General features: G+C 48.0%; 56 protein-coding genes and 2 tRNA genes (2 of these 58 running past the window's edge). 40 read left to right on the top strand and 18 right to left on the bottom strand.

Annotated elements, in window-relative coordinates; translation table 11 throughout:
• Together MLAB_RS07650 and cobT are read right to left on the bottom strand one after the other, a co-directional pair.
• Window positions 1-476 carry the 5' portion of a YkgJ family cysteine cluster protein gene (locus MLAB_RS07650; RefSeq protein WP_011833813.1) on the bottom strand. Its footprint begins 43 nt before the window's first position, so only the first 476 of its 519 coding nucleotides appear in the window; its start codon is at window positions 474-476; its stop codon lies off the left edge, out of view.
• Window positions 477-1,487 (bottom strand): nicotinate mononucleotide-dependent phosphoribosyltransferase CobT, encoded by a 1,011-nt coding sequence (cobT, locus tag MLAB_RS07645; protein ID WP_011833812.1) that lies wholly within the window; start codon window positions 1,485-1,487, stop codon window positions 477-479.
• 38 nt (window positions 1,488-1,525) lie between these two features.
• Between cobT and cobS the strand changes: the two genes are divergently transcribed.
• On the top strand, window positions 1,526-2,266 hold the full coding sequence (cobS, locus tag MLAB_RS07640; protein ID WP_011833811.1) for an adenosylcobinamide-GDP ribazoletransferase: 741 nt from the start codon (window positions 1,526-1,528) through the stop codon (window positions 2,264-2,266).
• On the opposite strand, the gene MLAB_RS07635 is transcribed toward cobS, so the two are convergent.
• A complete protein-coding gene (locus MLAB_RS07635) occupies window positions 2,252-2,560 on the bottom strand; it encodes a hypothetical protein (protein ID WP_011833810.1) in 309 nt (102 codons plus the stop codon). The two genes, cobS and MLAB_RS07635, sit on opposite strands and share 15 nt — an antisense overlap.
• A gap of 163 nt (window positions 2,561-2,723) precedes the next feature.
• Between MLAB_RS07635 and tuf the strand changes: the two genes are divergently transcribed.
• The 9 genes from tuf (at window position 2,724) to MLAB_RS07590 (ending at window position 14,382) form a co-directional block, all read left to right on the top strand.
• Window positions 2,724-4,001, top strand: a complete 1,278-nt coding sequence (gene tuf / locus MLAB_RS07630; RefSeq protein ID WP_011833809.1) for a translation elongation factor EF-1 subunit alpha — start codon at window positions 2,724-2,726, stop codon at window positions 3,999-4,001.
• A 39-nt stretch (window positions 4,002-4,040) separates the two neighbouring features.
• Window positions 4,041-4,349, top strand: a complete 309-nt coding sequence (rpsJ, locus tag MLAB_RS07625) for a 30S ribosomal protein S10 (protein WP_011833808.1) — start codon at window positions 4,041-4,043, stop codon at window positions 4,347-4,349.
• Between the two features lie 267 nt (window positions 4,350-4,616).
• A complete protein-coding gene (locus MLAB_RS07620; RefSeq protein WP_011833807.1) occupies window positions 4,617-6,239 on the top strand; it encodes a flippase activity-associated protein Agl23 in 1,623 nt (540 codons plus the stop codon).
• Window positions 6,240-6,288: 49 nt separating this feature from the next.
• Window positions 6,289-11,007 carry a DUF3320 domain-containing protein gene (locus tag MLAB_RS07615; RefSeq protein ID WP_011833806.1) on the top strand — a complete coding sequence of 1,573 codons (4,719 nt, stop codon included), beginning with the start codon at window positions 6,289-6,291 and terminating at the stop codon, window positions 11,005-11,007.
• Window positions 11,008-11,077: 70 nt separating this feature from the next.
• Window positions 11,078-11,764 carry an amino acid ABC transporter permease gene (locus MLAB_RS07610; RefSeq protein ID WP_011833805.1) on the top strand — a complete coding sequence of 229 codons (687 nt, stop codon included), beginning with the start codon at window positions 11,078-11,080 and terminating at the stop codon, window positions 11,762-11,764.
• Window positions 11,761-12,504, top strand: a complete 744-nt coding sequence (locus MLAB_RS07605) for an amino acid ABC transporter ATP-binding protein (RefSeq protein WP_011833804.1) — start codon at window positions 11,761-11,763, stop codon at window positions 12,502-12,504. The genes MLAB_RS07610 and MLAB_RS07605 overlap by 4 nt, the downstream gene beginning before the upstream one ends.
• Window position 12,505: 1 nt before the next feature.
• Window positions 12,506-13,273, top strand: a complete 768-nt coding sequence (locus tag MLAB_RS07600) for an amino acid ABC transporter permease (RefSeq protein ID WP_011833803.1) — start codon at window positions 12,506-12,508, stop codon at window positions 13,271-13,273.
• A 46-nt stretch (window positions 13,274-13,319) separates the two neighbouring features.
• A complete protein-coding gene (locus MLAB_RS07595; RefSeq protein ID WP_011833802.1) occupies window positions 13,320-13,592 on the top strand; it encodes a DUF5654 family protein in 273 nt (90 codons plus the stop codon).
• 43 nt (window positions 13,593-13,635) lie between these two features.
• Entirely contained in the window at window positions 13,636-14,382 is a 747-nt protein-coding gene (locus tag MLAB_RS07590) for a nitrilase-related carbon-nitrogen hydrolase (RefSeq protein ID WP_011833801.1), read from the top strand.
• Between the two features lie 3 nt (window positions 14,383-14,385).
• On the opposite strand, the gene MLAB_RS07585 is transcribed toward MLAB_RS07590, so the two are convergent.
• Entirely contained in the window at window positions 14,386-15,540 is a 1,155-nt protein-coding gene (locus MLAB_RS07585) for a glycosyltransferase family 2 protein (protein ID WP_011833800.1), read from the bottom strand.
• A 278-nt stretch (window positions 15,541-15,818) separates the two neighbouring features.
• Between MLAB_RS07585 and MLAB_RS07580 the strand changes: the two genes are divergently transcribed.
• From MLAB_RS07580 to MLAB_RS07570, 3 genes are all read left to right on the top strand, one after another.
• Window positions 15,819-16,511, top strand: a complete 693-nt coding sequence (locus MLAB_RS07580) for a methyltransferase domain-containing protein (RefSeq protein WP_342606843.1) — start codon at window positions 15,819-15,821, stop codon at window positions 16,509-16,511.
• Window positions 16,512-16,847: 336 nt separating this feature from the next.
• Entirely contained in the window at window positions 16,848-17,660 is an 813-nt protein-coding gene (locus MLAB_RS07575; protein ID WP_048062298.1) for an SP_1767 family glycosyltransferase, read from the top strand.
• Between the two features lie 93 nt (window positions 17,661-17,753).
• Window positions 17,754-18,893: an acyltransferase gene (locus tag MLAB_RS07570; RefSeq protein ID WP_011833798.1), complete on the top strand. Its 1,140-nt coding sequence runs from the start codon at window positions 17,754-17,756 to the stop codon at window positions 18,891-18,893.
• A gap of 55 nt (window positions 18,894-18,948) precedes the next feature.
• On the opposite strand, the gene MLAB_RS07565 is transcribed toward MLAB_RS07570, so the two are convergent.
• The 6 genes from MLAB_RS07565 to rfbF are packed head-to-tail and all read right to left on the bottom strand — an operon-like array spanning window position 18,949 to window position 24,400.
• The gene (locus tag MLAB_RS07565) at window positions 18,949-19,989 is read right to left on the bottom strand and encodes a glycosyltransferase family 2 protein (RefSeq protein ID WP_011833797.1); all 1,041 of its coding nucleotides are present in this window, start codon (window positions 19,987-19,989) and stop codon (window positions 18,949-18,951) included.
• Between the two features lie 4 nt (window positions 19,990-19,993).
• Entirely contained in the window at window positions 19,994-21,118 is a 1,125-nt protein-coding gene (locus MLAB_RS07560) for a glycosyltransferase family 2 protein (RefSeq protein ID WP_048062102.1), read from the bottom strand.
• Window positions 21,111-21,959 carry an NAD-dependent epimerase/dehydratase family protein gene (locus MLAB_RS07555; RefSeq protein ID WP_011833795.1) on the bottom strand — a complete coding sequence of 283 codons (849 nt, stop codon included), beginning with the start codon at window positions 21,957-21,959 and terminating at the stop codon, window positions 21,111-21,113. Before MLAB_RS07555 ends, MLAB_RS07560 begins: the two co-directional genes overlap by 8 nt.
• Window positions 21,956-22,537, bottom strand: a complete 582-nt coding sequence (rfbC, locus tag MLAB_RS07550; RefSeq protein ID WP_011833794.1) for a dTDP-4-dehydrorhamnose 3,5-epimerase — start codon at window positions 22,535-22,537, stop codon at window positions 21,956-21,958. The genes MLAB_RS07555 and rfbC overlap by 4 nt, the downstream gene beginning before the upstream one ends.
• Before the next feature lies 1 nt (window position 22,538).
• Window positions 22,539-23,624, bottom strand: coding sequence for a CDP-glucose 4,6-dehydratase (rfbG, locus tag MLAB_RS07545; RefSeq protein ID WP_011833793.1), 1,086 nt, complete (start codon window positions 23,622-23,624; stop codon window positions 22,539-22,541).
• Window positions 23,621-24,400, bottom strand: coding sequence for a glucose-1-phosphate cytidylyltransferase (gene rfbF / locus MLAB_RS07540; RefSeq protein ID WP_011833792.1), 780 nt, complete (start codon window positions 24,398-24,400; stop codon window positions 23,621-23,623). The genes rfbG and rfbF overlap by 4 nt, the downstream gene beginning before the upstream one ends.
• 207 nt (window positions 24,401-24,607) lie before the next feature.
• Here rfbF and MLAB_RS07535 point away from each other — a divergent pair, with 207 nt between their 5' ends.
• The 4 genes from MLAB_RS07535 to MLAB_RS07520 are packed head-to-tail and all read left to right on the top strand — an operon-like array spanning window position 24,608 to window position 28,686.
• Window positions 24,608-26,053 (top strand): flippase, encoded by a 1,446-nt coding sequence (locus MLAB_RS07535; protein WP_187146113.1) that lies wholly within the window; start codon window positions 24,608-24,610, stop codon window positions 26,051-26,053.
• A 43-nt stretch (window positions 26,054-26,096) separates the two neighbouring features.
• Window positions 26,097-26,867: a metal-dependent hydrolase gene (locus tag MLAB_RS07530; RefSeq protein ID WP_011833790.1), complete on the top strand. Its 771-nt coding sequence runs from the start codon at window positions 26,097-26,099 to the stop codon at window positions 26,865-26,867.
• Window positions 26,868-26,899: 32 nt separating this feature from the next.
• Entirely contained in the window at window positions 26,900-28,099 is a 1,200-nt protein-coding gene (gene thrC, locus MLAB_RS07525; RefSeq protein WP_011833789.1) for a threonine synthase, read from the top strand.
• Window positions 28,100-28,107: 8 nt separating this feature from the next.
• Window positions 28,108-28,686 carry a DUF5803 family protein gene (locus tag MLAB_RS07520; RefSeq protein ID WP_011833788.1) on the top strand — a complete coding sequence of 193 codons (579 nt, stop codon included), beginning with the start codon at window positions 28,108-28,110 and terminating at the stop codon, window positions 28,684-28,686.
• 137 nt (window positions 28,687-28,823) lie between these two features.
• Here MLAB_RS07520 and MLAB_RS07515 read toward each other — a convergent pair whose 3' ends face one another.
• The 5 genes from MLAB_RS07515 to MLAB_RS07495 all read right to left on the bottom strand — a co-directional run bounded on the left by MLAB_RS07515 (window position 28,824) and on the right by MLAB_RS07495 (window position 32,677).
• Window positions 28,824-29,714 carry a thiamine pyrophosphate-dependent enzyme gene (locus MLAB_RS07515; RefSeq protein WP_011833787.1) on the bottom strand — a complete coding sequence of 297 codons (891 nt, stop codon included), beginning with the start codon at window positions 29,712-29,714 and terminating at the stop codon, window positions 28,824-28,826.
• Between the two features lies 1 nt (window position 29,715).
• Window positions 29,716-30,873 carry a transketolase C-terminal domain-containing protein gene (locus MLAB_RS07510; RefSeq protein WP_011833786.1) on the bottom strand — a complete coding sequence of 386 codons (1,158 nt, stop codon included), beginning with the start codon at window positions 30,871-30,873 and terminating at the stop codon, window positions 29,716-29,718.
• Window positions 30,874-31,140 (bottom strand): 4Fe-4S binding protein, encoded by a 267-nt coding sequence (locus MLAB_RS07505; protein ID WP_011833785.1) that lies wholly within the window; start codon window positions 31,138-31,140, stop codon window positions 30,874-30,876.
• Window positions 31,140-31,688 (bottom strand): pyruvate ferredoxin oxidoreductase subunit gamma, encoded by a 549-nt coding sequence (locus MLAB_RS07500; RefSeq protein WP_011833784.1) that lies wholly within the window; start codon window positions 31,686-31,688, stop codon window positions 31,140-31,142. The genes MLAB_RS07505 and MLAB_RS07500 overlap by 1 nt, the downstream gene beginning before the upstream one ends.
• 104 nt (window positions 31,689-31,792) lie before the next feature.
• The gene (locus MLAB_RS07495; RefSeq protein WP_011833783.1) at window positions 31,793-32,677 is read right to left on the bottom strand and encodes a methanogenesis marker 12 protein; all 885 of its coding nucleotides are present in this window, start codon (window positions 32,675-32,677) and stop codon (window positions 31,793-31,795) included.
• Between the two features lie 64 nt (window positions 32,678-32,741).
• Here MLAB_RS07495 and MLAB_RS07490 point away from each other — a divergent pair, with 64 nt between their 5' ends.
• Together MLAB_RS07490 and MLAB_RS07485 are read left to right on the top strand one after the other, a co-directional pair.
• Window positions 32,742-33,497 (top strand): DnaJ C-terminal domain-containing protein, encoded by a 756-nt coding sequence (locus MLAB_RS07490; protein ID WP_048062101.1) that lies wholly within the window; start codon window positions 32,742-32,744, stop codon window positions 33,495-33,497.
• A gap of 3 nt (window positions 33,498-33,500) precedes the next feature.
• Window positions 33,501-34,220, top strand: coding sequence for a hypothetical protein (locus tag MLAB_RS07485; RefSeq protein ID WP_011833781.1), 720 nt, complete (start codon window positions 33,501-33,503; stop codon window positions 34,218-34,220).
• A 4-nt stretch (window positions 34,221-34,224) separates the two neighbouring features.
• Here the strand turns inward: MLAB_RS07485 and MLAB_RS07480 are convergent, their stop codons facing one another.
• The gene (locus MLAB_RS07480) at window positions 34,225-35,451 is read right to left on the bottom strand and encodes an adenosylhomocysteinase (protein WP_011833780.1); all 1,227 of its coding nucleotides are present in this window, start codon (window positions 35,449-35,451) and stop codon (window positions 34,225-34,227) included.
• 96 nt (window positions 35,452-35,547) lie between these two features.
• On the opposite strand from MLAB_RS07480, the gene MLAB_RS07475 reads away from it, so the two are divergent.
• From MLAB_RS07475 to leuS, 7 genes are all read left to right on the top strand, one after another.
• Complete coding sequence (locus tag MLAB_RS07475; protein ID WP_048062100.1) at window positions 35,548-36,396, top strand: patatin-like phospholipase family protein; 849 nt, start codon at window positions 35,548-35,550, stop codon at window positions 36,394-36,396.
• A gap of 11 nt (window positions 36,397-36,407) precedes the next feature.
• Window positions 36,408-37,256: a patatin-like phospholipase family protein gene (locus MLAB_RS07470; RefSeq protein ID WP_011833778.1), complete on the top strand. Its 849-nt coding sequence runs from the start codon at window positions 36,408-36,410 to the stop codon at window positions 37,254-37,256.
• Between the two features lie 53 nt (window positions 37,257-37,309).
• Entirely contained in the window at window positions 37,310-38,116 is an 807-nt protein-coding gene (hisF, locus tag MLAB_RS07465; protein WP_011833777.1) for an imidazole glycerol phosphate synthase subunit HisF, read from the top strand.
• Window positions 38,116-38,691 carry a class I SAM-dependent methyltransferase gene (locus MLAB_RS07460; RefSeq protein WP_011833776.1) on the top strand — a complete coding sequence of 192 codons (576 nt, stop codon included), beginning with the start codon at window positions 38,116-38,118 and terminating at the stop codon, window positions 38,689-38,691. Before hisF ends, MLAB_RS07460 begins: the two co-directional genes overlap by 1 nt.
• Window positions 38,692-38,693: 2 nt before the next feature.
• Window positions 38,694-39,065 carry a phosphoribosyl-AMP cyclohydrolase gene (gene hisI / locus MLAB_RS07455; RefSeq protein ID WP_011833775.1) on the top strand — a complete coding sequence of 124 codons (372 nt, stop codon included), beginning with the start codon at window positions 38,694-38,696 and terminating at the stop codon, window positions 39,063-39,065.
• Between the two features lie 73 nt (window positions 39,066-39,138).
• On the top strand, window positions 39,139-41,154 hold the full coding sequence (locus MLAB_RS07450) for a PINc/VapC family ATPase (protein WP_011833774.1): 2,016 nt from the start codon (window positions 39,139-39,141) through the stop codon (window positions 41,152-41,154).
• 20 nt (window positions 41,155-41,174) lie between these two features.
• Window positions 41,175-43,973, top strand: a complete 2,799-nt coding sequence (gene leuS / locus MLAB_RS07445; RefSeq protein ID WP_011833773.1) for a leucine--tRNA ligase — start codon at window positions 41,175-41,177, stop codon at window positions 43,971-43,973.
• Between the two features lie 72 nt (window positions 43,974-44,045).
• On the opposite strand, the gene MLAB_RS07440 is transcribed toward leuS, so the two are convergent.
• The gene (locus MLAB_RS07440) at window positions 44,046-44,390 is read right to left on the bottom strand and encodes a DUF5611 family protein (protein WP_048062099.1); all 345 of its coding nucleotides are present in this window, start codon (window positions 44,388-44,390) and stop codon (window positions 44,046-44,048) included.
• A gap of 135 nt (window positions 44,391-44,525) precedes the next feature.
• On the opposite strand from MLAB_RS07440, the gene MLAB_RS07435 reads away from it, so the two are divergent.
• From MLAB_RS07435 to MLAB_RS07425, 3 genes are all read left to right on the top strand, one after another.
• Window positions 44,526-45,314 (top strand): proteasome assembly chaperone family protein, encoded by a 789-nt coding sequence (locus MLAB_RS07435; protein WP_052288995.1) that lies wholly within the window; start codon window positions 44,526-44,528, stop codon window positions 45,312-45,314.
• Window positions 45,315-45,429: 115 nt separating this feature from the next.
• Window positions 45,430-45,504: transfer RNA gene (locus tag MLAB_RS07430), tRNA-Arg, on the top strand.
• A 221-nt stretch (window positions 45,505-45,725) separates the two neighbouring features.
• Window positions 45,726-46,568 (top strand): hypothetical protein, encoded by an 843-nt coding sequence (locus tag MLAB_RS07425; RefSeq protein ID WP_011833770.1) that lies wholly within the window; start codon window positions 45,726-45,728, stop codon window positions 46,566-46,568.
• Here the strand turns inward: MLAB_RS07425 and MLAB_RS07420 are convergent.
• The gene (locus tag MLAB_RS07420; protein ID WP_011833769.1) at window positions 46,555-47,667 is read right to left on the bottom strand and encodes an OBG GTPase family GTP-binding protein; all 1,113 of its coding nucleotides are present in this window, start codon (window positions 47,665-47,667) and stop codon (window positions 46,555-46,557) included. The two genes, MLAB_RS07425 and MLAB_RS07420, sit on opposite strands and share 14 nt — an antisense overlap.
• A gap of 134 nt (window positions 47,668-47,801) precedes the next feature.
• On the opposite strand from MLAB_RS07420, the gene MLAB_RS07415 reads away from it, so the two are divergent.
• From MLAB_RS07415 to cbiQ, 11 genes are all read left to right on the top strand, one after another.
• Window positions 47,802-47,874: transfer RNA gene (locus tag MLAB_RS07415), tRNA-Glu, on the top strand.
• Between the two features lie 274 nt (window positions 47,875-48,148).
• Window positions 48,149-49,675, top strand: a complete 1,527-nt coding sequence (locus tag MLAB_RS07410; protein WP_011833768.1) for an anthranilate synthase component I family protein — start codon at window positions 48,149-48,151, stop codon at window positions 49,673-49,675.
• Window positions 49,672-50,250 carry an anthranilate synthase component II gene (locus MLAB_RS07405; RefSeq protein ID WP_011833767.1) on the top strand — a complete coding sequence of 193 codons (579 nt, stop codon included), beginning with the start codon at window positions 49,672-49,674 and terminating at the stop codon, window positions 50,248-50,250. The genes MLAB_RS07410 and MLAB_RS07405 overlap by 4 nt, the downstream gene beginning before the upstream one ends.
• Window positions 50,247-51,269 carry an anthranilate phosphoribosyltransferase gene (trpD, locus tag MLAB_RS07400; RefSeq protein WP_011833766.1) on the top strand — a complete coding sequence of 341 codons (1,023 nt, stop codon included), beginning with the start codon at window positions 50,247-50,249 and terminating at the stop codon, window positions 51,267-51,269. Before MLAB_RS07405 ends, trpD begins: the two co-directional genes overlap by 4 nt.
• Complete coding sequence (locus tag MLAB_RS07395) at window positions 51,259-52,026, top strand: indole-3-glycerol phosphate synthase TrpC (protein WP_011833765.1); 768 nt, start codon at window positions 51,259-51,261, stop codon at window positions 52,024-52,026. The genes trpD and MLAB_RS07395 overlap by 11 nt, the downstream gene beginning before the upstream one ends.
• Entirely contained in the window at window positions 52,017-52,595 is a 579-nt protein-coding gene (locus MLAB_RS07390; RefSeq protein ID WP_011833764.1) for a phosphoribosylanthranilate isomerase, read from the top strand. The genes MLAB_RS07395 and MLAB_RS07390 overlap by 10 nt, the downstream gene beginning before the upstream one ends.
• A complete protein-coding gene (gene trpB / locus MLAB_RS07385; protein ID WP_011833763.1) occupies window positions 52,592-53,770 on the top strand; it encodes a tryptophan synthase subunit beta in 1,179 nt (392 codons plus the stop codon). The genes MLAB_RS07390 and trpB overlap by 4 nt, the downstream gene beginning before the upstream one ends.
• Complete coding sequence (trpA, locus tag MLAB_RS07380; protein ID WP_011833762.1) at window positions 53,770-54,594, top strand: tryptophan synthase subunit alpha; 825 nt, start codon at window positions 53,770-53,772, stop codon at window positions 54,592-54,594. Before trpB ends, trpA begins: the two co-directional genes overlap by 1 nt.
• 71 nt (window positions 54,595-54,665) lie before the next feature.
• Entirely contained in the window at window positions 54,666-55,814 is a 1,149-nt protein-coding gene (locus MLAB_RS07375) for a geranylgeranyl reductase family protein (protein ID WP_011833761.1), read from the top strand.
• A gap of 121 nt (window positions 55,815-55,935) precedes the next feature.
• Window positions 55,936-56,868: an ATP-binding cassette domain-containing protein gene (locus MLAB_RS07370; RefSeq protein ID WP_011833760.1), complete on the top strand. Its 933-nt coding sequence runs from the start codon at window positions 55,936-55,938 to the stop codon at window positions 56,866-56,868.
• Window positions 56,865-57,431: the 5' portion of a cobalt ECF transporter T component CbiQ gene (cbiQ, locus tag MLAB_RS07365; RefSeq protein ID WP_011833759.1), read on the top strand. It continues 279 nt past the right edge of the window; 567 of the gene's 846 nt are visible here — the first part of the coding sequence; its start codon is at window positions 56,865-56,867; its stop codon lies beyond the right edge, outside the window. The genes MLAB_RS07370 and cbiQ overlap by 4 nt, the downstream gene beginning before the upstream one ends.

The following is a 57,431-nucleotide window of genomic DNA, read 5'->3' as shown; positions in this document are numbered from 1 at the left end:
GACCCCATAACCATACTATGCTTTTGGTACTGCTCTTTTGTTAAAAGAAATTCCTTATCCTCCGCCTCGCGGCGGGCAAGGAGATCCCGTGCGATCAATTCCGCGTCCGGCGTTGGCTCGCCTGATTTACATCCCGAGCATTCAAAAACGAGTAGCCGGTCCCCGTCAAGCATGAAAGGATAGGTCCGGCAGATATGCGGTCGGTGTTCATAGACGGTGCACCGGTTGTTTTTCAGAAACATACAGTTTCCATCCTCTCCCCGCCGTAAAACGCGGCCGAAGGTGAAGGTCGCTCCCTGATCATTGATCCATTCCGGATACGGCTCGGCGATCTGATCCAGGGTAAGGTTTGTCGCTTCACAGAGCAGATCGATTTCATCGGGCGAGACCATGACCTCGTTATCATTTCCGCTGCAGCATTCTCCGCAGCATCTGCAGGCGAATTCCGCGTTGAGGATCTGTATTTCCAGTTCCATCTATGCGTATCTGATGACCTGTTCGCGGATCGTGTTCCTGATAACCTCGGGAGGGAAGCCGAGAATGCTTGCAAGAAACATCGCTCCTCCGGCGCCCGACCCCTCTTTGATCTCGCCTTCTGCGTATCGGGCAAGGCCGTCATGGCCGATCGATCCGAATTCCGGATCCACATAATAGGCATCTGCTCCGACTGCGGCGGCCGTTTCCTTGAACGAGGCCGTCTTGTCATCGTAGACATATACTGTCGTTACAATATCAGGAACTGTGTTTCCAAGTGCCCGAATCACTGCAGCGGCTGCAAGCATCTGCGTGCCTCCAGCAAGGAACAGTTTCCCCCGATATCCTTCGGCGATTCCTGCGGCGACCGGGATCATGGGGTCCCCGACCATCGAAACGATCTCGAGCGGATCGGTCACGCCAGCTTTCTGTACTTTTTTCACTGCTTCGGCTGCGATTTTCTCTTTGATACAGACCGGGTTATCCACGAGGCAGCTGCTGACCTTTGCCTGGTAGCCAAGAGCGCGAAGAACACAGAGTGCGGTCGTCGTCCCGCCCGGAAGACACTCACCGAGAACAAGGAGGTCGTGGGTCTGGGAGAGATACTCCCCGAGCCATCTGCCTTTTTCAAAAAGTTCCTTCGCATTGGGAACGGCCCTTCCTTCCCGAGGGTCGCCTCCGGCTTTTTCACCGAACTGTATATGGGGGACAGTGACCTCATGATCCAGACCAGCCGCGATCATGAGAGGTTTCATGCCGATAAGATCCATCATCGCGAGAGTCAGGACCGCCGGCGTCGGGCAGCCGGTCGGCGTGTTTGGTGTCATGTCAACGGAGGTTATCTCGCCGTTTATAATAAGTTCGGCGTCTAACGGGGGGACCATCAGACTTTTTGCCGGGCTTTCCCCAGCTCCGGATACTCCCTCTATTGTGGAGACGAGGGAGTTTGACAGAATCAGGGCGAACATCGGAGACTCTGCAGAGAAATCCGCTCTCGTTGAAACAAATGACATGATATTATATCATTTAGGACTGACAAGATATAATATAAATGCAGTCACTTCGCGCACTCTTACAGTTCACCACGATCCTCCCTCTGGGGAAACCGGCGGATTATGAATGTTTTGCGAAGCGAAGCTGGCTCTATCCGATAGCAGGATACGTCACCGGCGGTATCGCGGCACTTCCCGGGCTGATCGCCTGGTATCTCGGATTTGAAAACTCTTCGATAATCGCCGCCCTCACCCTTGCCTTGGCGGTCTTCATTTCCGGCGGCAACCACTTCGACGGACTTCTCGACTTCGGCGACGGACTCATGGCGCATGGAAGCAGGGAAAAACGGATACGTGCCATGACCGACCGAACGACAGGTGCCGGGGCACTCGCTCTTGGAATCATGGTTGTTCTGATTTCCTACGCCGCTCTCTCATCCATGACCGTCCTGCAAATCGCTTTCGCCGTGTTCATAGCAGAAATTTTTGGGAAACTGAGTATGGCTTTCTCATCAGCGCTTGGAAAACCATTTCACGACGGGATTCAGAAATATATCTACGATCGTTCAAAAAAGCGGTTCTGCCTCTATGCCGTACTCTTAACTCTCCCGCTCTTCCTTTTGCCTGGAAAAATGTATGTCGGGGCAGGACTCGCTGCGGCTCTTGTCACATTCCTGTGCCTCCATTTCCTCGCGCGAAAACTCTTCGGCGGAACGAACGGGGATGTGACCGGTGCGGGCAACGAAATCACCCGGATGGCCGTTCTTCTGGTCGTAGCGGTAATACTAACGTCTGCGTGAGAGCGGCTGGTATCCGGACCCTGCGTCATCCGAACACTCGATATCGGTGGCATTCTTGTCTTCGATCACGGTGTTGAAAAGGGTCATTCCTTCCATTAACTGTTCATCGAGGGATAATCCTCCCTTTGACCCGCGCATTGCCTGGGCGTATGGATTCGGGGTAACTCTCCGGTTTACCCGTATTCCCGCGCAGTTCGCGCAAAAAACACAGGTACTGTGTACGGAAACTTCCTTATCCCCGCACATCACGGTCGATTTACCGCTCGGTTTTCTCTCAAGAGGTAATGATTTCATTACAGAGAATACGGGATTATTTTCCTATTAGTCTGTCGGTTCTGTTCGTTTGCCCGAGGAATTATTTTATATGGTTGTAAGACCTATCTGTTTACACTCGTGTTGATTTGGATCATACTCTTTTGTACATCCGATCAATGAGTCAAAGTGGAGATACATTATCATGGCAGCAGCAAAGCCCCACATGAATCTTGCCGTTATCGGTCACATTGACCACGGTAAGTCAACAACCGTTGGCCGGATTCTCTTCGAGACCGGTGTCGTACAGCAGCACATTCTTGATGGATACAAGAAAGAAGCAGAATCAAAAGGAAAAGCAACTTTCGAGTTCGCCTGGGTAATGGACTCCCTCAAGGAAGAGCGTGAACGTGGTATTACCATCGATATCGCTCACAAGAAATTCGAAACCCCGAAATACAATTTTACCGTTGTCGACTGTCCAGGTCACCGTGACTTCGTTAAGAACATGATCACCGGTGCATCCCAGGCTGATGCAGCAATCATTGTCGTATCCGGAACCGAAGGCCCGATGGAACAGACCAAGGAACACGTTTTCCTGTCCAAGACTCTTGGTATCAACCAGATCATCGTCGCCATCAACAAGATGGATGCAGTCAACTACTCCGAAGAGAAGTACAACGAAGCAAAAGACAAGATGACCAAGCTCATCATGTCCGTTGGATTCAAACCGGCCGAGACCCCCTTCATCCCAATCAGCGCATTCTGCGGTGACAACATTAAGGAAGCATCGGCAAACACCCCCTGGTACAAGGGCCCGACACTTCTTGCAGCACTTGATCTCTTCAAGATGCCCGACATGCCGACCGACAAGCCGCTCAGACTCCCGATTCAGGATGTCTACACCATCTCCGGTGTTGGAACCGTCCCAGTAGGCCGTGTTGAGACCGGTATCCTCAAGAAAGGACAGAAGATCTCCTTCATGCCGGCAAACGTTACCGGTGAAGTTAAGTCCATTGAGATGCACCACGAAGAATTCCCCGAAGCACTTCCGGGAGACAACGTTGGTTTCAACGTCCGTGGTATCGCAAAGAACGATGTTCGCCGCGGCGATGTCTGTGGTCCGATCGAGAACCCGCCGACCGTTGCAGAGGAATTCACCGCACAGGTCGTCGTTCTCCAGCACCCGTCCGTCCTTTCCGTAGGATACACCCCGGTGTTCCACTGCCACACCTCACAGACTGCATGTATGTTCACCGAACTTAACAAGAAGCTGGACCCACGCTCCGGACAGGTTAAGGAAGAGAACCCGGCATTCCTCAAGGCCGGCGATGCAGCAATCTGTACCATCACTCCGACCCGCCCGCTCGTCATTGAGACTGCAAAGGAACTCCCGCAGCTCGGCAGATTCGCTGTCCGTGATATGGGTATGACCGTTGCAGCAGGTCTTGTTCTGAGCGTTAAAGCAAAGCAGATGAGATAATCTCATCGCTCACTCGAATTTTTTGTGGTGACTTAGAAAATGCAAAAAGCCAGAATACGCCTGACAGGGACTGATTATGAGAAAGTGGAGACGGTATGTACCCGTATCCGTGAGATTGCAGAACGTACCGGTGTAAATATGGCTGGACCTATCCCCCTGCCGACCAAGAGACTTATCGTCCCAATCCGGAAGTCCCCTGATGGAGAAGGTACGGCAACGTGGGATCGCTGGCAGATGCGTGTGCACAAACGCCTCATCGACCTTGACGCCGATGAACGTGCACTCAGGCAGCTTATGCGAATCCAGGTTCCAAAAGATATCAGCATCGAGATCGTTTTAGAGAACTGAACGGGATCCCCCCGTTTTTTTCTTTGAATATATTTTTCTGTTTTTAGCATTGTATCGCGTTTGATATTTCCTATTTTACGTTGTATCAAGACGGAATCGGAATGCTTGAATCGATTATTTTGAGTAATACTTTCTATCTGGATCATGATTTACTTCTTTATGACTATGGCACACTCCTGTGATAAAATGTAAGCCAAGTTTATTAACAAATGATCGTTCGGACACAGATATTCATATCCTATCCTGACAAACATACTTTACGCATCCATGCTTCCGTTTATACAGAATATAAAAAATCGTATCCGTGTCGAGCACGTGATCTTTGCCATTCTGATTCTGGCGATCATTCTCAGATTCGCTTTTCTGGATCTCAAGCTCTTTCATCACGATGAAGCGATTCATGCCTGGTTTTCCTATCAGCTTCTGACCACCGGCAATTACCTGTATGATCCGGTATATCACGGACCCTTCCTATACTACATCACGGCATCCATGTTCGCTCTATTCGGCGACTCCGATCTAGTCGGCAGAATCCTTCCCTGTATTGCCGGCTGCGCTCTCATACCTCTCGTCTACTGGCTGTACAGACTGCGGTATCTCACCGGCAAAGTCGCCGTCATCGCGGCACTTTTCCTTGCGATCGCTCCGGAACTGGTCTACTTCTCCCGGTTTTTACGAAACGATATCTTCGTGGCCTTCTTCTCACTCCTTCTGGTCGTTGCCTTCCTTGCATGGCTGGATAAAGGCAAATGGTATTATCTGGCCCTCGCGGCCGTGGCGGCGGCTCTCGGCATGTGTTCCAAGGAAAATATGCCGCTGATCCTTGTTACCTTCGGCGTATTCTTCCTCTATCTTCTTTGGACCAGAAAGATCACTCTTCCGGAAAAATGGATCCGTGATCTCATTATCGCGGTCATTATCTTCGCTGGAATCATCTGCACGCTGTATTCCTCATTCTGGGCCCATCCCGAAATGATCCTGCAGGCAGGTCCTATGGCCATCGAACACTGGATTGCGATGCACAACGAACAGCGGATCGCCGGGCCGCCGGTGTTCTATCTCCTGATGTTCATCTTGTATGAACTGCCGATCCTTATTCTGGCAGCAGCAGGCATCGTCATTTTCCTAGTGACCGGCAAAAAACGGTCATCTGAAAAAGAAGATGAGTTGGAAAATCCGGAGGAACAAGAACAAACTGAACCAAAAAAGAAGTTCTCCTTTGCGGCCTTGTTTCGCCGGCCGGAAGCTCCCGTCTTTGTTGACAGAAAAAAGGAGTTTATCCGGTTTGCCGTTTACTGGACATTGATCGCCTGCCTTACCTATGCCTACATCGGGGAAAAAGTTCCCTGGCTTTCTCTCCATCAGCTGGTGCCGATGATCTTCGTCGCAGCGTTCGCTCTCACCTTTACCGGAAAATACTGGAAGATCCTTCTTGTTGTATGTGCCGTCCTTTTGTTTGCCACAACCTGTTATGTGGCATACACGCCGACGGATATCGCCGAGCCGATCATTCAGGTCCAGAACTCGGAGGATCTTGTTCCCCTGATGGCAGCGATCGATGCCTCTGACAGAGTTGCTCTTGCGACCGATCAGGCCTGGCCCTTTATGTGGTATTACCGCGGTGATGCCTGGGACAGATTTACCTATTATGGAGGACTGAAGGATTCGTCCACGCTTCTTTCGGGAGACTATGATATCATCATCACCCATGATGACGAGAGTTACGACTCGCTTGACGGGTACACAAAAGAAACGATCCGGCTGAACTACTGGATCGACTGTCCAGGTACCGGGGAGGATCCTGGCTGGATCGCATACTTCTTCACCCGTGCTGGTAAAATCGGCAGTTACAACTTCGATGTGTTTACCCGCACGACTCAGATCACATAACTACTAAGAGTCTGCCCGCCAATATAGGTACATCTATAGGGATGTGTACATGGAACAGGGAATCGTGGAACTGGAAGAACTACGCAGCAGATTACTGGATCTGACGGTCCGCAGCAATCTGCTGAACTATAAACCGTCTCCCGGCAGATCGATCGAGGTCATCGACGGTGATCCAGCGGATATCTATCGGCTCCTTGTTCTTGATGAGAAGGGGATGAAGTTTTATCCGTCCGGCAAAGCTTCACAAACCGAGTCTGAGGACAAACGCATCTGGAAGTATCCTACCTTCTCCAAGACCGCAAAGTATGCCGATCTTATCCTCCATACCTCCTATACCGACATCGAGCTCCGCAAAAAACTCTACAGTCTTCAGAACAAAAGCCGGACTGTTTTTGAAGAGCAGGGATATCCGGTTCTCTATCTTGCTCTCGGGTTTGTCGAATGGACCGAACGCGACTGCCCGGCAAAACCCTTCACCGCTCCGCTTCTTCTTATCCCGGTCGATCTGGAACGTCAGAAGATCAAAGAAAACTATACGCTTAGGTGGACCGGAGAAGATCCAACCCTTTCCCTGTCACTGGTTGCAAAACTTGCCGAACAGGGCGTCGTTCTTCCGGATCTTGGACATCCGGAGACGGTCGAGGAGATATCAGCTTATTTCACCACCATTCAGGAAACGGTTGCCGAAAAAGATTGGAAATTCATCCCCGGTATCTCACTTGATCTTTTTAGTTTCCGTAAATTTGTGATGTTCAAGGATCTGGATCCTGCCGGCTGGGAAGGAAGTTCCCCGCTTGAGGCAAATCCTTTGATCAAAAGGCTATTCCATCCGGAAGCCGAGGCCAATCCTGCCCCGCCCTTCCCGGAAAAAGAGGCGGATCTCCGGCTCCCAAGCGAACGCAGCTTCAGCATTCTGGATGCCGACTCCTCCCAGATCGCCGTGATCGAGGAGGCAAAGGCCGGCCGAAATCTTGTGGTCGAAGGGCCGCCGGGTACGGGCAAAAGCCAGACGATCGCAAACATGATTGCCGAGATGCTGGCTGTCGGTAAGACGGTATTGTTCGTCAGTGAAAAGATGGCTGCTCTCGAAGTCGTGAAACGCCGCTTGGACGTAGCCGGTCTTTCTCCGTATTGTCTGGAACTTCACAGTCAGAAAGCAAAGAAGACCGAGCTCATTCGCGAACTTGAGAAAAGTCTCCAGCATCCTTCACCAGAAACAGCCGGCTCAGCCTATGATCCGGGTCAGATCGATTCGCTGAAAACCGAGTTGAGCGGGTACTGTCATGAACTCAAGACACCGATCGGTGCCTGCGGATTTACACCATATGATCTGTTCGGCATCAGGGAGCAGTATCGGTATGAGTTTGAAAGCAGTCCGCACCGGAAAAATTATCGGCTCCAAAAGATTCCCATCGAGAATGCCGTTGAAATAACCCCGGATGAGTACAAGGCTGCGGTCTCTTCTTTGCAGGAGATCGCATCATACCTGCCGATTTTGCTTAAAGACGGCGAGTCTCTTTCGAATCATCCGTGGGCTATGACCAGGCCCGGTATGATCCTTCCACGCGATATGGATGATATCCGTGATCTGGTAATAACCTATCAGGAAAAAATCCAGGATCTTCAGACCGTTATGCGTGCCGTTTTCGATCTGACGGACATCCCGGTCCCCCGAAGCGAGACCGAGGTGTCCCGCCTGATCGAGACCTGCCGGTATCTGCTGAAGGGATATTCGGTGACGCTCGAAATACTGAATAATCCTTTGTGGGGAAAACAGGCTGAACTGAACCGGCTTATTGCCAATATGCAGGATCTGCATGATCATAATTCCCGGATTCAGACAAACTTTACCCCGGAGATCTATCTTCGCAATCCCGCCCGTCTCTACTCTGAGTTCCTTGCTTATTCGGAAAAAGGCGCGTTTGGCAAACTCTTTTCCGGTGGATACAAGAAACTTAAGGCCGATATCGCCAGGTATTATGTCGGTCCCGTGCCTGATGATTCCAAAATCCTTTCGGATCTGAAAGATGCACGGAACTATCTGACTGCGCGTGATGTATGGGCTCAGGATAAAGCTGCGTATCTATCTTTGTTTGCTCCAGTCTGGAAGGATGAAGAGACCGATCCTGCTTCCCTTCGCAGCTTTACCGAATGGGTTCTTGCGGTCCTGACGATGGTGCAGGAAGAGCTGATCACGCCGCACACCATCGAACTGCTCTGTTCAGGGCAGATTACCCCGCAGTCCCTCTCACCGCTGTTTGAACAGCTCGAAGATGCGGTGATTGCCCACAGCGAATCACGCGATGTTCTGTTTACCCGCCTAGGGATACAAGAATTTGAAACGGATCAGACGTTTGCTTCAATGCGCAAGCTTACCGATCTCTGGATCACGGAGATCGACCGGCTGAGTGAATGGAGTACGTTCCTTACGTATGCGGAAACCTGCGAAAAGACAACGGCGGCCCCTGTGCTGCCTCTGCTCTTTACCGACAAGATCTCAGCCGAGGCTCTCATCCCGGCATATCTTACCGGCTATGCGGATGCTCTTTTGAAAGAAGCATATCGTGTTCGTCCTCTTCTTGCGAGGTTTGCCCAGGCGCCTCATGAACTGAAGATCAAGACCTTTGCCGAGTATGACCGTGCAGCGATTTCCGCAAATGCGGCCAGAATCATTCAGAAACTGGATCAAACGATTCCTGAAATCTATGTGGGTGCCTCCCGTGATTCGGAGATGGGTGTTCTGACCGGCGAGTTCAACAGAAAACGCGGCCATATGTCGATTCGAACCCTGATGACAAAGGCTGGAGGACTTATTCAGCAGATCAAACCCTGCTTTATGATGAGCCCTCTTTCCGTTGCTCAGTATCTGGATCCCCATTCCGTTCAGTTCGACATCATTATTTTTGATGAGGCGAGTCAGGTCAGACCGGAGGATGCTTTGGGTGCTTTGATGCGCGGCCGTCAGCTTGTGGTGATGGGTGATTCCCGTCAGCTCCCGCCGACGACGTTCTTTGATCAGATCGCCGGCCCGGATGAGGATGATGAGGAGTCTGTTGCCGGGATCGGGGATATGGAAAGCCTTCTGCATGTTTGTAAGCAGTCGTACCCGACACGGAGGCTTCGCTGGCATTACCGATCAAGGCATGAATCGCTTATTGCCCTGTCGAATGAGGAGTTCTATGACGGAAGCCTGATGGTCTTCCCCTCGCCGCGGCACGAAACTCCCGATCTTGGCCTCTCCTTTGTTCACCTGCCGAATACGATATATGAACGCGGAAAATCCGGCGTGAACAAAGGTGAAGCCCAAGTGGTTGCTGAATCCGTGATCGAATATTATCTGAAGTATCCTGATAAGACGCTTGGTGTTGCCACGTTTTCCACCCGTCAGCAGGAAGCCATCCGCCATGAGGTGGATGTTCTTCTCCGAACCCACCCTGAAGTCGAGATGCTGATGCGGCCGGCAAACGGCGAACATTTCTTTGTAAAGAATCTGGAAACTGTTCAGGGCGATGAACGCGACACGATGCTTATCAGTATCGGATACGGATTCGATGAGAACCACCGGCTTTCCCGGAACTTCGGACCGTTGAATCAGGCCGGCGGCGAGCGGAGGCTTAACGTCCTTATTACCCGTGCACGGGAACGGTGCGTGGTGTTTTCCAACTTCCGCGGGGCAGATCTGCAGATCGATCCGGATTCTTCATCCGGTGTTGCCGCCCTCTCGCGTTTCCTGACCTATGCGGAAGACCGCTCTTCGATGATGAGCGGCTCCGATATCAGAGGCGTGGATGATACGGAATACTTCCCTGAATCCGTGGCAGTAATGCTTGAGGATTATGGGTATACGGTTTCCCGTAATGTCGGATGTGTCGGATTCAGGATCGATATCGCTGTTTCCGATCCGAAAGATCCAGGCGTGTATATGGCGGGGATTCTCTGCGATGGATCGAATTACTGGTCATCTGACGTAGCGCGTGATCGTGACCGTCTGCGTAGCCAGGTCCTTGAAGGACTCGGGTGGCACCTCATCCGGATATGGTCTGCCGAGTGGTTCCAGCATCCGGTTTCCTGCACGAAGATTCTTCTGGACTTCCTTGCAGACATACAAAAGCCGATCGAGCCTGCCGCGGAGATTGTCGAGGAGCCTCCAAAGATAGAGCCGACCTCGGCGTCTCCGGAACTGATCATAGAAGAAACCCCTGTGATAAAACAGCCCGCTTATGCCAAGGTAAAGGTCGAACCGTATGTTTTCTGCACCGAGTGCGATCTGAATAAGTATCACCAGTTCTCATCCGTGCCCGATTCCGTACTTACTACGGCGATGCTTCAGATCATCTCAGTCGAAGGTCCGATCTCTTTGAGCGTGCTGCATGCCCGGATAAAGGAACTTGGAAGCGTTTCGAAGATGACGCCCGCAATCAAGAAGAAGATTGCTTCACTCGCGGAGGATGAAGTGAACGCCGATCGTTTGACTGTGGATGACGAGGGATTCTACTCGGTTCCAAATAAGGAATTGGCAGCACGCGAACGTCCTGCAAAATGGTCCTGTAATGACGTGTCGCTTTTGGAGATCGGTCTTGCCGCCGAGATTATTCTCGGCAAACAGTTTTCCACGCCGAAATCGGATCTTGTCCGGCAGACAGCGCTTGTCCTTGGGTTCAAGCTCACTGCCCCGGTCAAGGAACGGATGGAAATGGGTATCGATGCTGCGATTTCTTCCGGGAGTATTGCCACCGAAGGCGACAAACTCCTTCGTAACGCTGAATAGTATTTCCACACCTTTTTTCAGATGGCAGGTCCAATAAAGTGAGCAACAGTCTTTCGGGTTTTTAGATAATATGTTTGAGTCGATTTCCGCAGTAACGAACTCCGCCGGGTATCTCCTGGGAGGTGTGGGTGTAACCCTTCTTTTAGTTGGTTTTTCCCTCTTAATCGGATTTATCTGCGGAATCATTTTGACTCTCGGCCAAGTCTATGGTCCGCGCCCGGTCCGCTGGTTCGTCGGTGTTTATGTCTGGTTCTTCCGCGGACTCCCCAATATCGTATTACTGTTTTTGTTTTACTTCGCGCTCTTCCCGTTCATGTCATGGGATATGCCGGTGTTCGGCGTTGCCGTGACCGTGCTCGGACTTAGGAGTGCAGCCTACCAGTCACAGATCTTCCGTGGAGCTATCCAGTCTTTGTCGGAAGGTCAGATGCTTGCAGCACGTTCTCTTGGAATGACAAAATGGCAGGCAATCCGCTCGATCATTCTCCCCCAGTCGCTTCGTCTTTCTCTTCCCGGCTGGTCGAATGAATACCCGGTTCTTCTCACCGACTCAGCTGTTGCCTATGTGATCGGCGTTGCCGAGCTGCTGACCAGAACGAGTCAGGTGATTTCCCGGACCGGCGAACCCATGCTCCTGTATCTCACCTGCGCTGTGATATTCATATTGTTGAATTACGGAGGTATGATGATTATCCAATATATAGAAAAGAAAGTCCGGATCCCGGGATTCGGCAATAACGAGGCTGAGTGTTTATGAGTGATGTCCCCATTCTCAAAGTCGAGAACCTCTGCAAATCGTATGGAGATCTCGAGGTTTTGAAATCCGTATCCTTCGAAGTGCGCAAAGGAGAGAAGAAGGTGTTTGTCGGTCCGTCAGGTACCGGAAAATCGACGCTTCTTCGGTGCATAAATCAGCTGACAATCCCCGACAGCGGGTTTGTCTATCTCAACGGAGAAGAGATCGTTCATTCCGGCAAGAAAATCAATGAGTATCGGCAGAAGATGGGCATGGTCTTCCAGAACTTCAACCTCTTCGATCATCTGACTGCAGTCAAAAACGTCGAGCTCGCCCTGCTGAAAGTAAAAAAGATGGATAAAAAATCTGCACATGAAAAGGCGATGCATGAACTTGAGCAGGTTGGTATGGCCGACCGTGCGGACTTTTATCCGGCGCAGTTATCGGGTGGTCAGGCCCAGCGTGTTTCTATTGCGAGGGCTCTTGCGATGGATCCCGAGGTCATGCTTTTCGATGAACCAACCTCAGCTCTCGATCCAGAACTGAAACGCGAGGTGATGGAGGTCATGCGGACCCTTGCGGCTCAGGGGATGACCTGTATCGTCGTTACGCATGAAATGAAATTCGCCACCTCATTTGCGACTGAGATTTATCTGATGGAGAAGGGAGAGATCGTTGAACACGGTCCGCCGTCAGAGATCCCGACAAGTCCGAATTTTGTGAAAACACGTGCGTTTATGGGCAGTTACGCAGACGAGTGATATGGATAATCTGACCAGTACATCTGTGCCTGCAGACGGGATAAGCGGATTTTTCCAGAACGCCATAGACTCGTTCGTTTCCCAAATACCCTTCTGGCAGGATATTCTGCTCCCAGCTCTCTGGGATGGGTTAGTGGTGACGATCCAGCTTGTGCTCATGACGGCACCACTCGGTCTCCTTCTTGGTCTTCTTGTGGCTGTATCCAGAGTTTACGGGCCCACGCCGGTCAAATGGCTTGCAAAACTGTATGTCATCTTTTTCCGTGGATGTCCGCTTCTTGTTCTGCTGTTTATTCTGTACTTTGGTCTGCCGTCGATCGGGATCGTTCTCGGATCCTATTTCTCTGCTCTTGTCGGGTTTATTTTGTGTAACTCGGCATATAACTCCGAGTATCTCCGTGGGGGACTCCAGTCGATAAAACGCGGTCAGCTGCTTGCGGCCAGATCACTTGGCATGACGAAAGCACAGGGAGTTATGTATGTGGTTGTCCCGCAGGCACTTCGCCGTGCTCTTCCGGGTGTTTCAAACGAGTTTATTTATCTGATAAAATACTCGTCGCTGGCCTATGTGGTTGCGGTAATCGAACTTACCGGTGCGGCAAAAATTATTGCAAGCAAGTACTTCATGTACTTCGAGGCATTTGCGGCAGTAGGAGTTTTCTATCTGATTCTCGTGACGATCACAACGATCGGTGTCCACTGGCTTGAGAAGAAGTATGCGATCCCCGGCGTCTCGGGCGTTGTTGGAAAAGTCACCAAAGAACACTAAATCCTTTTAGAAATCTTTTAAATATTCTGTTTTCCTATTCTCTATCATGTCATTATCTGTTGATGTTATAGACAAACTCGCTGCGCTTATCACCGCAGCGTTCGGTCTGGTTGCGGCTCTTGCATGGAACTCCGCGATTCAGGCGATATTTAAGGAGATTTTTGGAAGTCAGAGTGATATCCCTGCGATGCTTGGTTATGCCGCTTTTGTGACGATTATCGCCGTTGTCTTTACGGTGTGGATAGGATACGTCTCAGGTAAGACAAAGGAAAAAGTCGACAAAGTTAAAGGAAAGGTCTTTCAAAATAAGAAGGAGTGATTCCATCCAAATCTTTTTTTCCGGACACGCTTTAATAGTTAATATGCGAGTCTGTTGTGCCCAGCTGATTCAGGTGTGGGATGATGTTGATGCTGCTTTTGCGAAAGCAGATGTTTTTCTTAAAGAATATTCCGGGACAGCAGATATAGTGGTGTTTTCCGAGCAGTTTGCGACCGGATGGCGACCCGCCCCCGCTCCGGTCTCGGCTGAGGATGTGAAATGCCGGTGGCTTGCCCTCGCAGCGAAGCATAATGTCTGCGTTGTTGGTTCCTATCAGAAAGTGGAAGCTGGCGGGTTGCCGCAGAATACTATGCTCGTGTGCGGTCCGTCAGGCGAGGTCATTGCCGAGTATTCCAAGATGTATCTGTTTGTGCCGGGTAAGGAGGATCGGTGTTTTTCACCGGGTGCCCGGCCGGTGACGTTTGAGTATGGCGGGGTGAAGTTTGGGTGTGCGATCTGTTTTGATCTGCGGTTTCCCGAGTTATTCCGCGCGTATCTGAAGTTGGGGTGCGAGTGCGTTCTGGTTCAGGCAGCCTGGCCTGCGGCACGGGTCGCGGATTGGGAGCTTTTACTTCGGGCCCGGGCATTGGAGAACAGGGGATTTGTTTTCGGGGCTGCGTGTATGGGATATGATCCCGCGTCGGGAACGGATTACTGTGGGCGGAGCATGGTGTGTGATTATGAGGGGAGGGTTATTTGTGATGGTGGGGTGTTTGAAGGGGGATGCTCGGGCGAGGTAGATGTGGATGGGGTGCGGGAGATGAGGAGGGAGTGGGGGATGAGGGTGTAAAAATCACATATCTCCATTACAAACTGGTGTATCCGTAGCATAGAGATGCTTTGTTGTTTCAATCAGCGATAGTATTGGTTTTGCTTCGTCTGGGAAATCTGATGAGTAATCCAGATATTGTTTTGGAACAATACGTCCTGCAAAATCCTTAATACAAGTTGGAGTGTGACGCCAAAGGTACCAAAGTGGAGCTTCAGTAAGTTTGGTATTTCCATAAAATCCCCTCATTCGGATTATCTGAGGCAATATCTCATTTGCAAAGGTTCTGGATTGTTCTCTGTCATATGAACTGTTTTTTGCGATCTCATTGGACATACTGTTCAAAAAACGTGCGTAATAGTAATCATATATCCCTTCGGAAATATAGGTGTCAAGAGTAGGATATCGTAGAGAACTTGACTCTTGTTTCTGCAATATTCCGGATGGCGTTAGATTACAAATATCCCGATACCGGAATGGCAAATCTAGGTATATTGATTTGGATCGGATTATCGATAAAAATTCCAAGCTAAACTCGCCAAACCGGATGTCATTAATTTTTTCATCGGTTAGCGTTTTATACAATTTTTTATGGAAATCGCTCCTCCGTAATGCCATCTGATTACTTGAGATGTTCTTTCCGGTCTTTGCTGCATTCAGTCTGGCTACTGCATCCGTTTGCAGAAGTGAGCATTTGGTTGGATACATTGCACGTGTACGGTATTTTCCTGCAGATGGGGATTCAATGTAATAGTAATTTCCTTCAGCAACATCGCAATCTTTGTGCGTCTCTAGGTATTCAATACATTTGCATAATGTCGATGGGATGAGGAATTCTTTGTCCGTACAAAACACACTGTATTTGGTATTAACATGTTTCAAAGAATCAGCCCATTTACGATAGATATCGCCGCCATATGGTTCTATTTCGGGGGGATATGATAGATAAGTTATATTAACATCATATTTATTTTGAAGTGTATTTATGGTTTTTTTATTTTTAATATTTATTTTTTCATCTGATGAATCTGCAACGATGATTTCATTATATGGAGACTGAGATAGATACCATAAGCATCTGCTCAAATAGAAGGGTCTATTATATGTTGGTATTATAAGGGATAATTGATTTAATTGTCTATTGTTTTTGAGAGGGTATCTATGATGTGTAATACTCATCGTTTCATCTTACATTCTAATCTTATTATATATTATCAATATCGGTATGATGATTCAATGATATTGTTTTATAAATATTAGTTGCTGATGTATGATCTTGATAATAGTTTCTATTTTAATTTTCTGAAATAGTGGGTATACTCTGATAACAATAACTAATTTATCTCACCCATGATTATAGTAATAGTAATGTTTAAATTCAAAACTAAGTATTACACGCACGCATTTTATAATAATCAGAGAAATGGTTCTCTTAAAAGTGCGCAGGCTCTAATCCAATATTATTTGGGATATTTTATCCACAAAGTGTGGTTGACGTAGGGTGTGGTTTAGGAACCTGGCTATCTGTCTTCAAAAATATGTATAATTGTGATGTTCTCGGGATTGATGGATATTATGTTGATAAAAAAAGTTTATATATAAATGAAAATGAATTTATTCCATTTAATCTTGAAGATCGGATTACAATTGATGTATTTGGGATGAGAGAAAAATTTGATTTAGCTATTTCTTTGGAAGTTGCGGAACATCTAACAGAAGCACGTAGTGAGAGTTTTGTACACGATCTTACCTGTCTTTCTGATGCAATTTTATTTTCTGCAGCAATCCCATTTCAGGGTGGAGTCAATCATATTAATGAAAAGAAAATTCTATATTGGATTAATCTATTTAAGAATGAAGGATATCTTCCAGTAAGTTGCATTCGTACCTTATTTAAAAATGTTCAAACAACCAATGAACTAAATGGTATAGAACCTTGGTATGCAAACAATGCAATATTATACCTTGAACAATCAAAAATGATAGATTATAATATAAATCCTAGTGAATATGAAGATGATTATTCGCCTCTCCCATTTATGATGGAAAGTCTTTGTAGGAATCGAGTCAGAAAGGACTATATATTAGTTCCTAGAAACTCTTTAACAGATAAAATTTCAGAAATTTATTGTCGTATTAATCATAAATAAGATTAAATTTAATTGTAGATCATGATTATATTGTATAACTTCTTACATATTCTCTTCATTATCTTTAATATGTCGGTATAAATAATGAATTAAGTTAAATTGGAATCATGGGTGTTTTGTAATGAGGATGGTTAATAGTGCGGCGTCATATATAAAAATAATCAATATACAAATAATTATATGAAATATAAATAGATTGAAGTCAGATTATAAAATATGATTAATGAAGCTCCAAATTATATCCGAAAACCTTTTTTTTATTTCAGATATTTACTATATGTAGTTTTTTTGTTTATTATAGGTAAACAACTCCGTATATATCATAATATCAATATCATGACTATATCTGAAACATTAGATATATTAAAAAAAGGAAATAATACCTCCATTATACGTTTTGGTGATGGGGAGATGAATATTATTGCTAGAAATGATATTGGATTTCAAAGTGAATCTCTCTCCCTCTCGGAAAAAATGAAGGTGGTGTTGAATACAAGAGACGCAACCCTATTAATCTCTATCCCGAATATATTTGGTAGTTTAAAATCTTTTGATATTGAGGCGGAATATTATTGGATCACTCATCGTGAAGAATATTATGATTTATATAATTCATATATAGATTCAGAGTATCTGTATGGCGATGCACTTGTGTTTCGACCATATATTTGTTTTAATAAAAAGGAAAGAAAATATGTTGGAAGTTATTTTGAACAAATAAAATCTTTGTGGTATAACAAAGAAATTGTTATAATTGAGGGTAAATATACCCGTATGGGGGTTGGAAATGATTTATTCGATGGTGCAAAAATGATTGAGCGCATTATTTGTCCGTCTTCAAATGCTTACGATAAATATCAAACAATCTTAGATAATGCATTAACTATAAATAAAGAAAAATTAATTTTATTATCATTAGGGCCATGCGCAAAGGTTCTTGGTTATGATATGTGGAAATTAGGATATCACGTTTTGGATATTGGACATATTGATTCTGAATATGAATGGTACCTACATAATGTTGAGTGGAAAAAACGTATGAATAATAACAAGCACTATGCAGATATTGTCGATCTGGAGAATATTGTTGAGTGTCAGGATGTCTCCTATAATTCTCAAATTCTTATGGACATTTCAGGTGTGAACTAATAGAGTTGTACATTATGAATATATTATAGGGATATTTGAGATATAAGATTGGAAAATTATTAATGAAGATATCCTTTAATTTTGTGAATAATCATGGTTAGTGGTGGGAAGCATATTCTGGAAATCGATTTTTTACGTGGATTTGCAATATTAGCAGTTATTGCCATTCACACTACTGCTGCATTTACCGATGTCCCATATATTGACTCGCTAGTAATTACGAATATAGTAATCGATGTTTTTTCGCAGTTTGCTGTACCACTGTTTATATTTATTTCTGGTTTTGTTCTCTATTTAAAGTATAATGGTAAGTATTCATTGAAACATTTTTATAAAAATCGATTTTTACGAATAATCCCACCATATTTAATATTTACAACAATTTACTTATTTTATCTTCCTCTTGGGTATGCCCTTGTCTATGGAAATGTACCGGTTTATCCATCCATATTGGAAATAGTATCCGCTTTTCTTTTTGCAGGTGGATATTTTCATCTATGGTTCTTTTTAATAATAATTGAATTGTATTTATTCTATCCATTACTAGAGAAAATATATGCAGTATTAGCTTCTCGTGATTTTGAATGGGTATTTTTGTTGGTGGCCTTTTTTCTTCAGATAGGATGGAATATAGTTAGTTCATTTTTCACAGTATCGCTGTTTGGCAATGAGATGTATATGATGAATAAGGTGTTATTTTGTCAGATATTTTATTTCGCACTTGGAATGTCTGTGTGCAAACATTATGTTCAAATAAAATTATTTTTTATGGAAAAATGGATTACTAATCTAACAAGTCATCGGATATCATTGTATGGGTTATTATTGACTCTCATATCTCTCCTTACGGCCCTATCAAGTTATGGCTTAATATTAGGTCTAAAAAAATATGGAACTTATCTCTTAATACCTCCAAATTATTTTATTCCCTATACTATTATTCAACCTTTTGCATATGTTTTGACATTTATTGTATTATTTATTATTAGTACAGTACTTGTTCATGCAGGAACATGTAATATTCTCTCAATAATTGGAACGTATTCATTTGGGATTTACTTGATTCATCCATTAATTCAGGGTATCTTAGGTCGAACTTTCAGTGTGGTACTTAACCTGGGGGCTACGGATGTCCTTTATTATCCTTTGATGTTTAGCTTAACCCTCTTGCTTAGTGTTATTATTATACATATTTTACATAAATTTCCATGGAGTAAATATGTTATAGGGTAGATTAAATAATATTCTGTCTATCTTATGGCTACTCTTTATTAAATGGAAATATTTTCTATTTTATTTTTATTTGAAGGCATAATCTTCTTAGAAATAGGATATGTTGTGTTAGTTGTGGTGTCATACTCCCCAATTTTGCTAATGTATGTATAAGCGTAATCTTCCATTTGTCATATATTGGTAAATATAGATTCTTTGCTGCTATTTTATATATTGCTTTATATTTGATTTCGAGCTCAGTATCATTTCTTTCCTTTTTAGAGAGGTATACCTTGGTTAAAAGTATATGTTCAGAGAGAGATATCATATATTTTTTTAATGCAAGAGCATATAATTTATCATATCCCCCCTCTCTAAAAAAATCCATTTGCTCCTCAGAAAATTGCAGGCTATCTTGTTTTTTGAGAGTATATGTTGCTCTTGTTAAACTTAGTGGGTTAGATCTATAGTAATACAATTTTAATGAAGTAACTGCCACTCTCTTCGCAAGGTAAAATAGTTTATATGATGTACCTTCGTCTTCATGAATTTTCCCAATTGGGTATTTGACATTCATAAATAACTCTTTCCGATAAAGCTTGGTCCACGAAGCAGTTGATGAATCAGCCAAATCATTATATAAATTGGCACACATATCAACATTTGAGTAGATATGTATCTCTAGAGCATCATTAAATATAGAAGTACACGATTCACAGATACTATATGTTGCATTTTCCGATATCTCCAAGAAATTGCATTGCACTATGTCCGCATCATATTTTTGGCTAAGCCCATAAAGCGTCTCTACAAAATTTTGAGAGATGAAGTCATCAGAATCGACAAAACACAAATACGTTCCCGATGCCATGCTAACACCTATATTTCGGGCCGCAGATAGGCCTTGTGGCTCAGTATGGAGTACCTGTAAACGGGAATCTACCTGAAGATATGAATCACAAATTACTACCGAATTATCTATTGAGGTAGAAGCAACTAGAATAATTTCCAGATTTCTATATGTCTGTTTCAAGATGGAGTCAATACATGTTTTCAAATAGGGTTCAACATTGTAAACCGGAACAATTACACTGATTAATGGAACTTCACTGTTCATTCAATCAAACCCACTGAAATGTTTCAATTATTTGACAGATTAATTTAACTTCGGGATTATTTTCATCAATTGGGAAATATTTTTTTGGATTTAGTCTCTGGATAAATACTTTTTGGAAAAATAATTTCAATGAATCTGGACATATTTGGTAGATTATTCTCAATGGTTTACGAATTGGATTTGGACGGGTGAGTCTTATATTTAGCCAATGCTGAAGTAATGGTTCAAGATTATGTTCAATGTCACAAAGATCGTCTGGAAATTCTTGAAAGAGAGATTCTCTGATTCCATTCTTAAAATCTGTCCATTTGGAATCAAATTCAGAATTTGGATATGCCCAAATGACTTGATAACGAAATGAGGAAGATTCCTGATTTTTTTGAGAAAAAGAGTTTGTCTGATTGAAAGTTAATTGATCCCGATAAGTAATTGCTAAATCTAATATATTATAAATTTTTCCGAAAATCACATCCAACAAATCAAGATAAACCTCCCCAAATCGCAAATCATCTTGATTATTACAAATCATATTCAAATAAATCTCTTTATGTTTTTTAGATCGATGAATGGATAATAAGGTGAAGCCAGATGATGAAATAAACTGTTGCAATCGTTTCCATCCATCCTTATCCACTATGGTGCCAGCAAACGAAGTTAAGGTATAAGACCGCTTCTGTCTGAATTCAAGATGATAACGACCTCCCCCTGCCACCGTGTAATCCAAATGAGATTCGAGGTAGTGTATACATTTACAAAGGGTAGTTACAATTTGGAACTCCTTATCTGTACAAATTTGTGAATATTCCGTCTCCACATGCTGCACCGCATCTCCCCATTTTCTATAAATATCCCCTCCATACTTCTCAGTCTCCGGTTCATACGCCAGATACCTCACATTAGCCCCGAACATCTCCCGCACTTTCGCCACAGTCTCCCGGTTCACCACCTTTTTTTCCTCAGGTGAAGAATCGGCGACAATGATTTCCCCAAAGGGGAAGTGAGCATGATACCAAAGACATCGCGAAAGATAATAATTGCGATTATATGTCGGGATCACCAGTGTTAGCTTCTTCAGCAGACTCAGATCCTTGTCCGCATAACATTCATCCACAAAATCAGGCTCACGCATCACCGATCACCTCACGGAGCTGGGTATTATCCCCCCAAAATGCCATCCCTTCATACGCAGGATAGCCATACACCCCAGTCTTCAGCCGGATCGATGAGCCGCTTGCAGCAACCCGTTCCTCGACCAGACGCCGCACGGAAATCATCGCGCCCGAGCAGCAGTTCACGACTCCGCTCTCTTTAGACAAAGCGATCCTGCAGATATACTCAGCCACTTTTTCCACAGGAAGATAATCTCTCAGCTGCTCCCCGCCTGACATCGGAAAATCCGGATCTCCGCGTGCGATCGCCGCATCCAGTTGCGGAAGAAGCGATTTTGGGCTCTGTCCCTCCCCATACAGGAAAAACAGTCTGATCCAGTTCCAGGAAATGCCTGACTCTGCCCCCAGAAATGCAAGATATCTGCGAAGTGTGTCCTTGGCGGCTGCGTATATGGTATTTGGGTTCGTTGGATGATCTTCAGAAATACAGCCGTTCACGACACCATACTCATAACAGGTTCCAATAGCTGCGATCTTTGTCATATTTGATGCGGCAAATGACCGCAGAAACCGCATCTCGACTGGAAGATTCTCTTCCATATGAAAGCGTTCCATATAATTTGGAAGATTTTTCCATGCAAGATGGATCAGAAGATCCGGGCGGTCGAAGAACTTGTGATAATTGATATCTTCAGCGAAATAATCACAGGGAATAAACTTGACTTTCGAAAACCACGGGAACTCTTTTGCTTTTTCAACAGATGTTCCTGTGGCAACCACATCCTCATATCCATGATCGACAAGCCATTGAACGACGTGGCGTCCAACGAATCCGGTGGAGCCGGTTACCAGGATTTTCATACCTGCTCCCCGTACATCGAAACATCAAAGCCGACAAAATTATCATTCACCAGCGGATGTTTTCCATCCTTTTCAGAAATATCCATGACCGGAAGCGGCCACTCGATCTTCAGCGCCGGATCACTGAACCGAAGTCCGGCTTCGCTTTCCGGCGAATAAAACTCCGTCACCAGATACATGATCTCAGAATCATCTTCAAGAGACTGAAAACCATGGGCAAACCCTTCCGGAACTGCAAACATCTTCATATTCTCTGCTGACAACTCCACAGAGTAGTGCTGCAGAAATGTCGGGGATCCCGCTCGGATGTCCACGACCACATCCAGAATCCTTCCCCGGATACACCGCACAAGTTTCATCTCCGCATGTGGCGGCTTCTGGAAATGCATCCCTCTGATGGAACCTTTCTTCACCGTTCTCGAAAAGTTCACGTTTTTGATGTGACGCTTCCCGAGGACTGCCGCCAGTTCCTCTTCACAGAACCAGCGGGCAAATGCGCCCCGGTGATCTATGAACGCGTTCGTTTCTACGATGTATAAGCCTTTCAGCGGTGTTTCGATGATCGTTAATTTTCCCATCTCAATACTCCAGGTGATTCATATAGGCGGTGATATCTGCCAGACTGAGTTCTCTGGCATCTGCTCCGGCATAAAAATTCTTATACCATTCGGCAGTTTTCTTCATCGTCTCATTGACGTCCCACTGCTGTTTCCAGCCAAGAACGCTCTCAGCTTTCTTTGAGGAGAGCGTCAGGAACGCAGCTTCATGCAGATGCTTCGTCTCTGTATCATATTCTGCTTTTCCTTTTCGCCATACATTATAGAAGCTGTCGATGATTTCGGCGACCGTGACTGCGGGGCTGTTCTCTTTCGGGCCAAAGTTCCAGCCGTCAGCATAAACAGCTGCATTCGTCTCCATCATCTTTGCCGCAAGAAGCATATATCCGGAGAGCGGCTCCAGCACGTGCTGCCAGGGGCGGACGGCGTTAGGACTCCTGATCTCCAGAGATTTTTCCGTGGTAACTGCACGCACGGCGTCAGGAATAATCCTGTCCTCTGCCCAGTCTCCGCCGCCGACAACATTACCTGCCCGAACCGAGGCGATCATCACTCCATGCTTTGCGACATCTGCAGGCGGGAAAAAGGAGCGGCGGTATGAAGCAACGGCGAGTTCGGCGCAGCCTTTGCTTGCGCTGTAGGGATCATGACCGCCCATCGGATCGGTCTCGACATAGCCCTCGGCTTTTCCCACGTTCTCATAGCATTTGTCGCTTGTGATCATCACTACCGAACATGGTTTACCCAGACTTCGCACCGCATCCATCAGATAGATGCTGCCCATAACGTTTGTATCGAATGTATCTACGGGGTTGGCATATGATTTTCTGACGAGCGGCTGCGCTGCCAGATGGAATATGCAGTCCGGCTGTACGCTTTGGATGTACTTCGTTAGCGTGCTTTGGTCTCTGATGTCACCCAACTGTTCCGATTTCAGGAGTTCGGAGATGTGGGCCGCAGTGTAATGGTTTGGTTCTGTGTTTGGCGGGAGAGAGAAGCCATGCACTTCTGCGCCCAGTTGTGCGAGCCAGAGACACAGCCATGAGCCTTTGAATCCAGTGTGACCTGTTACGAGGACAGTTTTCCCGTTAAATGCGTCAAAAATCATTCATCCCAGCCTTTCCAAGGTGCGTGTCCTTCGTCCCAGACTTCCTGCAGCTGCTGTTTGTCACGGAGCGTATCCATGCATTTCCAGAAGCTGTTGTGTTTGTAGGTGTATAATTCTCCGTCTTTTGCGAGCTTTTCAAGGGGAGAACGTTCAAATATCGTAGCGTCTCCCTCTTTGATGTAATCAAAGACTTCAGGTTGAAGGACAAAGAATCCTGCGTTGATCCATGCTCCATCGCCTGCCGGTTTTTCCATGAAGGATGTGATCTGCCCGTCGGGTTTGGAGACGAGAGCGCCGAATCGTCCTTCCGGCTGGACAGAGGTCATGGTGGCAAGTTTGCCGTGAGCATTATGGAACTCGACGAGTTTTTTGATATTCACATCAGAGACCCCGTCGCCATAGGTAAGCATGAATGGTTCGTTTCCGACATATTTTTTGGCGCGAAGAACACGTCCTCCTGTCATGGTATTCAAGCCTGTATCAATCAAGGTTACCCTCCAGGGTTCGCAGTGCTGTTCATGTATGGTCATCTGATTTTTTTCCAAATCGAAGGTGACATCGCTTCTATGCAGGAAGTAGTTCGCAAAAAATTCTTTGATGATATAACCTTTGTATCCAAGAAGAATGATGAAGTCAGTATATCCGTAGTGAGAGTAGATCTTCATGATGTGCCAGAGGATCGGGTGCCCGCCGATCTCGACCATGGGTTTTGGGATTATACTGGTTTCTTCGGCAAGGCGTGTGCCCATACCGCCGGCTAGGATGAGGACTTTCATTGATGAACGTGTAATTGGTTTCTTTATATTATAACAGTTGCTGGTTTATAGATACACTTATGAGCCTGCAATAATTTCAGGCATAGACTGGACAGATTCATTTTCTCTCCATAAAATACAATAGTATAGTTATTTCATCTTTATGTGCAAATATATTAGAAAATAATCACTCATTACCATATGCCCATTCCTTTTATATCCAATATCATGCGTGTTCCTGCAATACAACGTCAGAGTACTCTCTATTTATTATCGACAATAGGTATCACCCTTTTTGGATTCATATCGACCATGCTCTTCTCCCACCTTCTTGGAAAAGATCTGATGGGAGTCTACTATCTTTTCCTCGCTTATTACGGCATATTCAACATGATCGGAGATGGAGGATTTGGACAAGCAGCTCTTAAGCGAATATCTGAAGGAAAAGAGCAGAATGAATATCTCACTGCTTATGCCACGCTTCGTGCCCTTCTTATTATTGTATCCACGCTTCTTCTGTTAGTTCTCAGCCCATTTTTCGTTGATCTTCAGGGATATGACCTTATCCCATGGATCATAGCTGCTCTTGTTGCCTCATTTTTCGGACACACAATAACATATGGTGTCTACGGTCTGGGACATGTGGGAGTAAATAATGTTGCCGTCGGGATAAGTGATTTTTTCCGCATTCTTATTCAGGTCGTTGCAGTCCTTCTTGGATTTTCCATATATGGGTTATGTGGAGGATTCATCGTCTGCATCATTATTTCTGGCATTCTCTGTCTGAAATATTTCACCTTCAAACCTGCAAAATTCAGTTTTCATCATATCAGTAGTCTTGCAACTTATGGATTCTGGATTTTCCTGATTGGGACTGGATCCATCGTTTTTGCCTATGCCGATACGATTTTCATCGGTTATTTTATGACCAACGGTGATGTCGGCGTGTACCGGACTGCCTTTCAATTCACTTCAATATCCACCTTTATTTGTGCCGCTATCGCCGGGACTCTCACCCCGAAAATAAGTCACTGGAGTGCAAATAATCATATGGATAAAATTGCTCCAGTAATCACCCGTGGAATAACTTTCTCTCTACTATTGGCCATTCCTGTTGCTTTTGGTGGAATCCTTCTTTCAGAACGATTGCTATATTTCTTCTACGGGGCTGATTTCGCCGCTGGTTCTACAGTATGTTCGATTCTCTTTATTATGCAGATTATCTCAGTGTTCACACTGCTTCTCGGCGTTGCGCTTACCGCATCGGATCATGCCCGTCAGGCATTCTATGCCGCCGGAATCGCTGCTCTCCTCAACATTGCTCTGAATGTAACCCTAATTCCGATCTTTGGGATTAATGGGGCAGCCGTCTCCACTGTAATTAGTTTCTTCCTGAATGCTTTCTTACTGGCTCACTTCCTCAAACGTTACATCATCATCCGGATCGAGCTCATCCCAATAGCCCATATAATCATCGCGTCTCTCGTCATGGCTCTCTTTGTCTTCATCTACATACAATTCGTCCCTCTTGACAACATCATCGTCACCCTTGTTCCGGTCTTCATCGGTGCCTTCATCTACGTCCTTCTTCTCTTCAAACTAGATCGCGGCATCCGTGATGAAATTGCCGGCATGGTTACAACTTTCGGCCTCCCCTGGCCAAAATGGCTGTAACCTCTCGTATTATCTCTCTATAAGATAAATAATTCACCAATAAATGAAAGGTATAACCCATATCATTCTCACCATGGCAACAATGCTTGTTGTTCTTGCCCCCCTAACTCCATCTCTCTTCACCTTGGAATCCATCCCAGCAGTGCTGATTCTCATATTAGGCGCTTTCTTTGGTTCTCTCGCCCCGGATATCGATAAAGGAAAGGAAGCCGCAATATATCATTCTGAGATTCCAGGTGCCCGCGGCAGAAAATTCCATCTCACGCCGGTTTTTGGCTATGCCCTCTATTATACCTGCTACAAACCGCTTCAATTTCTTTTCCGGATAATTCTCGGTAAAAAAATATATGCTATTAATGGACATCGTGAACTCCCTCACTCACCGATTGGTATTTTATTAATCTCAATTCTCGTTACAGTTTACCTTTGGCTCATATGCTTAGCACTTTCATTTGTTCCATATCTCTCTCCTTTATACAACAACTCCCTCATATTTGTGTTCGGCTCGGGTTTTCTTCTGGGTTGTTTCCTGCATTTACTTGAAGATACCTGCGATAATTCCGGGATCCATTATTTCTATCCCTTCTGTTTTAGTCGCCTGCGTGGAAAAGTCAAGGGAGACGGTACCGATCCGCGTCCAAAAATATTTGCCGTTGTCCTGCTAATAGCCGCTTTCATTCTTGGGGTTCTGTTCATATCTGGATTAATACCCGCAATATGGTCTTATCCGACAACGCTCATGGTTCCAATTGTTCTATGGGTCATCTTCCTGAAAGCATCAGGTGTACCGGCAAGAAAAGAGGTTCGGGAATAAGCTTCTAATCCTGAAGAGTCAAATACATAACCATGTATAAACTCGTCTGTGTACACTGCGGCGCTGAGTATCCGCCTGACGCCATTGTGTATAATTGTGAGAAATGCGGCCACCTGCTTGCAGTTAAGTATGATCTGAGCAAGATCACGATTACTCACGAAGAAATATTACAGCGTCCTATCTCCCTCTGGCGCTACAAAGAGTTCCTTCCAGTCCAGATTGAGCCGGTCACCCTTCAGGAAGGAGGTACGCCTTTGTATCACCTGAAAAGACTTGGGGAAGAGCTGGGTCTGACCAATCTGTATGCAAAGCACGAGGGTATGAACCCGTCAGGATCATTCAAAGACCGCGGTATGACCCTTGGTGTTTCTATGGCAAAACAGCTCGGCAAAAATATCGTTGCCTGCGCGTCCACTGGAAATACCTCGGCATCGATGGCGGTTTATGCAGCAAAAGCAAATATGCCGGCAGTTGTTTTACTGCCCGCCGGCCATGTTGCTCTTGGCAAAGTTGCCCAGGCACTTATGCATGGAGCAAAGGTCATTTCGATTCGGGGTAACTTTGACCGCGCCCTTGAGATGGTGCATGAACTCTGTATTTCCCATGGAATTTATCTCTTAAACTCCATCAACCCATATCGTCTTGAAGGACAGAAAACGATTGGGTTCGAAGTAGTCGATCAGCTTGGCTGCGTTCCGGACAGAATTGTTCTGCCGGTAGGAAATGCCGGAAACATATCTGCCGTCTACAAAGGATTATGCGAGTGGAAAGAGATCGGATACATTGACCGCCTTCCAAAAATGACAGCAATTCAGGCCGAGGGCGCGGCTCCAGTCGTAGCCGCAATCAAAGGTCAGCTTCCGGAAGTTGTTGTTGAGCAGAACCCTGAAACGGTTGCCTCCGCAATTCGTATCGGAGCTCCGGTGAATGCAGAAAAAGCTCTGCGTGCAATTCGCGAGACCGGCGGAACTGCAGAGTCAGTGACCGATGCCGAGATTCTTGCTATGCAGCGCGATCTCGCCAGATACGAAGGTATCGGTGTTGAACCTGCATCTGCAGCCTCAGTTGCAGGTATCCGCAAGATGGCGGAGATGGGACTTCTCGACAAGGATGAAAAGATCGTATGTGTCGTGACCGGCCACCTGCTGAAAGACCCTGAAACTGTAATTAAACAATGCGCCCCGCCAATCGAGATCGACCCAACCATCGAAGCACTGCTTGCTGTATTGTAAGCATCCTTGTGGTCCTGCTTGCTTTGTTTGCAGTCCCTGCGGCTGCAAACTCTGCAGTGTATTTTGTATCGGATGACGGGACCGTTCTGACGGCGAATGCTACTCTGATTAATCAGAGTACATTTCTCCTGGTGAAACCCGGTTTCTTAGGTGAGGAGGTTGCCCTTTCGGTCGACAATCTGACGATCCAAAACGAGAGCGGCGTTGTCGAGTATACCCAAAATGGAAAAACCGTTTCGTTTCCTGCGGGGAATTACACGCTGAACTACTCTGCGAAAATCGAGAACGGATTGGTTTATCTGAAATATCCCGAGCCGTACAATGTCTCGGTTTATCTCCCTGAACGGTTTCAGACAGGGCATCTGATCTTAGGTACGGTTGGGACCGGGGGTGTTGTATCTTCTTCGGACAATTCATCCTATGGTTCGATGGTCACCTTTGAGAATACAACGACTGCCTCGTTCACGTTTTACGATGACGTGCGTGAACCGCTTCTCTACATTTTCTTAGGGATCTGGGGCGTTGTGTTTATTATAGCGGGCATAAGGTATCTCAGACTGAAACGAAAACCGATGAAGGATTTCTAAACGGCGATATTTCTCCGATATCATTTTTTTATTTTTGCTTTTTTTCTTGTCCTGATTTGATTTGGGTGTTGATCAGTACAAGTGGTTCGCCTATGTAAAGTTAAAAAAAAGAATTGAATGAGTTTTGGATACTGATTCTATTCAATATCGATGCCGTACTTCTTGGCATTTTTGTCGGCAATTGCCTGGATCTTTGCGATCTCGGCATCATTCCTTAGCGGTTTGAAGAGGTGACGGAAGCGTTTCTGTGCTTTGAGGTAATCATCGACCGGAACTCTTTTCACTTTTTTCACGGTTGTAAGTTCGCCGTCAATGATTTCGTAATTGACCCAGAGGCCGCATTCGACTGCCATTCTGCCGATTTCCATTGTCTTGGCACCGTCGAATCCCCATCCGGTACAGCAGGGTGTGTGTACCTGGATATAGCAGGGACCTTTGATGTTTCGTGCTTTTTCGACTTTTTTCATCAGATCTGCAGGGTAGGCCATGGAAGCGGTGGCAACGTAAGGCGAACCGTGAGCGACAAGGATCTGCGGGTAATCTTTCTTTGGAAGGTTGTTTCCGGTTGAGCAGACGCCTGCGGGAGATGTTGTTGTATCTGCGTCGTAGGGTGTTGCCCCGGACCGCTGGATTCCCGTGTTCATGTATGCTTCATTGTCATAGCAGATGTATGTGAAGTCATGTCCGCGTTCAAAAGCGCCGGAGATACAGAGCGTTCCGATATCAACCGTGGCACCATCCCCGCCGAAGACGAGGATCTTTTCCGTGTCAAGACGTCCCTGCTTTTTGAGGGATGCTTCGATACCCGATGCGACTGCCGATGCGTTTTCGAACAGCGAGTGAATCCAGGGAGTTTTCCATGCGGTTTCCGGATACGGTGTTGAGAAAACCTCCAGGCATCCGGTTGAGTTGACTACGATCGTGTTTTCGCCGTAGCCTTTCAGGATCATACGGACTGCAGATGATGCTCCGCAGCCTCCGCAGGCTCTGTGCCCGCATTCAAAGTTTTCAATAGATCTGTCTACCATTTCAGAGCACCTCCTCGCGTAATCCATAGAACATATCGCCCTCGCCTTTTTCTGCGAGTTCGACGATCTTTTTGATGTCTCTCTTTCGTACGTCGCGGCCGCCGAGACCAAGGATATAATCGTAGATCGGTATGTTCGATCCGTAGCAGGCTTCCTTGATTTCGATTGCGACTGCCCCTTTTGCACCCAGACTGACGTTTTTATCGAGAACTGCGATGGTGTTGACATGGGCGAGAGCCTTTGCAACATCGGTTGACGGGAACGGACGGAAGCAGCGGAGATTCAAGAGTCCGACTTTCTTTCCTTCTGCACGCATCTCATCGATCGCGTCTTTGACGGTACCGCAGATGGAACCCATTGCAACTATTGCGGTTTCGGCATCTTCAAGTTTGTAACCGACGACTAGCTCCGAGTAGTCGCGGCCGAAAACTTCGCCGAACTCTTTTCCGTATTTTTTAATGGCTTCGGCCGCACGTTTGACCGCCTGATCATGTTCGTATCTGAACTCCAGATAGTATTCCGGTGTTGCATACATACCAAAGGAGATCGGATCCTTTGCATCCAGTTTCTGATAGGGGTTGAACGGTCCGAGGAATGAGTCAACGAGTTCCTGCGAGGGGAGGTCGATCGGCTCATATACATGGGACAGAATAAATCCGTCGAAACAAACGAAAGCCGGGAGCAGAATGTTGTGGTCTTCGCAGACTTTGTATGCGAGGATGTGCATGTCGATTGCCTCCTGGTTGTCTTCTGCATAGAGCTGGATCCATCCGGAGTCTCTCATCATGATTGAATCCTGCTGGTCGTTCCAGATCGAGAGCGGTGCGGAAATCGCGCGGTTTGCGATACCCATAACGATCGGCAGTCTCATTCCTGCTGCGTTGAACACGACCTCTCCCATCAGTGCGAGACCCTGGGATGTCGTTGCCGAATAGACTCTGCTTCCGGCTGCCGAGGCACCGATGCATGCCGAGAGAGCGGAAAACTCAGACTCCACACAGATGTATTCTGCGTCAAGTCTTCCATCAGCCACGATCGACGCCAGTCCTTCGACGATGTGGGTCTGCGGGGTGATCGGATATGCGGAGATAACCTGTGGTCTGCAGAGACGTACGGTTTCTGCGATCGCGATCGAACCCTCCATAATTTCCATCGTCATTTATTTTTCCTCCTTAACCATGTGGATAGCCTTAGCTTTGTCAGGACATTCCTCGGCGCACATGCCGCATCCTTTACAGAAGTCAAGATCGATAGAATAGGTTTTGTCAGGATTCTGATTGATACAACCTTCTGGACAGATCAGCTGACATGTTCCACATTTTGTACATTTTTCCGTGTCCATTACTGGGTAGAATACTCTCCATGAACCGGTTTTGTTGTTTCTGCTGTTGCCCGGGCGTGCCGTGCATCCAATTCCAAGAGCCATTATACGCGTCCCTCCTTTACCATCGCATATGCACGTTTTGCTGCGGCGATATTGCTGTCTGCAAGTTTCGCGTCGAATCGCTCTTTGATTGCTCCTTCAAGAGCTTCGAGGGTGATCTCGCCGCTTGCGGCAGCAAATGCTCCCATCAGGGTAGTATTGGTGATGGGAAGTCCTATTTCTTCAAGGGCAACCTTTGTTGCATCAATGGTGATCAGTTTTACTCCTTTTGGAAGATCGTATCCTGCCCCATCTTTTTCTGTGTTGATAATGGCAATTCCGCCTTCCGACATGCCTGCAAATACATTCACATCGCGGATCAGCGTGCTGTCCTGAACGATGATGTAGTCCGGTTCATAAATCTGACTTCTGAGGCGGATTTTTTCATCGCTGAACCGCACAAATGCCTGCACGGGGGCTCCGCGGCGTTCAACGCCAAATGCCGGGAATGCCTGTGAATAGACGCCTGCGGTGAATGCTGCCGTCGCTATTAATTCTGCAGCCGTCACCGAGCCCTGTCCACCTCTTCCGTGGATGCGTAGTTCTCTCATAACACTTATATTTATCACGATTAATCAATATGAATTTACTGTTTGCAAATTTCCTGAAAAAAGACCGCACAATGTAAAAAAAGGTGCAGCGTGGGGGTGAATTATTATTTGGGGGTCTGTATCACTGAAATTCCAAGAATCTGTTTTGCCCCGTTAAAGATATCCCGTGCCATAAGCGCAAGTCCTTCGGATGCTGCCCATTCGTTGTACACGATGACTGGTTTTTGCAGCAATGCGGATATTTCTTCGGCCAATTCCGGTGCGAGACTGCCTGCCAAGGCAATTGGAGCCTCGCGTGAAAGAAGAAGAAGCGAGGCGCATTCCATCGCGGCCCACATGGCGATCGCCGGCTTTTGATATTTTTCCTCGAGATGATATGAGACGCCCGCCGTCGTAAACGCTTCATTTGCGGTACACTCTCCCTCATCGATTTTTCTGATTGCATCAACATCGAGTGCTCCGTGCTGGGTTCCCGGTGCGAAGACGCATGCGTCGAATGCCCCGACAATTTTTCCGTTCGCAACGAGAAGAGACACGGTGTTGGAACTGATATCCGACACGATAAACGTGTCGTGAAGCGTCTGTTTTGCAAGGTAGGCTATCCCGAGTTTTTCCGGACTTGTCTGATGGGAATACACTTTGAATCTGGGGTCGGTATCGGATCCGCGGTGAATGCCCGGAATGACCATTGCGGGAATTCCCGATTCTTTTATGACATCGAAAACCCGCGTCCCTCCGCCTATATGTTCTCCGGCACCGTCACGCGTGATGACTCCCCGGTTTTTCAGCTGAGCAATAGGTGTTATTTTGGAAAAATTATCTCCCATTGAATAGCATACAGCGAATCCTTCTATCTCGTTGACAGGGCAGATCTTTTCCAGAGCCGAAAGTTCAAAACTTTTAGCCGCCTCCCGGGATATTTTCAGATGTTTTCCGGTTTCTGTTGCGAACCGAAGAGACGTTGTCCCGTGGTCGACTCCGATATACATACAGGAATGTATTGCTCGAATATGAGATAAGTTCTATCCTTTATAACACCAATAGATGAGTAGAATGGGCGATTCCCACTATGATACGCTCGGCGTAGCAGAAAATGCAACGCCGGAAATGATAAAAAAAGCCTATGTTGCTCTCGTAAAAGAGTTCCATCCAGATCACGCGGGTGAAAGCGAGGATAAACAGCAGGAGTACAACGAGCGCCTGCTCGAAATAATGGCCGCATATGAGGTTCTCGGCAATCCGGAAACCAAGGCCGCCTACGACGCCGAACGTGCCGATGTTCCCATTTTCTCCACTCAGCCCCGTGGCAAAAAAATGTCGGGAATGCCGACAAAAAGCGGCGATATCGAAACGGATTATCCGATATCCATGACGATCGCCGCATATGGAAAAGGCAAGATCCCGATGAAGGTCGCGGGTGAAAAGGTCGTCATCAAAGTCTATCCCGGGGTCAGACGATACAGAATTGCTAACAAAGGGGTGCCTGTCGAAGGAAAACCCCGGGGGGATCTGTATGTGAATCTCAAAGTTATTCCTGAAGATAACTGGGAGATCGATGATGCAACAAACGATCTGATCTGCCGTCTGCAGATCCCTCCGAAAATCGCAGAACAGGGCGGCGTGATCCCTCTTACCCTGCTGTTTAATAAAACCATTAAGATCACTGTTCCTGCGGGTGTAAAAACCGGAGACCGTTTTGCACCGCCGGAAGGAAAAGGACTTGGCGTTTTGTCTCCGAAGAAGAAAGGCAATATCATCATCGAGGTTGAAGTTGCAAAGAAAAAAGGTCTCTTTGGCCTTTTTGGATGAATCATGACCGAAAAAAACGGAAACCTTACTGCGGCCGATTTTCATCACGAACTGTACCGCAGATTTGATGCGGCAACGGAGCGCGGCTCCTCGCATATCGAAGTTACGGCTGGAGAACTGCACAAAACACTCAAAGCATCCAACAGGCTTTCGATGTGCAGCAACGCGCTCTACGATATGCAGAACATTGGCGACGTTATCCTCTCCGTCCCGTCCGGCGGCGTTGGTTCATCTCTCCTGATCAGGTACTCTCTTCCAAGGGAAAAAGGGCTTAATCTGGAACTCAGCATCTATGAACGCTCTGCCGTTCTCTCGGGGTACGAGATGCGCATGAAACGGTTTATTGAAATCGCGGCGGTCCATCCGGTATTTCGTGATCTCGATCCCATCTCCCGCCAGAAAAAATCAGAGACCGCCACCAGAAAACTCTGCGATATCACGATGAGTATCGCTGAACTCATCTGTAAACAACAGAAAATCCGTGCCGACAACACAAAGTTCGGAACTCTTTGCGGGGTGATCGGCAGGACTGGTCTTTTGAGTGATGATGCATTATATGCGCTGGATTTTGTCAGGATCGTCGGAAATACCAATGCAAGAAAAATTCCCGACACCTATCTGCTGACAACGAATGTCTTTTCGTATGCATCGTATGCGTTCCTGATTTTTGCTGAAGAGGTCATAGAGAAGCGGCTGGTCTGGAAAAAAGAAAAAGCTGAATAAAATATTATGTGCCGTGGTTCCACGAGCACATATACTCTTTTTGACCGCAGGAGAGCTCATCGATCGTTGCGCCTACAGCCGCCAGTTTTAGCCGGGCAATATATTCATCAATCTCTGAAGGGATGTCGTGAACGCCCGCTGACAAATTTTTGCCGTTCTTTGCCATGTATTCGACGCCAAGCGCCTGGACTGCAAAACTCAGGTCCATGACTTCGATCGGGTGTCCCATTCCTTTCGGCGTCGCGAGATTGACCAGTCTTCCTTCTGCTAGGAGGTGGATCTTTTTGTCTCCAATGAGGTAGGTGTCGATTCCGTCGCGGTGTTCAACCGACGATGCATGAGTTTCGAGCCAGGGAATGGAGATCTCATTGTTGAAATGGCCGGCATTTGCGAGGATCGCTCCGGATTTTAACAGAGGGAAGTGATGGTCAGTAATGATATCGCAGTTTCCGGTCGTCGTGATGAAGAGATCGCCGACTTTTGCCGCGTCATTCATACTCATCACGTCAAAACCGTCGAAGTGTGCCTGAAGGGCCCGGCGAGGATCGACTTCCGTGACGATGACCCGTGCTCCAAGAGCGCGTGCTTTGGTGGCGACGCCTCTCCCGCAGTATCCGTATCCGGCAACAACAACGTGTTTTCCGGCAATCAGGACGTTTGTCGTCAGCATGATCGAGGCGAGAGCACTTTCGCCGGTTCCGTGAACATTGTCGAAGTAATGCTTCATCGGTGTGTCGTTCACCGATAAAACCGGAAACTCGAGTTTTCCTTCAGCCTGCATTGCCTTCAGCCGGTGGATACCCGTTGTTGTTTCTTCGCATGCCCCGATGATCTGCGGGAGCGCGTCTCTTCTGTCAAGATGAACTCTGTTGATCAGATCCATACCGTCATCGATGGTCAGGGTTGGTTTTGCATCCAGCACTTTATCGATCGCCGCATAATACTCCTCGGTATTGCAGCCTCTCTTCGCATAACAGGCGATGCCGCCTGCTGAAAGAGCCTCAGCCACGTCATCCTGTGTGGAAAGCGGATTGCAGCCGGTAATATACACCTCGGCCCCGCCTGCCTGAAGCGTTCTGACAAGACATGCCGTCTTTGCCTCAACATGCAGAGCCATTCCTATCCTTTGACCTTTGAGAGGTTTCTCCTCTTCAAAGCGTTTTTTGATCGCCGATAAGACCGGCATATACTGGGAAGCCCACTGTATTTTCAGTTCGCCCGAGCTTGTCATGCCTTATCTGTTGGTCTGCATGACTATTATTCATTGCCTGCGGCTCTGATTTCTGCGGAAAATATACAATTCATCAGAGAGCAAACTACTAACCACATGTATTCTGCTGGTTTGATCTTCGAAGGGGGCGGGATGCGCGGCGCCTATACGGCCGGGGTCATCGATGCGCTGATCGATAATAAACTGGAATTCAGCTCATGCTATGGTGTTTCATCCGGTGCCTGTCATTGTGCGAGCTATCTCTCCAAACAGCACGGGAGAGCCTACCGGACCATGACCGACTATATCGACGATAAACGATACTTCAGTTACTGGAATCTGCTTACCAAAGGAGATCTTATCGGTCCGGAAATGCTCTATCATACGATTCCTGAAGAGCTTGACCCGTTCGATTACGATGAATACAACAGATATCCGGGAAAATTTTTCAGCGTGGTGACAAACTGCGAAACGGGAGAGGCAGAGTATCTCCAGGTAAAGATCATGCAGGAGGATGTGGAGATGATTCATGCATCCAGCTCCCTCCCGATCCTTGCGAAAAAAGTCAAAGTCGGCGAGAACTATTACTTCGACGGTGGGATATCCGATTCAATTCCCATCGAACGCTCCATTGCCGACGGCAATACGAAAAACGTTCTCGTTCTGACACAGGCTGCAGGTTATCAAAAAAAGCCGGATAAAACCGTGCCTGTTTTGAGAATTGCCTACGCCAAGTATCCGAAGATGGTCGATATGGTTGCGACCCGCCATATCCGGTATAATGAAGCATTGAAAGTTGTAGACAGGGAAGAAAAAGCCGGCAGAGCATTTATTATTCGTCCACAAAAGCCGGTCGAGGTCTCCAGAATGGACTTCAACATGAAGAGAATCGCTCCATTCTATGAAGAAGGGTATCAGGAGACAGTGGACGTAATTGATGATCTGATCGCATTTCTGGAGAAGTGAGGCTTCATCCAATGTATTCTGCAGGCTTGATTTTCGAAGGGGGCGGAATGCGCGGCGCCTATACGACAGGGGTTATCGATGCATTTCTGGATAATGATCTGGAGTTTTCCCGTTGTTACGGCGTCTCGGTTGGGGCCTGCAATGCCGCATCGTTCCTCGCAAAACAGCGCAGAAGGGCATATCGGGTAACGACCGATTATATTGGAGATAAACGGTACTGTAGTCTTCGAAATCTTTTGACGACAGGAAATCTCTTCGGTCCGGAAATGCTCTATCATACCATTCCGGAAAAGCTTGATCCGTATGATTATGATACGTTTTCCAGATATGCTGGAATACTGTCTGTTGTCGTTACCAACTGTGAAACAGGCGAAGCTGAATATTTTCATCTGAAAAATATGCGTGAAGAGGTGAATGTTCTTCAGGCATCGAGTTCTCTCCCTCTCCTTGCAAAACCAGTTTTGATCAACGGAGCAGAATATCTTGACGGCGGGGTTGCTGATTCGATTCCTTTGCAGCGTTCTATCGATGACGGAAACGTCAAAAATGTTATTGTCTTAACACAGGACATCACCTATCGAAAAAAGCCGATGAAGATCGTTCCCCTTTTGAAAATCTTCTATAGAAAATATCCGCATCTTGTCGATCAGCTTGCGACGCGTCACCTCCGATATAATCAGACGCTGGATCTTCTGGCACAAGAGGAATCTGCCTGCCGGGCTTTTGTCCTCCGGCCCCAAAAACCGGTGAACATCGGCAGAGTCGAGACGAACAAAACAAAGCTCGCTGCTCTTTATGATGACGGATATCGGGATACAATTGCCAGAATGGATGATCTGAAAGCGTTTCTGGAAAAGTAATCCATTCTCCTTTTTCAAACAGGCTTTTCTCCAAAAAACACCAATCATATCCTATGGGACTTACCCGGCGAATCATTCCCTGTCTTGATCTGAAAGCAGGAAGGGTAGTAAAGGGCGTAAATTTTGAAGGGCTTCGCGATGCAGGTGATCCTGTCGAGCTCGCCTCACGATATAATGAACAGGGTGCCGATGAGGTCGTATTTCTGGATATTGCGGCCTCGAAGGACAATCGCGATACGATGATCGACGTGATCGGCCGGGCTGCCGATGAGCTGTTTCTTCCGTTGACGGTCGGCGGCGGGATTCGTACGGTCAAAGATATTCAGGATATTCTGCGTGCCGGCGCCGATAAGGTAAGTCTGAACACGTCTGCGGTAAAAACTCCTGACGTAATCAACGAAGGATCACATCTGTTCGGGAATCAATGTATCGTTCTTGCCGAAGATGTCCGGAGAAATTATGAGATGCGGGACGGCGTGACCCCGATCCATCTCGCAGACGGGAGAGTCTGCTGGTATGAAGTGGTCATCTACGGTGGCAGCCAGCGGACCGGCATCGATGCGGTCTCCTGGGCGCAGGAAGGTGTCAAAAGAGGTGCCGGCGAGATCCTTCTCACATCGATGGAAACAGACGGCGTCAAGACCGGTTTCGATTTGGAGATCACCGCAGCCATCTCGGAAAATGTCGATGTTCCGGTGATCGCATCCGGTGGGGTCGGGACCCTTGAACATTTTTACGACGGCTTTGTGAAAGGAAAAGCTGATGCATGCCTTGCGGCAAGTGTCTTCCATTACGGAGAGATGACGATCCGATCCGTGAAGGAGTATTTGGCTTCCCGGGGCGTTTTGGTCCGGTTGTAATGGGGTGGCAGACCGATTATCAGGCACGCGGGTCTCTGTGGGCAGGGGCATCCTATCTCCTGCCCGAGATCCCGGAAAATGCTCTTATCCTTGAGACCGGATGCGGCAATGGAAAGACGCTTCGTTCACTTGGCCAAAATGCGGTCGGAATCGATATTTCATCTGCCGCCGTCCAGCTTGCCGGCTCATCGGCTCTGGTTGGAGATGTCCGTTCTCTTCCGTTCAACGATTCTGTCTTTGATATCATTTTCTGCTGGCATGTTCTCGGTCATCTTTCATTTTCGGAAAGGAAAACAGCGGCAGAGGAGATGCTCCGCGTCCTAAAACCTGAGGGTGTGTTATATTTCAAAGATTTTTCCAGAAACGATTTCCGGTATGGAAAAGGGACCGAGATCGAGCCGTCGTCATTTCTGCGGGGCGACGGGATCGTTACGCATTATTTCGAACCTGAGGAACTCATCTCTCTTTTCGGTCCTTCCGATCTCTCCACAGTCTCATGGAATCTTCGGATAAAAGGCGTGAACAACCGCCGGGAAGAGATTCTCTTATCTCATAAAAAAACCAACAGTGAATAATTATGCCTGACCTTTTCCCTTCACTCAAATACCATGACGGACTCATCCCGGTGATCGTCCAGGATGCAAAGACCCTCCAGGTCCTCATGTTTGCTTTTGCGAATGAAGAGGCCGTTTCTCTGACCCGCTCAACCGGCTATGCCCACTACTTCAGCCGTTCGAGAAACAAACTCTGGAAAAAAGGCGAGGAGTCGGGCCACCTGCAAAAGATCGTCCGTATCTGTGTCGACTGCGATGAGGATTGTCTGTTGTATCTGGTTGAACAGACCGGGTGTGCCTGCCATGAAGGATACGCCAGTTGTTTTTTTAGAACGATGGAAGGCGAGGTGATTCTTCCAAGATTGAAGGATCCGGCAGATATCTACTCAAGGTGAATCATTTACTGCACCTTTTGGAACACTATACTAATATCCTATTGAAACCCCATAAATATTGGTTGAATATTTTATGATACTCGTACCTGATACCAGCGTCGTCATTGACGGCCGCGTTACCGCCCTGATCGAGAAAGGGGAATACCGTGACGCAACGATAATAATACCTGAAGCAGTCTTTGCCGAACTCGAGGCACAGGCGAATCAGGGCAGAGAGATAGGATTCTCCGGTCTTGCCGAGCTGCAGAAACTTTGTGTTCTAGCCAAACAGGGCAGGATCACTCTCCAATATGTCGGTGAAAGACCGAGACTGGAACAGGTCAAATTAGCTGGCGGCGGCGAGATCGATTCCATGATCCGGGCAGTCGCTATCGAACACGGCGCTACGTTCCTTACGAGTGACTATGTTCAGGCTGAGGTTGCAAGAGCGAAAGGACTCGAGGTCATCTATCTGAAGTCCGAAACAACGGACAACTTTGCTCCCCTTCAGATCGATGAGTTCTTTGACGAAAACACCTTTGCCGTGTACTTAAAAGAGCGTGTGGCTCCCTGCGCCCGCAAAGGTACGATCAAAGAATCCCGGCTTGTCCAGATCAGAGAGGCTCCGGCCACTGAATACGAGCTCCGTGCCATTGCTCAGGAATGCCTTGAGCGTGCCAAACGTCACCCTGACGGGTTTGTCGAGGTCGAGATGCCGGGGGTCACCGTATCCCAGATCGGCTCAATGCGGATCACAACGACCCGTCCGCCGTTTTCCGATGGAATCGAAGTAACGGTGGTCCGCCCTACACGCGAGGTCTCCTTTGAGTCCTATAATTATGCGGCGGCACTCAAGGACCGTCTTAAGGAAGGAGCAGGCGGTATGCTCATCGTTGGAACTCCTGGCTCCGGGAAATCCACGCTTGAACAGAACATCGCGATTTATCTCGGCAGTCAGAACTTCATCGTCAAGACGATCGAGTCTCCCCGCGATCTGATGGTCCCGGACAGTATTACGCAGTACACATCCCTTGACGGCAGTATCGCCGCCACCGGTGAAGTGCTGACTCTGCTTCGTCCGGATTATGTTATTTTTGACGAGATGCGCAGAAGCGAAGAACTTTCGGTCTTTGCCGATCTTCGTCTGTCCGGCATCAAAGTCATCGGCGGTCTGCACGCGAAATCGGCACTGGATGCAATGATCCGCCTTGCAAGCCTCGTCGATCTGAATCTGATCCCGCAGATCGTTGCTACGATGGTGTTTGTGAAGACAGGGGACATCTCTGAAATCTACAATGTCTCGACCGGATTCGGTGTCCCCAAAGCTCTTGAACAGATCGGCGACCCCCAGATCCGTCCGATCGTCAGGCTTACCAATATCATCACGCAGGAAACTGCCGCCGAAGCCTTCAGATATGAAGGAGAGGTCATGGTTACGCCAGCTGCGGGGCTCTCCAAAGTCAGTCCGGTTGTCATTCCAAAAGCCGCTCCCGCACCGACCCTGGCTCCTGTTGCCGAATCAAAAGCACCAGCCCCGGTTTCGACTGTTCCTGAGCAGTCCTCCCAAGAGGAGCGCTCGGCGCCGCCGGTTCACAGCATGCCGACCTTTGAGGTCACCGATGACAATCCGGCATGGGTCGTTTTGGAAAAGGAGATCCAGAATGAGATCCGCCGGTTTACCGAAGGCGATATCGTTGTCCGCATGATCACCGATACGAAAGCTGCTGTTTATATCGAAGATGCTGACGTTCCTGCGGCTATCGGCAAAGCCGGCAAAAACATCGCTGCCGTAGTCAGCAAAGTTGGTGTCGGGATCGATGTCCGTCCGCTAAGCGATCTACCGGGACGGGAGGTCCTCTTCAATGACGTCCCGGCGCCCGTCAGCGGGTCTGCCGGATTTAAGATCAAGAGCGAGAAGAAACAGTTATCCATCATCTGTCCGGATTATGCAGGTAAAATCGTAGACCTTTTCTCAGGAAAGGAGTACCTGTTTACTGCAACTGTTGATGATTACGGTGAAATTCATCTCGCACGAAACTCAAGTATCGCTATGGAAATGATACGGCGCTACGGTGCCGATGAGGAACTGAAGATCCGTCCCGTCGATTAACACAATAGGTGAAAACAACAATGGCAAATACCCTGGCAATGACCGAAATTGAACCGGAGATCCGCAACGAGTGGATACCGGCATTCGAATCAAATCCTGATGAAACGAAAGACAAGCTGTACGTAAACGTGGCATTCCCCTATCCGAGCGGCGCAATGCATGTGGGTCACGGGAGGACCTACATCATCCCCGACGTGGTTGCCCGCTTCTGGAGAATGCAGGGAAAACAGGTGCTTTTCCCGATGGCGTTCCATGTTACCGGGGCTCCGGTTCTCGGCATCGCAAAACGCATCGCGAATAAAGATCAAAAAACGCTCAAGCTCTACGGCGAACTCTACCGGGTCCCAAAGGAAACTCTTGCGAACTTCACCGACCCGATCACGATCGTGAATTACTTCGCTGATGAATATGAACGGGTGATGAAACAGCTCGGCCTTTCCATCGACTGGAGACGCCGGTTCACGACCATCATCCCCCAATACAGCAAATTCATCGAATGGCAGTACACGCATATCTACGGGCAGGGAAAAGTGCAGAAGGGAGAGTATCCGGTCAGATACTGTCCTGCATGTGATCAGCCTGTCGGTGATCATGATCTTCTTGAGGGCGAATCCGCTGAGATCATGCACTTTGTGTTTGTGATGTATCAGTTCGGCGAGTTCCAGATCCCGTGCGCCACCCTTCGTCCGGAGACCATCTTCGGCGTAACAAATCTCTGGGCAAATCCGGAAACCACGTATGTAAAAGCTGAAGTCGACGGTCAGAAATGGATCATCAGCACGGAAGCAGCGGAAAAACTCCGGATGCAGAAACACATCGTTGTAGAACTCTCGACGCTTCAGGGAACCGAACTCATCGACAAGACCGCAAAGAATCCCTATACCGGTGCCGATGTTCCGATCCTTCCCGCTTCCTTCGTAGACCCGGACATGGGATCCGGTCTTGTAATGAGCGTTCCGGCCCACGCGCCGTTCGATTATATCGCTCTTCGTGATCTTCAGGAAAAAGGAAAGTATACGGATATCAAAGCGATCCCTCTGGTCACCGTTCCAAACTTTGGAACGGTCCCGGCACAGGACATCGTCGAAAAGAACAAGATCCCCAACCAGGATGATCCGCGGATGGACGATCTCACGCAGGAGCTTTACACCGCCGAGTTCTCGAAAGGAAAACTCAACGATAACTGCGGTATCCATGCAGGAAAATCCGTTCGTCAGGCGCGTGAAGATGTGACCCGCGAGTTTACTGAAGAGCGCGGTTCGATCATTTTCCATGAGATGAGTCAGAAACGCGTGATCTGCCGCTGCGGCGGGCGCGTGTATGTCAAGATCCTGGACGATCAGTGGTTCCTGAACTACGGCGATCAGGCCTGGAAAGCTCAGGTCCACGAACAGCTGCCGAAGGTTGAACTTGTTCCGGCCGAAGTTCGCGCCGAGTTCGAGCGGACGATCGACTGGCTCAAAGAGTGGCCGTGTTCCCGCCGTGTCGGTCTCGGGACGCATGTTCCGTGGGATCCGAAGTGGCTGTTTGAACCCCTCTCGGACTCGACCGTCTATATGGCGTATTACACCATCGCCCATAAGATTTCCAGTATTCCGGCTGAAAAACTCATACCAGCGGTCTTTGACTATATCTTCCTTGGAATCGGTGACCCGGCAAACATGCCGGTCGACGAGGCCACCTTACATGAACTCCGTTCTGAGTTCCTGTACTGGTATCCGTATGATTACCGTTTCAGCGCCAAGGATCTGATCTCCAATCACCTGACCTTCCAGCTCTTCCACCACAAAGCGATCTTCCCGGACAACCTCCAGCCAAAAGGCATGGTCGTCTTCGGGATGGGATTACTGAACGGAATGAAGATGTCTTCTTCGAAAGGAAATGTTTTCCTCTTAGAAGATGCGGCAAACGAGTTCGGTGCAGATACCGTTCGTATGTTCCTTGTCGGTTCAGCCGAACCCTGGCAGGATTTCGACTGGAGAAACGAGCTCGTTCTCTCCGTCAAGAAACAGATCGAGCGGATGTGGCAGATCATTCTGGATTCCTCGGACGCGTCCGGGACCACTCCCATCGATGCATGGCTCGTATCCCGCATGCAGCAGCGGATCGCCGCTACGACGAAGTGTCTGTGTGCTTTCCAGACCAGACAGGCCCTGCAGGAAGCATACAATGGTGTTGTCTCGGACCTTGCGTGGTACCGCAGACGGCTTCCCGAAGGCTCGTCTGGCGGCGCTGTCCAGAAAGAGATAATGTCCGAGTGGATCCGTCTGATGGCCCCGGTCATCCCGTACACCGCCGAAAAACTCTGGAAGGAAACCGGTCACGAGGGGCTTGTCTCATTCGCAGCATGGCCTGTGGCTGATGAATCTAAGATCAACAAATCGGTCGAGATCTCCGAGTCTCTTATTCAGAGAACTCTTGAAGATATCCAGTCGATCCTGAAACTCGTTCAGATCGAGGCAGCCAAGGTCACGCTCTTCATCGCTCCGCAGTGGAAGCGTCATCTCTTCTCCATCGTTGCCGGTGCCGAGGATAAGAGAAACGTGATCAAGACGGTCATGGCTGACGAATCGCTCCGTGCAAAAGGAAAAGAGGCCACCGATGCTTCTCTCCAGACCGTTAAGCTGATCCACTCGCTTTCACCGGAACTGGTATCTGCGATCGCAGACGGCGTTGACGAGGAAGCTATCTTCCAGGCAGCATCTGCCTTCATTGAAAAGGAATGCAGACTCGTAGTCGAGATCGTCTCTGCAGAGGAAAGTACCCACCCGAAGGCAAAATCGGCGTTACCTTTCAAGCCGGCACTTGTTATCGAGTGAACCTTCACTCAAATCTTTTTTTTTGATTTTGTAAAGAGTTTGACTCGAAAAAATAGAGAAATTTTTTGTATTTTATTCTTCCTTCTCGGCTGCTTTCTTTGCCCGTTTGACCCGTTCCTTTGTGGTAAAACAGGTGACAAAATCAAGATAGGCTCTGAACTTTTTATTTGTGTCCAGAATAATTGGGTCTGCCTGTTCGTCCGGCATCGAAAGGATGGTCGCATCCGTTTCCGTATCCACCATCAAGGTCTTGTTTTTTTCTCCGGCCCATACTTCGAGGCGTGACATGCTTCCGTAGGAGATCATATAATGGCCGTCTTTTACCGTTGGTTTGACGCCGAAAATATCTGAAAACCCTGTTTTTATCCTTTCTTCGAGAGTGCTGGTGTTTCCGCGCTTTACTTCGTATTCCTGCATACCATATAGTATAGACGGCCCGTCTAAAATTAGTTGCTTTCCAGTGCAGCTTATTTGTTTGGTGCGTGAGGATGACATCGATTTCCTCTTCGACCGTATCCGAAGTATTATCCCTCTAAAATGAGACTAAAGAGTATGGAAAAAAGTTCAGAAGGCAGTGACAACGGCACACATTGTTTGATCAATGCCTTTCACGCAGGTGACGACCCTCTGGTTCGTGTCTCGGCAGAGATACCCTCCTCGAAAGAAACAATCCTCATTGCAGGTTTCCCGGGTTCCGGCCTTGTTGGAAGCATTGCAGTTCAATATCTGGTAGAGGCATTATCCTTCACCCATATCGGAAATATTGCGAGCCCGCTTCTTCCTGCGGTCTCTCTCGCGACCGCCGGGCTTGCCCAGGCCCCTCTTCGTCTTTATGAGAAAGGGCGGCTGCTCGTTGTTCTCTCTGACGTCCCTGTCTCTGATGAAGGCTCGTGTACGATTCCCTCCAGAATCCTCGAATGGCTATGTGCCAGAACTGTAGTTACGGAGATCATTTTGATCGGCGGTGTGGTTACCGGCGGGGATGGAGAACGCGTCTTCGGCGTTGCAACAACCAACGAAGGCATTGAAAAAATCAAATCCTCCTGTCAGATCCTCCCTGCTCTCAATATCACCGGAATTACCGGCGGATTTCTGACGGAAGCCTGTCTGAGGAATATTCCTGCCACCGGTTTTCTTGTTGAAACAAACTTTGATGTCGATCCGCGGGCTTCTGCAGCCGGTCTTTCCGTAATCAGTTCTATCTACGGCCTCGCGCTTGATACCGAGCCGCTCATTGCCCAGGCCGATTCCATTGAACCCATGCTCCAGAAACTTGCCGAGGACGTGAAAAAGAGCGATGTCCCTCCTACTGCGTTTGATGAAGACATAATGTACGGGTAATTCATTTCCCGTTTCATTTATCTCTGTGTTGATTGAAAAAGATGTGATTTTCCTTCGTTGGTTTAGGAAGGGTTTATCTTTGTGAAAAACGAATAGGTTAAGGCGTTACCAGCGTGGGCTTGTGGCTTAGCCAGGATATAGCGTCGGGCTTCTAACCCGAATGTCGGGGGTTCGAATCCCTCCAGGCCCGTATAACGTTTTTTTTGGATTTTTGACCAACATCTTTATATGATTATAAATCTATTTATTTTTGTAAGACAGTTTACGGAGGTGAACTGCCAAAAAACGTGAAAAAGCTGCAAGGGTTGGATTCAACTTCAGGAATGAAGTGAAAAGATCGATGTTTGAATAATTCTCTTTTGTAATCTTGGTAATCCTTTATCACGTTAATTCGCATACATTATTGTATCCATGTCTTCAGAGGATACGTTCCCGGACCGCTTTTTATCGATCAACGCTTTACTTGATACCGCAGAGGGGTATCTTCATGAGGGAAATACGGATGCTGCGCTCGCTTCGCTTGAAACGGCCGTGTCTCTTCTTTGTGACGTTGGGTCGGACACTTTGTCTGAAATCCCTCAAGCCGATATTGATGTTCTGGACGGCCGTCTTGCCGTGGTCCTGCGGCGGGTTGCGGAGAGTGCCGGTTTTCTGCCGGAAAACTTCGAACCGATCCTCGCAATTACGGGCGTTCCCGTCTCTCTTGGCGAGGAGTTTTCTGAAAAATCCGCTTCTTCTCTCTCGGCAGAGGAGATCGTTGAGATCCTGCAGACAATCTACACTGCGCCTGATGAGATCTCCAAGGATACGGAAAATGATATTTCTCTCCTGAAGGCCCTGACAGATGTTCTTGTTGGGCAGAAAACAGTCTCTGAAGTTATATTTTCAGAAGACGGAGCGTATGATATGTTTGCTTCTGCTGCGGCGCCCTATCTCATCACCGGCGCTGCATATCTCTACGGGGATGAGGGGCAGTCGGAGGAAAAAATTCCGGAAATGCTGGATGGTCCAATCAAACGCCTTTTCAGACTGCTGTTCTCTCTTTTGACCTCTGCCTTCATGTCGGCTCTTCTCCTTCTTCTCGTCAAAAGGATTCTTGCTGCACGAAAGATGAGGCCGGGAATCGTTGATAATGCAGCTTTTGCAGCTTCGCTTGTCTCTCTCACGGCTGCTAACCTCCCGCTGCTCCTTGAAGGCATAAGGGCCGCTGTTCATGAACTGCAGGGTCTGCGTGAGCTGATTACAGCTTCGTAACGACCGTTACGATATCATTATCCTCAACCACATGTTTCAGACCTACTTTGGCTGCGTCATGTTTGACTGAGGTTCCCCAGATTTTTGCGTAACGGAACTGATCGACGAAATCCCGGTGGAGCCGGTGGCAGATATCCTCGATCGTGCTGCCTTTGCGCATGATCATCGGCTCTTCCATGTCCGCCTCTTCGCCGTATGGCTTCATGTAGATTCTGACGAACCCGAGGTGCTCGTAGATCGCATCCTGAAGTTCTTCAATATGATAGCCTTTGTGAGCTGAGATCATGATGGGGTCGACGCCGTATTTCTCGCGCATATGTTCCTCGACCTCTTTGCGCTGGGCATCGCTGATAAGATCGACTTTGTTGATGGCAATGAATGCAGGGATGTAAATCCTGTTTCCCTGCATCGCATCCACCAGATCATCCTGCGTCACGTTGCTTCCGCGGATCAGAACATCGGCGTTCATGATTTTATTTTCACCAAGAATGGCGCGGACCTCTTCAAGTCCAAGTTTTACGGCCCCGACTCTGTTCAGCCTGATACCTCCTCCACCGGTTCTTTTGATGGTGATATCCGGTTTAGGTTTGTTGATCCGAATGCCGGAGTCGTAAAGTTCGCGCATCAGCACGTCCACATGCACGGCATTGAATACATCTCCAAGGATTACGATAAGGTCGGCGGTTCGAACGACCGCAATAACTTCCTTTCCTCTGCCTTTGCCCATTGCAGCGCCGGCGATCAGTCCGGGAATATCGAGGATCTGGATCTTTGCGCCTTTGTACTCCATCAGGCCCGGAACGACGGTAAGAGTGGTGAACGCATATGAGCCGGTTTCACTCTGCGCGCCGGTAAGTTTGTTCAAAAGCGTGGACTTACCAACAGACGGGAATCCGACAAGAACGATTGTCCCGTCTCCGGATTTCTTTACCGAAAATCCCTCTCCCCCGCCTACGGACTTGATTGCCCGCATGACCATGTCGTCTTTTATTTTTGCGAGTTTCGCTTTCAGACGCCCGATGTGCTGCGAGGTAGCTTTGTTGTATTTGGTATTTTTTATCTCGTCCTCAATTGCACGAATATCTTCTTCGAGTCCCATAGTGTCTATATTTATTGGTAGTGGGATATGATGAAGATATGCAGACGTATAATCCCCTTCTTCCCTTATCAGTTCTATCCAACTTCGTCACCTATAAATATTCCTGCTGTCAATCTTATTACGCACTTTTGTCTGCTGATATAGTGTAGTGGCCAATCATGCCGGCCTCTCACGCCGGCGACTGGGGTTCGAATCCCCATATCAGCACTGTTTATCAATACTTGAATCTCTTTTACTTCTTCCTTTCATTTATCAAAGTTGAATTTTTCGCGCTTCACCATTATCAGAATGCCTGTTCATTGGGCGCGCTCATCTCTTTTTCCCGAGCCTTTGGACGATAATTATGCGTAGATCTTTATTTAGTTCCACGGCGGGCTCGCATTGAATTATTTGTACAGTAATGTATATATATGTACAACAGACAACAATTGTTGTGAATTATGCAAACAATCAATACGAATCGGATGGTGATGCCGGTGGAATGGAAACTGGTATAATCGGGGACTCTGGTCAAAATGCGGTATTTCCCACAAAAGAGGAATTACCGGCGCTCAAAAAGACCTTAACGGCCAATACGCTGATCCCCGTTTATACGACTTTTACCGACTCGGGAATCTCGCCTGCATCTGCCTATGAGGCACTCAGAGGAGAATACGGTTTTCTCCTCGAATCGATAGAAGGAAATGAACATAATGCACGATACTCGGTCCTTGGGACCGGCCTTCTGATGCATCTAACTGCAGATCCGGGAATCAGCATTTCCGGAAAATACATTCCCGCGAAGGGAATCGAAGGCCGGGATGTGTCTGCGGACTCGCTCAATGAACTATTACGCTGTATCGAGTATCAAAGTCCTGATATTCCCGGATACGCCGGAGGTCTTGCCGGATACTTCTCGTATGATCTGGCCCTTCAAACCCTAAGCGTCCCCGGCATCAAAGAAAAACCGCGGGATTTCCCTCTTGCCGAGTTCATGATGCCGGAAGAGTATGTTGTATTCGATCATGTGCGTGGAACGATCACCATTCTCAGATTTTTATTCGGGATGGATTCAAAAGACATCGATTCCGCATACGCCGAGGCCCTTCGTCAGATCTCCGCAGCGAAAAAGACTCTCTGCGGATTAGCATCATTTGAAGAGAAATTTCCGTGCGAAAAAATGGGTAAGGCCGAATCAACATATACATCCGGCATATCAAAAAACGGGTTCGAAGATCTCGTGAGAACCGCAAAAGAGTATATTCTCAACGGGGATATCTTCCAGGTTGTCATCTCAAAACAATGCGCTGTCCCTTATGAAAGCGATCCCTTTAGGCTATATCGGCAGATGAGGAAACTGAACCCGAGTCCCTATCTGTATTTCATGGACTTCTCCGACAAACAGGTCATCGGAGCAAGTCCCGAGATGCTGATCAAAGTGGAAGGGCGGCAGGTCACCTCGGTTCCAATCGCCGGGACCAGAAAGCGCGGGAAGGATGCAAAAGAGGATATCGAACTGGAAAGGGAACTCTTAGCTGATAAAAAAGAGTGCGCCGAGCATCTGATGCTCGTTGATCTTTCGAGAAATGATATCGGCCGCGTCTCCAAATACGGAAGCGTTCGGGTGACTGACTTCATGTCGGTTGAAAAATTCTCCCATGTTCAGCACATCGTATCGACCGTTGAGGGCATCCTTTCGGATGATCAGACCTCCTTCGATGCCTTCATGTCGTGTTTTCCTGCTGGAACCGTCTCCGGGGCACCGAAAATTCGCGCTATGCAGATCATAAATGAACTTGAACCGACATCCCGCGGCCCGTATGCCGGCGCCGTCGGCTATATCGGATTTAATGGAAATCTGGATCTTGCGATCCTTATCCGGACCGTCGTGGTAAAAGACAAAACTGCGTATTTCCAGTCCGGAGCCGGCATCGTTGCGGATTCCAATCCTGCATCTGAATTCATCGAGTCGGAAAACAAGGCCGCAAGCATGAAGGCAGCAATTGAATCGGCGGGTGAAATCGCATGAACGTTCTGGTAATCGACTGTTACGACAGTTTCACCTACAATCTCTGTCAGCAGATAGGATATCTCGGGGGAAAACCGATCGTGGTTAAAAATGACCGACCAAACGATCTCCCGGATGCGTCGGAATTTGACCGGATCGTTCTTTCTCCGGGTCCAGGAAAACCGGAGGACTCCGCCCTCTGTCTGGATATCCTGGAAACTTATTCAGAAGAGATCCCCACTCTCGGGATTTGCCTTGGGCACCAGGCGATATGCCACTTCTTTGGAGGAAAAGTCATTCGGACCGGAAAACCGGTACACGGCATGACCTCCGAGATTCTGCATGACGGGACCGGCCTCTTTGCCGGGGTCGAAAATCCATTCAAAGCGACACGGTATCACTCGCTTGCCGCTGAAGAATCGTCCCTTCCCTCCTGTCTGTCGGTTTCGGCACGAAGCAAAGAAGACGGGATGATCATGGCAGTTTCCCACAAAAAGTATCCGGTGTTCGGGCTCCAGTTCCATCCAGAAAGCCTCCTCACAGAATCGGGTGACAAAATCATGAAAAATTTCCTGAATACAGGAGTGATCCGATGATCGCAGAATGCATTAAAAAAGTAGCATCACATTCTGATCTGAGCGTTTACGAGGCAAAAGGGGCGATGCAGGATATCATGTCAGGAAACGCTACCGATGGTCAGATCGGCGCATTCCTTACAGCCCTTGTAATGAAAGGGGAGACAAGTTCCGAGATCGCCGCTTTTGCATCCGTGATGCGGGAGAACGCCGTCCAAATAACTCCGAAAAGAAACGGTATGCTTGTCGATACATGCGGCACCGGAGGCGATGGAAAAAACACCTTCAACATCAGTACGGCAGCGGCTTTTACTGCGGCCGGTGCTGGAGTGACTGTCGTCAAGCATGGAAACCGGGGAGCGACCAGCAAATGCGGATCCGCTGATGTTCTGGAAGCCCTCGGGATAAAAATCGATATTTCGCCGGAAAGGGTCTGTGAAATCATCGATGAAAACGGCATAGGGTTTATGTTTGCCCAAAGCCATCATCCTGCTATGAAGTATGCGGGCAAGGTGAGAAAGGAGATCGGTATCCGCAGCTTCTTCAATCTTATCGGTCCCCTCTCGAATCCTGCAGGAGCCGATGCACAGCTGCTTGGGGTCTATGACTCTCCCCTCACGGAAAAGATCGCCGAAGTTCTCAATATTTTGGGTACGAAAAGAGCAATGGTTGTCCATGGTGATGGATATGATGAGATAACAACGACTGGTATTACTCAGGTTTCCGAGGTGAACGACGGGCAGGTCAGGAGTTATTCCTTGGATCCGTCATCCTTCGGGTTCCAAAAAGCCGATGCCGCCTCCCTCTTCGGTGGAGATTCTCAGTACAATGCACACATAATCAGATCGGTTCTTTCGGGAGATGAAGGTCCGAGACGGGATATCGTCATCCTCAATGCCGCAGCTGCAATCTATCTTGGAGAGAGGGCAGGGAGTATCGCGGATGGGATCAAATATGCGGAAAAATCCATCGATTCGGGCCTTGCGCTCGAGAAACTGGAGAATCTGATTCTCCTTTCTGGAGGCAAAAATGATTCTTGATGACATTTGTGCCCGCTCAAGAGAAAGGGCAGCACTGCTCGACCCCTCTATAAGGAAAACCTCCGAAGAGACAACCTATGTTCCGCAAAGCCTCATCAAATCCGTGAAAAACTGCCAGGGCCGGAAAAATGCGGTTATCGCTGAGATCAAATACAAAACTCCCTCGGACAAAACCCTTGACTCGAGGAGGGATCCGGCGAACCTCTCCCGTCTGTATGAATCGGGCGGGGCATGTGCTGTTTCCGTTCTGACTGAACCTTTCTACTTCTCCGGAAGTGCGGAAAATCTCACCAAAGCAAAATCCGGGACCCGGCTTCCGATCCTTAGAAAGGATTTCATCGTCGATGAAAAACAGATCTACGAAACCTACGTCATGCAGGCCGATTCAGTGCTTCTGATAGCCGATGTTCTGCAGGACCGGCTTGAAGAGTTCATCCTTCTTTGCCAGTCTCTGCATCTCGAACCTCTGGTCGAGGTCAGGAACCGGGAAGATGCGGAAAATGCCGTAAAATCCGGGGCACTGCTGACCGGCATCAATAACCGGAATCTCCATGACATGTCGGTCGATACGAAAACAACAGAAGAACTCTCATGCCTTCTTCGGGATGCGGGTCTTACTGTGATCTCCGAGAGCGGCATCAAAACACCTGAGGATGTCCTTGGTCTGAAAAATTTATGTGACGGTTTTCTCATTGGAACCTCTCTCATGAAGTCTGCAGATCCGCAAAAAACTTTGGAGGCATTCGTATGCGTGTAAAAATCTGCGGGATCACCACGGTAAGGGATGCGTTAATCGCGGAAGAAGAGGGTGCCGACGCGATTGGAATCGTCGTCTGTTCGGATTCCAAACGTTCGGTTCCGGTCAGCCGGGCAAGAGAGATATTCGCCGCCCTTCGTCCAAACACCGAGAAGATCTGCGTTACCAATACAGACAGTCAAAGCGATCTGGAACTCATCCTCTCCCTCAAACCGACCGCCATTCAGATTCCCCAAAATCTGAAAGTCCCGGCAGGTGTTGGAACAAAAATTTACCGTGTGGCGTCGGGAGAGGCCAGCATCTCCGAGAAATGCGATGCGGTTGTAATCGATCAGAGCTGCGGCCGGGGAATCGTGTATGACCGGAGTTATGCCCAAAAAGTAGTTGAAAAGTCGGCGGTTCCCGTTATACTTGCCGGCGGCCTGACGCCCGACAACGTCGGCGATGCCATACGGGATCTTCGTCTGTATGCCGTCGACGTCTCATCCGGCGTTGAAAAATCAAAGGGAATCAAAGACAGAAAAAAGATGCGTGAATTTATAGAAATTTGCAGGAGACCAGCAGTATGAAAGAAAAAACAGGATATTATGGAGAGTTCGGCGGAAGATTCGTCCCCGAAACACTCATGGCGGCTCTCTACGAGCTGGACAGCGCGTACCACAGATTAAAAGACGACCCGGGGTTCAAGGCTGAACTCAACTCGTATCTGACGGAGTTTGCCGGACGCGAGACGCCCCTTACGTTCTGCAGGAATATGTCTGAGTACTGCGGGTGTAAGGTCTATCTCAAGCGCGAGGATCTTGTTCACGGCGGGGCGCATAAACTCAATAACACCCTTGGGCAGGCTCTTCTCGCAAAAGCAATGGGTAAAAAACGCCTGATCGCAGAGACCGGGGCCGGACAACACGGCGTTGCAACGGCAATTGCCGGAGCGGCTCTCAATCTGCCGGTCGAAGTGTTCATGGGCGAGGAAGACTGCGAGAGACAGAAACTGAACGTATTTAGAATGGAACTCATGGGGGCGAAGGTCCATCCTGTCAGTTCCGGGACGAAGACACTGAAGGATGCAACCAACGAGGCCTTGCGCGAATGGGCAAAGACCGTTGACTACACCCACTATCTGATTGGATCGGTTGTGGGTCCCCACCCCTTCCCCATGATCGTCAGGGACTTCCAGTCGGTCATCGGTGAGGAAACAAGACGTCAGTGTCTTGAGAAAGAAGGAAGACTCCCGGACACGCTTGTTGCCTGCGTCGGCGGTGGCTCGAATGCGATAGGAATGTTTTACCCGATGCTGAACGACGACGTCCGGATGGTCGGCGTGGAAGCAGGAGGGCGTGCCCTCACTCCCGGAAATAACGGTGCAACGCTGAACACCGGCAGTCCAGGGATTCTGCACGGGGCTCTTTCCTATCTTATCCAGAATGATGACGGACAGGTCGGCGTGACGCATTCCATCTCGGCTGGACTCGACTACCCCGGGGTCGGGCCTGAACACAGCATGCTGAAAGATTTGAATCGTGTCGAGTATTCCTACGTGATGGATGACGAGGTCCTTGAGGCCTTCTCCTATCTTTCACGGACGGAAGGTATCATTCCAGCTCTCGAATCGGCCCATGCGGTATCGTATGTTCTCAAAAACAGGGATTCTTTCGACCGCGATGATATCGTGGTCATATGCTTATCCGGAAGAGGGGATAAGGATGTCTCGTCGGTTTCAAAGATGTTTGGAGGTGAGGAGTAATGCCGGCAAAATCCGGAAAAGAGAGGGTTTTTGCAGCGTTTGCAAAACCCGGTTTCGTCGGATACACCGTTGCCGGCGATCCAAATATGTCTGATTCGATTGAGATCGCGAAAGCCTTGATCGACGGAGGCTGCGATGTTTTGGAATTGGGAGTTCCCTTTTCCGATCCCGTTGCCGACGGAGGTGTGATCCAGAGCGCTGATAATCGGGCGATTAATGCAGGCATTACAACCGGAGGTGTATTTGAGATCGTGAAAGCGGTTCGAAGTTACTCGGATGTTCCGATCGTATTTCTTGTCTACTGCAATATCGTGTTCCGCCGCGGTATCGACCGATTCTATGATGAAGCAAAAGAGGCTGGCGTCGACGGGATTTTGATTGTTGATATGCCGCCGGAAGAAATCGAGCCTGCCCTGAAAGCTTCAGAGCGGACCGGGCTCGCACAGATTTTCCTAGTGACGCAGACGACCTCGGACGAGCGGCTTGATATGATCGTTTCGCTCGCTTCCGGCTTCATCTATCTGGTCTCTTCCCTTGGGGTCACCGGAAAGCGTGCTGAGATTTCGGAAAATGCCTTCCCGCTTCTTGACCGTGTCAAGGCACGGACCGAGACGCCCGTCGCCGTCGGGTTTGGGATCTCAGAGCCGGCACATGCTGCTGAGATCGTCCGCCATGGTGCGGACGGGGTTATTGTCGGCAGCGCGATTGTTGGAAGGATCGAGGATCATCTCGGGGATAAAGAAGGAATGCTTGCAGAACTTAAGGCATATGTCCGGAGCATGAAGAATTCTGTTGACGATGAAGCGAAGAAACGCGGGATTTGAGATTCAGTTTACCAAAATCTCAGTTGGAACCCCCACTTATTTTTATTTTTGTATGACCAACAGAATCATACGTGTCTGATGTCATCGTCATAGGAGGGGGACCAGCCGGATCGACCGCCGCTCGAATCTGCGCCAAAGCAGGTCTTTCCACCAGGATTCTTGAAGAGCATGCCTCAATAGGGTATCCTGTCCAGTGTGCCGGTCTTCTTTCGAATAATGCCTTTGCCGAATGCGAAGTTTCGGACAGGTCCGTGTATAATACGGTCCGCGGAGCAAAAATCTGCGGCTCAGAGGGCCATTCTCTTTCTTTCGATGCAAAAACGACAAAAGCCTATGTTGTCGACAGAGGCAGACTCGATCATGAAATTGCCGTTCGTGCGGCTGAGGCCGGTGCTGAATTTTCTCTCAAGACCTGCGTGACAAAGCTCAATCCGGAGAAAAAAATTATTCATACTGCCGGCGGGGAGGAAATACCCTATACAATTTTGATCGCAGCAGATGGTCCGCGGAGTGTTGCCGCCCGGAGTCTTGGGATCCCGCCGTCATCCTATATTTATTCCGGGATCCAGGCCGAAGTTCCGTGGGATGGAGATTCATCGCTTGTCGAGCTTCATCCAAATGCCGCTCCCGATTTTTTTGCCTGGGTCATTCCCTTGTCTGAAAAAAGAGCACGGGTGGGTCTTTGCGGAATGAAAAATGTACCTGATCTTTTTGCTGAATTCCTCGCACGTTTTCCAGGGAGCGTCCTTCACTCGGTAACGGGTACGATTCCACTTGGGATCCGGCGTAAAACGTTTGGGTCGGGCTGCATGCTTGTCGGCGATGCCGCAGGTTTTCCAAAACCGACATCCGGCGGCGGAGTCTATACCGGGATCCGCTCTGCCCGGTTTGCTGCGGAGATCGCCGTTAAATCTGCGGAAACCGGAGATACGACGGATGCATTTCTTTCTGGGTATGAAGCTCTCTGGCGCGAAGATTTCGGTCGTGAACTGGATATGGGTCTAAAGGCTCTCGAGTTCCGCCGGAATCTGAAGTCGGAAGATATCGATTCGATGATCGATGCAATGAATACTCCAGAGATACTTGATCTGATCGTTCGTTACGGGGATATGGACCGGCCTTCCGATCTGCTGAAGCGGCTTATGATGAAGCCATCTTTGTATGGAACATTCGGAAAGGTCGGTGTCAAAGGAATTTTTAGATCGGTGTTCGGACAATAGATTTCTGGACTTCCTATCTGAAGTTTGCAATTTCCGGCAGGCAATTCTTGATTTTTCCCCTCTCTTCCGTACTACCAATGCTACCATCTTTATGTCCTCAAAGCATACATAAATCAGTACAATGCACCTCATTGAAACCCGGGACCTCTGTTATTCATACAGCACATCCAAAGAGCCGGTATTGAACAATATCAACTTCATTGCCGGAAGAAAACAGCGGATCGCGGTTCTCGGTCCCAATGGGGCCGGAAAAAGTACGCTTTTCCGTCATTTGAATGGAATTCTGAAGCCGAAATCAGGGTCTGTTTTGATTCGGGGCGAGCCAATCACCAAAGCAAACATCCATGAGGTGCGGAAGTTTGTCGGTCTCGTTTTTCAAAACCCGGATGATCAGGTATTTTCAACCACCGTTGAACAGGACATCGCTTTTGGTCCCTGCAATCTCGGGCTTGACGAGGAGACTATTGCACACCGCGTTGATTCCGTAGTCCACATGCTCGGTCTCGAAGATCTGCGCGACCGGGCCCCCCACCACCTGTCCGGCGGTGAAAAAAAGCGTGTGGCTATAGCAGGAGTTCTAGCCATGGAACCCCAGGTTCTAATTCTCGACGAACCTACCGCCGGTTTGGATCCTCTTGGGGTCAAAGAGCTCTTCGACTTTCTGAATGCGCTTCCGGAAACATATGGATTCACGGTTATCTACTCCACGCATCAGGTAGAACTGGTCCCGGAGATGGCTGACTACGTATATGTTATGGAGAAGGGCGAGATCACTGGATATGGGACCCCTCAGGAGATCTTCCTTCAGGATGATCTGCTTGCACGTGCCCACCTGGAACTTCCGTCCCTCCCAAGACTTATTCAGGCTCTTCAGGCTCAGGGAATCAATATTGAATCAGCCTATACATATCAGGATGCTGAAGATGCCTTCATGAAAGCATTTGGAAAGGAACCTCTCCCCAGAGAAAAAAAGGAGATTCCTGTCCATTCTGATTTGGAACATATGAGTGACCACCAGCACATCCATCCCCATCCCCATCTTCACCAAGAATGACGCTCATAGACGAACTCTTTGATATCGAACACGAGGCGTACCGGAAAAGCCCGGTTCATTCCATGGATGGAAGAGTCAAACTCATCCTTTGTCTTCTGGGATTACTGGTAACGATTGTTCTGCCTTACGTAAGAATAGGCGATCAGATCATTCCCTGGCCTCAGCTCTTTGCTCTTCTCGTGATCTATATGCTGTTTTGGTGTCTCTACCTCATGTCCGGGGCTTCAATCAGATATTATCTGGTCAGGCTTGTTCTTATCATGCCGTTTGGGTTGTTTTTCATCATTCTCCAGCCCTTCTTTGGAAACCCGTACTATGATCTCTATCATGTCCTGTTCTCTTTCCCGCTTGGGGTAACTATGTACTGGGAGTCGCTCATCTTCGGATGCTCGCTTTTTGCCAAATTCGTTATTTCCCTCTCGTTCATCATTCTTCTTTCGGCCACGACGACGATGCAGGGAATGCTTGAGGCAGCGTCCCGCCTCCATATTCCAAAACTCTTCATCACGGTCATGAGTCTTACCGTCCGCTATATCTTCGTCTTCGCATTGATTTTTCAGAAG

It is taken from the genome of Methanocorpusculum labreanum Z, from assembly GCF_000015765.1.
Lineage (GTDB): Archaea > Halobacteriota > Methanomicrobia > Methanomicrobiales > Methanocorpusculaceae > Methanocorpusculum > Methanocorpusculum labreanum.
This window is presented reverse-complemented; position numbering and strand designations above follow the sequence as displayed.

Coding starts and splice junctions, on each gene's coding strand:
- trpD (WP_011833766.1), top strand. CDS start 50,247: ATGATCGCAGAATGCATTAAAAAAGTAGCATCACATTCTGATCTGAGC.
- leuS (WP_011833773.1), top strand. CDS start 41,175: ATGGCAAATACCCTGGCAATGACCGAAATTGAACCGGAGATCCGCAAC.
- MLAB_RS07370 (WP_011833760.1), top strand. CDS start 55,936: ATGCACCTCATTGAAACCCGGGACCTCTGTTATTCATACAGCACATCC.
- MLAB_RS07570 (WP_011833798.1), top strand. CDS start 17,754: ATGGTTAGTGGTGGGAAGCATATTCTGGAAATCGATTTTTTACGTGGA.
- MLAB_RS07515 (WP_011833787.1), bottom strand. CDS start 29,714: ATGGTAGACAGATCTATTGAAAACTTTGAATGCGGGCACAGAGCCTGC.
- MLAB_RS07605 (WP_011833804.1), top strand. CDS start 11,761: ATGAGTGATGTCCCCATTCTCAAAGTCGAGAACCTCTGCAAATCGTAT.
- MLAB_RS07470 (WP_011833778.1), top strand. CDS start 36,408: ATGTATTCTGCAGGCTTGATTTTCGAAGGGGGCGGAATGCGCGGCGCC.
- tuf (WP_011833809.1), top strand. CDS start 2,724: ATGGCAGCAGCAAAGCCCCACATGAATCTTGCCGTTATCGGTCACATT.
- MLAB_RS07560 (WP_048062102.1), bottom strand. CDS start 21,118: ATGCGTGAGCCTGATTTTGTGGATGAATGTTATGCGGACAAGGATCTG.
- MLAB_RS07475 (WP_048062100.1), top strand. CDS start 35,548: ATGTATTCTGCTGGTTTGATCTTCGAAGGGGGCGGGATGCGCGGCGCC.
- cobS (WP_011833811.1), top strand. CDS start 1,526: ATGCAGTCACTTCGCGCACTCTTACAGTTCACCACGATCCTCCCTCTG.
- MLAB_RS07610 (WP_011833805.1), top strand. CDS start 11,078: ATGTTTGAGTCGATTTCCGCAGTAACGAACTCCGCCGGGTATCTCCTG.
- MLAB_RS07395 (WP_011833765.1), top strand. CDS start 51,259: ATGATTCTTGATGACATTTGTGCCCGCTCAAGAGAAAGGGCAGCACTG.
- trpB (WP_011833763.1), top strand. CDS start 52,592: ATGAAAGAAAAAACAGGATATTATGGAGAGTTCGGCGGAAGATTCGTC.
- MLAB_RS07575 (WP_048062298.1), top strand. CDS start 16,848: ATGACTATATCTGAAACATTAGATATATTAAAAAAAGGAAATAATACC.
- MLAB_RS07510 (WP_011833786.1), bottom strand. CDS start 30,873: ATGACGATGGAAATTATGGAGGGTTCGATCGCGATCGCAGAAACCGTA.
- hisI (WP_011833775.1), top strand. CDS start 38,694: ATGCCTGACCTTTTCCCTTCACTCAAATACCATGACGGACTCATCCCG.
- MLAB_RS07585 (WP_011833800.1), bottom strand. CDS start 15,540: ATGAGTATTACACATCATAGATACCCTCTCAAAAACAATAGACAATTA.
- MLAB_RS07505 (WP_011833785.1), bottom strand. CDS start 31,140: ATGGCTCTTGGAATTGGATGCACGGCACGCCCGGGCAACAGCAGAAAC.
- MLAB_RS07425 (WP_011833770.1), top strand. CDS start 45,726: ATGTCTTCAGAGGATACGTTCCCGGACCGCTTTTTATCGATCAACGCT.
- MLAB_RS07485 (WP_011833781.1), top strand. CDS start 33,501: ATGACCGAAAAAAACGGAAACCTTACTGCGGCCGATTTTCATCACGAA.
- thrC (WP_011833789.1), top strand. CDS start 26,900: ATGTATAAACTCGTCTGTGTACACTGCGGCGCTGAGTATCCGCCTGAC.
- MLAB_RS07460 (WP_011833776.1), top strand. CDS start 38,116: ATGGGGTGGCAGACCGATTATCAGGCACGCGGGTCTCTGTGGGCAGGG.
- rpsJ (WP_011833808.1), top strand. CDS start 4,041: ATGCAAAAAGCCAGAATACGCCTGACAGGGACTGATTATGAGAAAGTG.
- MLAB_RS07500 (WP_011833784.1), bottom strand. CDS start 31,688: ATGAGAGAACTACGCATCCACGGAAGAGGTGGACAGGGCTCGGTGACG.
- MLAB_RS07555 (WP_011833795.1), bottom strand. CDS start 21,959: ATGAAAATCCTGGTAACCGGCTCCACCGGATTCGTTGGACGCCACGTC.
- rfbF (WP_011833792.1), bottom strand. CDS start 24,400: ATGAAAGTCCTCATCCTAGCCGGCGGTATGGGCACACGCCTTGCCGAA.
- MLAB_RS07480 (WP_011833780.1), bottom strand. CDS start 35,451: ATGACAAGCTCGGGCGAACTGAAAATACAGTGGGCTTCCCAGTATATG.
- MLAB_RS07600 (WP_011833803.1), top strand. CDS start 12,506: ATGGATAATCTGACCAGTACATCTGTGCCTGCAGACGGGATAAGCGGA.
- rfbG (WP_011833793.1), bottom strand. CDS start 23,624: ATGATTTTTGACGCATTTAACGGGAAAACTGTCCTCGTAACAGGTCAC.
- MLAB_RS07435 (WP_052288995.1), top strand. CDS start 44,526: ATGGAAAAAAGTTCAGAAGGCAGTGACAACGGCACACATTGTTTGATC.
- MLAB_RS07405 (WP_011833767.1), top strand. CDS start 49,672: ATGAACGTTCTGGTAATCGACTGTTACGACAGTTTCACCTACAATCTC.
- cobT (WP_011833812.1), bottom strand. CDS start 1,487: ATGTCATTTGTTTCAACGAGAGCGGATTTCTCTGCAGAGTCTCCGATG.
- MLAB_RS07390 (WP_011833764.1), top strand. CDS start 52,017: ATGCGTGTAAAAATCTGCGGGATCACCACGGTAAGGGATGCGTTAATC.
- MLAB_RS07620 (WP_011833807.1), top strand. CDS start 4,617: ATGCTTCCGTTTATACAGAATATAAAAAATCGTATCCGTGTCGAGCAC.
- MLAB_RS07565 (WP_011833797.1), bottom strand. CDS start 19,989: ATGAACAGTGAAGTTCCATTAATCAGTGTAATTGTTCCGGTTTACAAT.
- rfbC (WP_011833794.1), bottom strand. CDS start 22,537: ATGGGAAAATTAACGATCATCGAAACACCGCTGAAAGGCTTATACATC.
- MLAB_RS07440 (WP_048062099.1), bottom strand. CDS start 44,390: ATGCAGGAATACGAAGTAAAGCGCGGAAACACCAGCACTCTCGAAGAA.
- MLAB_RS07535 (WP_187146113.1), top strand. CDS start 24,608: ATGCGTGTTCCTGCAATACAACGTCAGAGTACTCTCTATTTATTATCG.
- MLAB_RS07450 (WP_011833774.1), top strand. CDS start 39,139: ATGATACTCGTACCTGATACCAGCGTCGTCATTGACGGCCGCGTTACC.
- MLAB_RS07495 (WP_011833783.1), bottom strand. CDS start 32,677: ATGTATATCGGAGTCGACCACGGGACAACGTCTCTTCGGTTCGCAACA.
- MLAB_RS07615 (WP_011833806.1), top strand. CDS start 6,289: ATGGAACAGGGAATCGTGGAACTGGAAGAACTACGCAGCAGATTACTG.
- MLAB_RS07595 (WP_011833802.1), top strand. CDS start 13,320: ATGTCATTATCTGTTGATGTTATAGACAAACTCGCTGCGCTTATCACC.
- hisF (WP_011833777.1), top strand. CDS start 37,310: ATGGGACTTACCCGGCGAATCATTCCCTGTCTTGATCTGAAAGCAGGA.
- MLAB_RS07530 (WP_011833790.1), top strand. CDS start 26,097: ATGAAAGGTATAACCCATATCATTCTCACCATGGCAACAATGCTTGTT.
- MLAB_RS07635 (WP_011833810.1), bottom strand. CDS start 2,560: ATGAAATCATTACCTCTTGAGAGAAAACCGAGCGGTAAATCGACCGTG.
- trpA (WP_011833762.1), top strand. CDS start 53,770: ATGCCGGCAAAATCCGGAAAAGAGAGGGTTTTTGCAGCGTTTGCAAAA.
- MLAB_RS07490 (WP_048062101.1), top strand. CDS start 32,742: ATGGGCGATTCCCACTATGATACGCTCGGCGTAGCAGAAAATGCAACG.
- MLAB_RS07590 (WP_011833801.1), top strand. CDS start 13,636: ATGCGAGTCTGTTGTGCCCAGCTGATTCAGGTGTGGGATGATGTTGAT.
- MLAB_RS07420 (WP_011833769.1), bottom strand. CDS start 47,667: ATGGGACTCGAAGAAGATATTCGTGCAATTGAGGACGAGATAAAAAAT.
- MLAB_RS07410 (WP_011833768.1), top strand. CDS start 48,149: ATGGAAACTGGTATAATCGGGGACTCTGGTCAAAATGCGGTATTTCCC.